The organism is Micromonospora sp. SD12, from assembly GCF_052068495.1.
Lineage (GTDB): Bacteria > Actinomycetota > Actinomycetes > Mycobacteriales > Micromonosporaceae > Micromonospora > Micromonospora echinofusca.
Genome location: NZ_JBQHDF010000012.1, coordinates 1 through 56537, shown reverse-complemented (window position 1 = coordinate 56537; position 56537 = coordinate 1). Strand labels below are relative to the sequence as shown.

At 75.0% G+C, this 56537-nt stretch carries 54 protein-coding genes (1 of these 54 running past the window's edge); 22 read left to right on the top strand and 32 right to left on the bottom strand.

From position 1 onward, the window contains the following. The 4 genes from ACTMS2_RS21380 to ACTMS2_RS21365 form a co-directional block, all read right to left on the bottom strand. Positions 1 to 432: the 5' portion of a hypothetical protein gene (locus ACTMS2_RS21380; protein WP_441176979.1), read on the bottom strand. The gene continues 432 nt to the left of window position 1, outside the view; only the first 432 of its 864 coding nucleotides appear in the window; its start codon is at positions 430 to 432; its stop codon lies beyond the left edge, outside the window. A 20-nt stretch (positions 433 to 452) separates the two neighbouring features. Next, the gene (locus tag ACTMS2_RS21375) at positions 453 to 1535 is read right to left on the bottom strand and encodes a transporter substrate-binding domain-containing protein (protein ID WP_441176978.1); all 1083 of its coding nucleotides are present in this window, start codon (positions 1533 to 1535) and stop codon (positions 453 to 455) included. Further along, positions 1532 to 2911: a hypothetical protein gene (locus ACTMS2_RS21370; protein WP_441176977.1), complete on the bottom strand. Its 1380-nt coding sequence runs from the start codon at positions 2909 to 2911 to the stop codon at positions 1532 to 1534. Before ACTMS2_RS21370 ends, ACTMS2_RS21375 begins: the two co-directional genes overlap by 4 nt. A 229-nt stretch (positions 2912 to 3140) precedes the next feature. Continuing rightward, complete coding sequence (locus tag ACTMS2_RS21365) at positions 3141 to 4379, bottom strand: PucR family transcriptional regulator (RefSeq protein WP_441176976.1); 1239 nt, start codon at positions 4377 to 4379, stop codon at positions 3141 to 3143. 84 nt (positions 4380 to 4463) lie between these two features. Between ACTMS2_RS21365 and ACTMS2_RS21360 the strand changes: the two genes are divergently transcribed. The 3 genes from ACTMS2_RS21360 (at position 4464) to ACTMS2_RS21350 (ending at position 8143) form a co-directional block, all read left to right on the top strand. After that, positions 4464 to 5555: a ferredoxin reductase gene (locus ACTMS2_RS21360; protein WP_441176975.1), complete on the top strand. Its 1092-nt coding sequence runs from the start codon at positions 4464 to 4466 to the stop codon at positions 5553 to 5555. A 14-nt stretch (positions 5556 to 5569) separates the two neighbouring features. Continuing rightward, positions 5570 to 6712, top strand: coding sequence for a fatty acid desaturase family protein (locus ACTMS2_RS21355; RefSeq protein WP_441176974.1), 1143 nt, complete (start codon positions 5570 to 5572; stop codon positions 6710 to 6712). Between the two features lie 258 nt (positions 6713 to 6970). Next, a complete protein-coding gene (locus ACTMS2_RS21350; RefSeq protein ID WP_441176973.1) occupies positions 6971 to 8143 on the top strand; it encodes an alanine--tRNA ligase-related protein in 1173 nt (390 codons plus the stop codon). Positions 8144 to 8316: 173 nt separating this feature from the next. Here the strand turns inward: ACTMS2_RS21350 and ACTMS2_RS21345 are convergent, their stop codons facing one another. Continuing rightward, positions 8317 to 9882, bottom strand: coding sequence for a pectate lyase family protein (locus ACTMS2_RS21345; RefSeq protein WP_441176972.1), 1566 nt, complete (start codon positions 9880 to 9882; stop codon positions 8317 to 8319). Between the two features lie 14 nt (positions 9883 to 9896). After that, a complete protein-coding gene (locus tag ACTMS2_RS21340; RefSeq protein ID WP_441176971.1) occupies positions 9897 to 10355 on the bottom strand; it encodes a hypothetical protein in 459 nt (152 codons plus the stop codon). Between ACTMS2_RS21340 and ACTMS2_RS21335 the strand changes: the two genes are divergently transcribed. After that, on the top strand, positions 10345 to 12162 hold the full coding sequence (locus tag ACTMS2_RS21335) for an acyl-CoA dehydrogenase (protein ID WP_441176970.1): 1818 nt from the start codon (positions 10345 to 10347) through the stop codon (positions 12160 to 12162). The two genes, ACTMS2_RS21340 and ACTMS2_RS21335, sit on opposite strands and share 11 nt — an antisense overlap. A gap of 32 nt (positions 12163 to 12194) precedes the next feature. Continuing rightward, positions 12195 to 12560, top strand: coding sequence for a hypothetical protein (locus tag ACTMS2_RS21330; RefSeq protein ID WP_441176969.1), 366 nt, complete (start codon positions 12195 to 12197; stop codon positions 12558 to 12560). Positions 12561 to 12698: 138 nt separating this feature from the next. Here ACTMS2_RS21330 and ACTMS2_RS21325 read toward each other — a convergent pair whose 3' ends face one another. The 3 genes from ACTMS2_RS21325 to ACTMS2_RS21315 form a co-directional block, all read right to left on the bottom strand. Continuing rightward, on the bottom strand, positions 12699 to 14387 hold the full coding sequence (locus ACTMS2_RS21325; protein ID WP_441176968.1) for a long-chain-fatty-acid--CoA ligase: 1689 nt from the start codon (positions 14385 to 14387) through the stop codon (positions 12699 to 12701). 203 nt (positions 14388 to 14590) lie between these two features. Next, on the bottom strand, positions 14591 to 14806 hold the full coding sequence (locus tag ACTMS2_RS21320) for a hypothetical protein (RefSeq protein ID WP_441177002.1): 216 nt from the start codon (positions 14804 to 14806) through the stop codon (positions 14591 to 14593). A 72-nt stretch (positions 14807 to 14878) separates the two neighbouring features. Beyond that, the gene (locus ACTMS2_RS21315; RefSeq protein WP_441176967.1) at positions 14879 to 15592 is read right to left on the bottom strand and encodes a spermidine synthase; all 714 of its coding nucleotides are present in this window, start codon (positions 15590 to 15592) and stop codon (positions 14879 to 14881) included. A gap of 130 nt (positions 15593 to 15722) precedes the next feature. On the opposite strand from ACTMS2_RS21315, the gene ACTMS2_RS21310 reads away from it, so the two are divergent. After that, positions 15723 to 16727, top strand: coding sequence for an alcohol dehydrogenase catalytic domain-containing protein (locus tag ACTMS2_RS21310; protein WP_441177001.1), 1005 nt, complete (start codon positions 15723 to 15725; stop codon positions 16725 to 16727). Positions 16728 to 16781: 54 nt separating this feature from the next. On the opposite strand, the gene ACTMS2_RS21305 is transcribed toward ACTMS2_RS21310, so the two are convergent. The 4 genes from ACTMS2_RS21305 to ACTMS2_RS21290 form a co-directional block, all read right to left on the bottom strand. Then, positions 16782 to 17663, bottom strand: a complete 882-nt coding sequence (locus ACTMS2_RS21305) for a sulfite exporter TauE/SafE family protein (protein ID WP_363624903.1) — start codon at positions 17661 to 17663, stop codon at positions 16782 to 16784. Next, entirely contained in the window at positions 17660 to 18265 is a 606-nt protein-coding gene (locus tag ACTMS2_RS21300) for a rhodanese-like domain-containing protein (protein WP_441176966.1), read from the bottom strand. The genes ACTMS2_RS21305 and ACTMS2_RS21300 overlap by 4 nt, the downstream gene beginning before the upstream one ends. A 152-nt stretch (positions 18266 to 18417) precedes the next feature. Further along, positions 18418 to 19821 carry an MBL fold metallo-hydrolase gene (locus tag ACTMS2_RS21295; protein WP_441176965.1) on the bottom strand — a complete coding sequence of 468 codons (1404 nt, stop codon included), beginning with the start codon at positions 19819 to 19821 and terminating at the stop codon, positions 18418 to 18420. A 136-nt stretch (positions 19822 to 19957) separates the two neighbouring features. Continuing rightward, a complete protein-coding gene (locus tag ACTMS2_RS21290; protein ID WP_089000744.1) occupies positions 19958 to 20227 on the bottom strand; it encodes a metal-sensitive transcriptional regulator in 270 nt (89 codons plus the stop codon). A 216-nt stretch (positions 20228 to 20443) separates the two neighbouring features. Between ACTMS2_RS21290 and eccB the strand changes: the two genes are divergently transcribed. Beyond that, positions 20444 to 21829 (top strand): type VII secretion protein EccB, encoded by a 1386-nt coding sequence (gene eccB / locus ACTMS2_RS21285; protein ID WP_441176964.1) that lies wholly within the window; start codon positions 20444 to 20446, stop codon positions 21827 to 21829. Between the two features lie 37 nt (positions 21830 to 21866). Here the strand turns inward: eccB and ACTMS2_RS21280 are convergent, their stop codons facing one another. From ACTMS2_RS21280 to ACTMS2_RS21260, 5 genes are all read right to left on the bottom strand, one after another. Beyond that, on the bottom strand, positions 21867 to 22472 hold the full coding sequence (locus ACTMS2_RS21280; protein WP_089000742.1) for a class I SAM-dependent methyltransferase: 606 nt from the start codon (positions 22470 to 22472) through the stop codon (positions 21867 to 21869). Positions 22473 to 22581: 109 nt separating this feature from the next. Then, entirely contained in the window at positions 22582 to 23139 is a 558-nt protein-coding gene (locus tag ACTMS2_RS21275; RefSeq protein WP_441176963.1) for a GNAT family N-acetyltransferase, read from the bottom strand. 50 nt (positions 23140 to 23189) lie between these two features. Then, positions 23190 to 24056 carry a carbohydrate ABC transporter permease gene (locus tag ACTMS2_RS21270; RefSeq protein WP_441176962.1) on the bottom strand — a complete coding sequence of 289 codons (867 nt, stop codon included), beginning with the start codon at positions 24054 to 24056 and terminating at the stop codon, positions 23190 to 23192. Further along, positions 24056 to 25018, bottom strand: a complete 963-nt coding sequence (locus tag ACTMS2_RS21265; protein WP_441176961.1) for a carbohydrate ABC transporter permease — start codon at positions 25016 to 25018, stop codon at positions 24056 to 24058. Before ACTMS2_RS21265 ends, ACTMS2_RS21270 begins: the two co-directional genes overlap by 1 nt. Beyond that, positions 25015 to 26409, bottom strand: a complete 1395-nt coding sequence (locus ACTMS2_RS21260) for an ABC transporter substrate-binding protein (protein WP_441176960.1) — start codon at positions 26407 to 26409, stop codon at positions 25015 to 25017. Before ACTMS2_RS21260 ends, ACTMS2_RS21265 begins: the two co-directional genes overlap by 4 nt. A 116-nt stretch (positions 26410 to 26525) precedes the next feature. On the opposite strand from ACTMS2_RS21260, the gene ACTMS2_RS21255 reads away from it, so the two are divergent. From ACTMS2_RS21255 to ACTMS2_RS21245, 3 genes are read left to right on the top strand one after another with little or no spacing between them, the layout of a single operon-like run. Continuing rightward, positions 26526 to 27563: a zinc-dependent alcohol dehydrogenase gene (locus tag ACTMS2_RS21255; protein WP_441176959.1), complete on the top strand. Its 1038-nt coding sequence runs from the start codon at positions 26526 to 26528 to the stop codon at positions 27561 to 27563. Then, entirely contained in the window at positions 27563 to 28381 is an 819-nt protein-coding gene (locus ACTMS2_RS21250; protein WP_441176958.1) for a sugar phosphate isomerase/epimerase family protein, read from the top strand. The genes ACTMS2_RS21255 and ACTMS2_RS21250 overlap by 1 nt, the downstream gene beginning before the upstream one ends. Beyond that, the gene (locus ACTMS2_RS21245) at positions 28378 to 29739 is read left to right on the top strand and encodes an MGH1-like glycoside hydrolase domain-containing protein (RefSeq protein WP_441176957.1); all 1362 of its coding nucleotides are present in this window, start codon (positions 28378 to 28380) and stop codon (positions 29737 to 29739) included. The genes ACTMS2_RS21250 and ACTMS2_RS21245 overlap by 4 nt, the downstream gene beginning before the upstream one ends. A gap of 65 nt (positions 29740 to 29804) precedes the next feature. Here the strand turns inward: ACTMS2_RS21245 and ACTMS2_RS21240 are convergent, their stop codons facing one another. The 4 genes from ACTMS2_RS21240 to ACTMS2_RS21225 form a co-directional block, all read right to left on the bottom strand. Next, positions 29805 to 30212: an arsenate reductase ArsC gene (locus ACTMS2_RS21240; RefSeq protein ID WP_441176956.1), complete on the bottom strand. Its 408-nt coding sequence runs from the start codon at positions 30210 to 30212 to the stop codon at positions 29805 to 29807. A 14-nt stretch (positions 30213 to 30226) separates the two neighbouring features. Continuing rightward, the gene (gene arsB / locus ACTMS2_RS21235) at positions 30227 to 31336 is read right to left on the bottom strand and encodes an ACR3 family arsenite efflux transporter (RefSeq protein ID WP_441176955.1); all 1110 of its coding nucleotides are present in this window, start codon (positions 31334 to 31336) and stop codon (positions 30227 to 30229) included. Positions 31337 to 31430: 94 nt separating this feature from the next. Then, complete coding sequence (locus ACTMS2_RS21230; protein WP_441176954.1) at positions 31431 to 32090, bottom strand: arsenate reductase ArsC; 660 nt, start codon at positions 32088 to 32090, stop codon at positions 31431 to 31433. Continuing rightward, positions 32087 to 32770 (bottom strand): arsenate reductase/protein-tyrosine-phosphatase family protein, encoded by a 684-nt coding sequence (locus ACTMS2_RS21225; protein ID WP_441176953.1) that lies wholly within the window; start codon positions 32768 to 32770, stop codon positions 32087 to 32089. The genes ACTMS2_RS21230 and ACTMS2_RS21225 overlap by 4 nt, the downstream gene beginning before the upstream one ends. 138 nt (positions 32771 to 32908) lie before the next feature. Between ACTMS2_RS21225 and ACTMS2_RS21220 the strand changes: the two genes are divergently transcribed. From ACTMS2_RS21220 to ACTMS2_RS21210, 3 genes are all read left to right on the top strand, one after another. Next, positions 32909 to 33295, top strand: a complete 387-nt coding sequence (locus ACTMS2_RS21220) for a DUF2267 domain-containing protein (RefSeq protein ID WP_441176952.1) — start codon at positions 32909 to 32911, stop codon at positions 33293 to 33295. 244 nt (positions 33296 to 33539) lie between these two features. Further along, a complete protein-coding gene (locus ACTMS2_RS21215; protein ID WP_441176951.1) occupies positions 33540 to 34298 on the top strand; it encodes a thioesterase II family protein in 759 nt (252 codons plus the stop codon). 117 nt (positions 34299 to 34415) lie between these two features. Beyond that, a complete protein-coding gene (locus ACTMS2_RS21210; protein ID WP_441176950.1) occupies positions 34416 to 35351 on the top strand; it encodes a TauD/TfdA family dioxygenase in 936 nt (311 codons plus the stop codon). 19 nt (positions 35352 to 35370) lie between these two features. Here ACTMS2_RS21210 and ACTMS2_RS21205 read toward each other — a convergent pair whose 3' ends face one another. After that, positions 35371 to 36639 (bottom strand): hypothetical protein, encoded by a 1269-nt coding sequence (locus ACTMS2_RS21205; RefSeq protein ID WP_441176949.1) that lies wholly within the window; start codon positions 36637 to 36639, stop codon positions 35371 to 35373. 323 nt (positions 36640 to 36962) lie between these two features. On the opposite strand from ACTMS2_RS21205, the gene ACTMS2_RS21200 reads away from it, so the two are divergent. Both ACTMS2_RS21200 and ACTMS2_RS21195 read left to right on the top strand, forming a co-directional pair. Further along, positions 36963 to 38597: a BCCT family transporter gene (locus ACTMS2_RS21200; protein ID WP_441176948.1), complete on the top strand. Its 1635-nt coding sequence runs from the start codon at positions 36963 to 36965 to the stop codon at positions 38595 to 38597. A 141-nt stretch (positions 38598 to 38738) separates the two neighbouring features. Further along, entirely contained in the window at positions 38739 to 39317 is a 579-nt protein-coding gene (locus tag ACTMS2_RS21195; RefSeq protein WP_441176947.1) for an AAA family ATPase, read from the top strand. Here ACTMS2_RS21195 and prfH read toward each other — a convergent pair. From prfH to ACTMS2_RS21170, 5 genes are all read right to left on the bottom strand, one after another. Further along, positions 39314 to 39985: a peptide chain release factor H gene (prfH, locus tag ACTMS2_RS21190; protein ID WP_441176946.1), complete on the bottom strand. Its 672-nt coding sequence runs from the start codon at positions 39983 to 39985 to the stop codon at positions 39314 to 39316. The two genes, ACTMS2_RS21195 and prfH, sit on opposite strands and share 4 nt — an antisense overlap. Continuing rightward, the gene (locus ACTMS2_RS21185; protein WP_441176945.1) at positions 39982 to 41157 is read right to left on the bottom strand and encodes an RNA ligase RtcB family protein; all 1176 of its coding nucleotides are present in this window, start codon (positions 41155 to 41157) and stop codon (positions 39982 to 39984) included. The genes prfH and ACTMS2_RS21185 overlap by 4 nt, the downstream gene beginning before the upstream one ends. A gap of 213 nt (positions 41158 to 41370) precedes the next feature. Beyond that, the gene (gene blaOXA, locus ACTMS2_RS21180; RefSeq protein ID WP_441177000.1) at positions 41371 to 42204 is read right to left on the bottom strand and encodes a class D beta-lactamase; all 834 of its coding nucleotides are present in this window, start codon (positions 42202 to 42204) and stop codon (positions 41371 to 41373) included. A 216-nt stretch (positions 42205 to 42420) separates the two neighbouring features. Further along, on the bottom strand, positions 42421 to 43116 hold the full coding sequence (locus ACTMS2_RS21175) for a hypothetical protein (RefSeq protein WP_441176944.1): 696 nt from the start codon (positions 43114 to 43116) through the stop codon (positions 42421 to 42423). Then, positions 43113 to 43715, bottom strand: a complete 603-nt coding sequence (locus tag ACTMS2_RS21170) for a DUF4291 domain-containing protein (RefSeq protein WP_441176943.1) — start codon at positions 43713 to 43715, stop codon at positions 43113 to 43115. The genes ACTMS2_RS21175 and ACTMS2_RS21170 overlap by 4 nt, the downstream gene beginning before the upstream one ends. A gap of 89 nt (positions 43716 to 43804) precedes the next feature. Between ACTMS2_RS21170 and ACTMS2_RS21165 the strand changes: the two genes are divergently transcribed. After that, the gene (locus ACTMS2_RS21165; protein WP_089000721.1) at positions 43805 to 44287 is read left to right on the top strand and encodes a type II toxin-antitoxin system PemK/MazF family toxin; all 483 of its coding nucleotides are present in this window, start codon (positions 43805 to 43807) and stop codon (positions 44285 to 44287) included. A 3-nt stretch (positions 44288 to 44290) separates the two neighbouring features. Here ACTMS2_RS21165 and ACTMS2_RS21160 read toward each other — a convergent pair whose 3' ends face one another. Together ACTMS2_RS21160 and ACTMS2_RS21155 are read right to left on the bottom strand one after the other, a co-directional pair. Then, on the bottom strand, positions 44291 to 44941 hold the full coding sequence (locus ACTMS2_RS21160) for a flavodoxin family protein (protein ID WP_441176942.1): 651 nt from the start codon (positions 44939 to 44941) through the stop codon (positions 44291 to 44293). Positions 44942 to 45059: 118 nt separating this feature from the next. Then, entirely contained in the window at positions 45060 to 45710 is a 651-nt protein-coding gene (locus ACTMS2_RS21155) for a GGDEF domain-containing protein (protein WP_089003535.1), read from the bottom strand. 260 nt (positions 45711 to 45970) lie between these two features. On the opposite strand from ACTMS2_RS21155, the gene ACTMS2_RS21150 reads away from it, so the two are divergent. The 4 genes from ACTMS2_RS21150 to ACTMS2_RS21135 all read left to right on the top strand — a co-directional run bounded on the left by ACTMS2_RS21150 (position 45971) and on the right by ACTMS2_RS21135 (position 49851). Continuing rightward, complete coding sequence (locus tag ACTMS2_RS21150) at positions 45971 to 46210, top strand: DUF397 domain-containing protein (protein WP_089000719.1); 240 nt, start codon at positions 45971 to 45973, stop codon at positions 46208 to 46210. A gap of 128 nt (positions 46211 to 46338) precedes the next feature. Beyond that, positions 46339 to 47226, top strand: a complete 888-nt coding sequence (locus tag ACTMS2_RS21145; protein ID WP_101409482.1) for a helix-turn-helix domain-containing protein — start codon at positions 46339 to 46341, stop codon at positions 47224 to 47226. Between the two features lie 105 nt (positions 47227 to 47331). Beyond that, entirely contained in the window at positions 47332 to 48180 is an 849-nt protein-coding gene (locus tag ACTMS2_RS21140) for an SAM-dependent methyltransferase (protein WP_089000717.1), read from the top strand. A gap of 129 nt (positions 48181 to 48309) precedes the next feature. After that, the gene (locus ACTMS2_RS21135; RefSeq protein ID WP_441176941.1) at positions 48310 to 49851 is read left to right on the top strand and encodes a protein kinase domain-containing protein; all 1542 of its coding nucleotides are present in this window, start codon (positions 48310 to 48312) and stop codon (positions 49849 to 49851) included. Positions 49852 to 49857: 6 nt separating this feature from the next. On the opposite strand, the gene ACTMS2_RS21130 is transcribed toward ACTMS2_RS21135, so the two are convergent. Together ACTMS2_RS21130 and ACTMS2_RS21125 are read right to left on the bottom strand one after the other, a co-directional pair. Beyond that, a complete protein-coding gene (locus tag ACTMS2_RS21130) occupies positions 49858 to 50730 on the bottom strand; it encodes an MOSC domain-containing protein (RefSeq protein ID WP_441176940.1) in 873 nt (290 codons plus the stop codon). 127 nt (positions 50731 to 50857) lie between these two features. After that, entirely contained in the window at positions 50858 to 51736 is an 879-nt protein-coding gene (locus ACTMS2_RS21125; protein WP_441176939.1) for an alpha/beta fold hydrolase, read from the bottom strand. A gap of 169 nt (positions 51737 to 51905) precedes the next feature. Between ACTMS2_RS21125 and ACTMS2_RS21120 the strand changes: the two genes are divergently transcribed. Both ACTMS2_RS21120 and ACTMS2_RS21115 read left to right on the top strand, forming a co-directional pair. Further along, positions 51906 to 55319 (top strand): BTAD domain-containing putative transcriptional regulator, encoded by a 3414-nt coding sequence (locus tag ACTMS2_RS21120; RefSeq protein ID WP_441176938.1) that lies wholly within the window; start codon positions 51906 to 51908, stop codon positions 55317 to 55319. Between the two features lie 100 nt (positions 55320 to 55419). Then, positions 55420 to 56259: a DedA family protein gene (locus tag ACTMS2_RS21115; RefSeq protein ID WP_441176937.1), complete on the top strand. Its 840-nt coding sequence runs from the start codon at positions 55420 to 55422 to the stop codon at positions 56257 to 56259. The last annotated feature ends 278 nt before the right edge of the window (positions 56260 to 56537 follow it).

Below are 56537 nucleotides of genomic sequence, written 5' to 3'. Positions count from 1 at the left end.
CTCGACCGAGGAGCGCAGCCGCTGCGCCCGGACCGTCAGCCGGTCCCGGCCGTGCGCGTCGACGATCCGGCGGATCCGGGCCACGTGCTCGCGGGCCGCGACCAGGATCTCCTGGACGCTCATCGCCTCCACGGTCACCGGCTCGCCGGTGGCCGCGGTGAACCGGACCTGGCACGGGTCGGCCAGCAGCCGGGCCAGCACCTGAGCGCCCGCGCCCGTCGGCTCCTCGACGCCGTCGAGGTCGTCCACGAGCCGGTCGAGGGCCAGCGACAGGCAGCCGAGCCGGTGCAGCAGGCCCCGGGCCTCCTGGGCGGGCGCGGCGGCCGGGCCGTCGGGCTGCCGGAAGGCGTCCGTGACCAGCTGCTGCACGTCGAGCAGGTGCTCGCAGACCCAGGCGTGCGCGGCCAGGGCGGCGTCGAGGCGTTCGCGCACGGCCATTCCCCCACCGCCCATCAGTCGGCCGGCGCGGGGGTGGCCGGCGCGGGATCGGGCGGCGGCCAGGCCGTGGTGGCCGGCCCGGGCGAGGGCATGCCCCGGTCCCGGTGGCCGGCGAGCCACCGGTCGTGGGCCTGCTGCCACACCGTCGCCGTACGCGGCTGCGCCAGCACGTGGTTGACGAACGCGACCAGGTCCCGGCCGTCGGTCAGGCGGAACGCGAAGGCGTGCGGCTCGTCGGTGAACCAGGTGCAGTCCTCGTCCCGGTGGTGCTCGCAGGAGCGCCGCTCCTCCCGGGGCGCCTCGGTCACCAGGGTCGTGTCCGGGGCCATCCGGGCGAAGCCCAGCAGGATGTTGTCGTCGGTGCTGACGCCGTCGACCTGGCCCTGACGCAGCATGACCAGGCAGTCGACCGGGTGCGGAGCGTGCACCGGGACCGGCCGCAGGCCTCCCGTGGTGCGGTAGCCGGCGATCATCGCCAGCGAGGTGGTGTTCGCGGCGGCGCAGACCCGCCGGCCGCCGAGCTGTTCCATGCCCGCGAACTCGGGTGTGCCGTCGGGGCGCTTGCGGACCAGCACCGTCTGCCCGGAGTCGAGGTAGTCGTTGGAGAACAGCACCAGCCGGGCCCGCTCGCAGGAGGCCGTGAGCGACGTGGCGACGACGTCGATCTCACCTTTGTCCAGCATGGTGAAGGCACCCTGGCCGGGCGGCACCGCCTTGAAGGTGAGCCGGCTGCGCGGGTCGTCGGCCGGCCAGAGGGCGCGGGCCACCGCCAGCATCAGCTCGATGTTGAAGCCCTCGAACCGCTGGCTGCTGGCGTCCCAGTGGCTCATGGTGGCGTCGGACGGGTCCACGCCCGCGACCAGTTCGCCCCGGTCGAGGATCCGGCGCGGGGGCGTCGGGTCGGGCGGGAAGCTGCGGCGTACGGGGCAGATTCCGCCGGTCGCGTCGGTGGTCGGCGCGGTCGCCACCCCCGGTGGCCGCGCGGGGGGCGCGGGAGCCGGCGTCGCGGGGGCGGCGCACCCGGCCAGCGTCGCCAGGAGCGCGAGGAACGCGGCCCGGCGTCGGGTCCGCGTGGAGGTCGGCCGGGGCGTGGTCACTGGTACTCCCGGTGGCGCTGGCGCAGTCCGGCGACCACACCGGCGGCGGCGAGCAGGGTCACCCAGGCGGCTGCGGCGCCCAGGTGGCGGCGCGCCTCGGGCAGGTCGGCGACCATGCGGGAGACCTCCTCGTTGCGGGTGGTCAGTTCGGTCAGCAGGTGCCCCTCGGCGGCGACGAACGCCCGGCCCGCCGGTCCCTCGGCGAGCACGGTGTCGACCGCCGCGCGGAACGCGTTGGGGGTCTTGATCTGCCGGGCCGGCCAGACGTCCTCCTCCAGGTCGGTGCAGTCGATCCGGTCCGGTGTCTCCCGCCCGGCGGCGGGGGCGAGGCAGAGGTCCCGGCTGTCGAAGTCCGCCTTGTGCCCGGCCGGGTCGACGCTCGCGCCGAGCCCCAGGTAGACGTCGGCCCGGCCGGCGAGCAGGGCGCCGAGCCGCTGCTGGGTGGCGCTCTGCGCGTCGATCGCCCGTTCCAGCTCCGGGAACCCCCGGTCGGCGTCAGGCCAGTGCCACCACGAGGAGACCAGCATGGCCAGGACCGCCGTGGTGCCCACCGAGGCCAGCAGCAGGCCCGGGTTCAGCCGGCGCCGGGTCCGCCGGCGCAGCCATACCTGGACCACCACCAGCGCGGCGAGCGCGGTCAGCGGGACCAGGATCGACGCGGCCAGCCACGGGCGGGCGTCGGCGCGGGCGTCGAGCAGCAGCCTGGTGTCGTAGTTCCACAGGCCCTGGGCGGCGGTGAGCAGCTCGGTGGACATGTAGTGCGACGCCTGGCGCGCGTACGCGGAGGCGAGCACCGCGCGGGCCGCCGGGCTGCCCGTCCCGGCCTGTTGCGTCGTCGCCGGCGGGCAGGGGCGCCGGTTTCCCGTGGCCGTCGCGGACAGCGGACCGGCCACCCGCAGGGCGGCGCACACCACGTCGCGGTAGACCTTCAGCCGGGCGGCGATCGTCGCCAGTCGGGTCAGGCGGGCCGGGTCGCCCACGGCGTTGCCCATCGAGTCGGTCAGCGTGCGCTCGACCTCGTGCACGGACGCGTCGTAGGCGGCCACCAACGAGGCCCGTCGGTCCTCGGTCGGTGGGAGCAGGAAGACGGCGCTGGCGGCGACGTCCGCGTCGGCGAGGCCCTGGTAGATCTCCCGGGCGGTCGTGCTGGTGCCCACGGCGGTCGCGGCGGAGCGTTCGCCCAGCGTGGTTGCCGACGGGCGGGACTGCACGGCGACGACGGCGGTGGCGGCCAGCGCGGCGAGCAGCACGGCGCCGCTGAGCACGATCAGCGCCGGGGTCGTCCGGAGGACGTCGCGGAGCCGGCCCGTCCCGGCCGGGCGCGCCGGCCCGGCGGACCGGTCGGCCCCGGTCTGGTCCCCCGTGTGCGACGCCATTCCCGTCCTCCCGCTCGCGAGGGCCCCGTCCGGCGCCCTCCTGGCGGAAGGCGTCGCGGCACCGGTGGCGGCCCCGTCCACCCCGCCGGCGGCCGTCGGCGCGAGGGCCGGCAGTCGGTCGGGTGATCACGGACGGGGGAGGACCAGGGTGGCATTTCCGCTGCCCGGGCGGCACACGTGTGTCCGGTATCTGACCTGAGCGTGACCGTGCGAACACGCGCGGAGAGGGTCAGGGCGCCGGGTCGTCGGCCTCGCCGCGGGCCGGGAAGGCCAGGGCCAGCGTGAGGTCGAGGACCGTCGCCGGGTCGGTCAGGCGATCGCCGTACAGCTCGCGCAGCTTGCCCATCCGGTAGCGCACGGTCTGCGCGTGCACGAACAGGTCGGCGGCCACGTCGTCGCGCCGGCCCTGGTGCAGCAGCCAGGAGCGCAGGGTCTCGGCGAGCCGGTCGGCGGTGCCGGGCGGCAGCGACGCGAGCGGCGCGAGGACCCGGGCGCGCAGGTCGGCGAGCCCTTCCGGGTCGGTGCTGAGCACCAGCTCCGCGAGGTGCTCCTCGGTGTCCAGCGCCGGCCCGTCGTCGGCCGGGCGCAGGCCGAGCGACAGGGCCCGGACCGCCCGCTGGTAGGACGAGGCGACCACGGTCCAGGGCCGGGCGGGGCCGAGCACGGCGCGGCGGCCGTGCAGCACCCGGGCGAGCTGCCGCCGCCGGTCGCCGTGTGTGTCGGGCACCAGCAGCACCGCCAGGTCCTCGCCCGCCCCGCCTGCCGCAAGGTCGTCGCCGCTCTCCAGGGTGCGCGGGTGCAGCAGCGCGAGCGCCGCGCGGAGGTTGGCCCGGGGCAGCAGGACGACGGTGAGGCTCTGCGGCGGCGGCCAGTCGGCCCGCTCGGCGCTGCGCAGCAGGGCCTCCTCGGGCTCCCCGGCAAGCAGCCTCTGGGTGAGCCGTTCCAGGTTGCGCCGCCGGGCCCGTCCGGCGCTGGCCAGCTCGTCGGCGTGCCCGGCCACGCTCGCGGCGGAGAGTTCGTCGATGTACGCGAACATCAGTTCGGCGAACTCGGCGACGGTCGCGGCCGACGACCCGCCCTGCACGGTGGTGGTGGACATCTCCCGCCAGGAGACCCGGGCGCCGACGCGGTACGCGGCGAGCAGGGCGTCCATGCTCCGGCCGGAACGCGCCTCGCCACTGCCGAGGGCGTACGCGGCCTCCAACGCGCCGCCGAGCGGGATGCTCGGGTCGCCGCCGTGGGAACGCCCGATGAGCTGGAGGAACGTGCCGAGGGCGAGCTGCACCGCCGTCTCGATCTTCTCGCGCATCTGGCCGGTGAGGGTGCCGGAGTAGCTCGGTACCTCGGCGGTGATGGCGGTGATGGTGCGCTCGGCGAGCAGGGGGAGCCGCTCGTGCAGCTCGCCGGCCACCCGGGCGTCCAACTCGAGCCGGGCCGCGCGCCGCGTGGCCTCCGAGCGTTCGGACACGTTGTTCCCTCCGCACAAAAAGCCTCGTCCGGTTCACCTTCGCAGGTCAAGATTTTATGCCATTCGGCGGGCGACCATCGAATCATGACCACCACCGTCCCGAACCCCTCCGGGAAGGCGGCCCTGCGGGGCCGGATCCTCCGGCTGGCCGCGTCGGTCACCACCCCGCTGCTGCCCGACGACTACCTCGACATGGTCGCCCCGCTGCGCTCCGGCGCCGACCTGCGCGGGCGGATCCTCGCCGTACGCCCCGAGACCGCCGACGCGGCGACGCTGGTGATCCGGCCCGGCCGCGACTGGCGCGGGCACACCCCCGGGCAGTACGTCCGCCTCGGCGTCGACGTCGACGGCGTACGCCAGTGGCGGGCCTACTCGGTGACCTCCGCGCCGCAGCGCCGGGGCGGACCGATCTCGGTGACCGTCAAGGCCATCCCCGACGGGGTCGTCAGCAACCACCTCGTCCGCCGGACCCGGCCCGGGACGCTGGTGCAGCTCGACCAGGCCCAGGGCGACTTCGTGCTGCCGGGCCGGCCGCCGGCCCGGGTGCTCTTCGTGACGGCGGGCAGCGGCGTCACCCCCGTCATGGGGATGCTGCGCGCCGACGTGCTGGGTGGCGCCGACGTCGTCGTGGTGCACTCGGCGCCCACCCCGGACGACGTGATCTTCGGCGCCGAGCTGCGGGACCTCGCGACGCGGGGCGCGATCCGGCTGGTGGAGCGGCACACCGACAGCGACGGGCTGCTCACCGTGGCCGACCTCGAGCGCCTCGTGCCCGACCACCTCGACCGGGAGACCTGGGCCTGCGGCCCGGTCGGCCTGCTCGACGCCCTCGAGGAGCACTGGACGGCCGCGGGGCACGGCGACCGGCTGCACACGGAGCGGTTCCGCCCCACCGTCATCTCGGCCGGCGAGGGCGGCGCCGTCACCTTCGTCCGCTCGGGCGTGACCGTCGCCGCCGACGGCGCGACCCCGCTGCTCGACGCCGGCGAGAACGCCGGGGTGCTGATGCCCTCGGGCTGCCGGATGGGCATCTGCTTCGGCTGCGTCCTGCCGCTGCGTCAGGGCGCGGTTCGGGACCTGCGTAACGGGGAACTGACCACGGCGGTGCCCGGCGACGGCGTCCGCATCCAGACCTGCGTGTCGGCGGCGGCCGGCCCCTGCGACATCGACCACTGACCGGAGTACCTGACGTGACCGTGATCCAGAACAAGCCCGTCAACCCGATCGCCCACCTCACCGCCGAGGACATCGAGACCATCGGCAAGGAACTCGACGCGATCCGCGAGCGGGTGGTCGCCGACCGGGGCGAGCGCGACGCCGCCTACATCCGCCGGGTCATCTCCACGCAGCGCAAGCTGGAGATCGGCAGCCGGGTCGTGCTGCTGTTCTCCCTCTTCCCGCCCGCCTGGATCGTGGGCACCGCCGGCCTGACCGTGGCCAAGATCCTGGAGAACATGGAGGTCGGCCACAACGTCCTGCACGGCCAGTGGGACTGGATGCGCGACCCGAAGATCCACTCCACCACCTGGGAGTGGGACCACGTCTCGCCCGCCGAGCAGTGGAAGCACTCGCACAACGAGCTGCACCACACGTACACGAACGTCCTCGGCAAGGACAACGACCTCGGCTACGGCATCATGCGCGTCGACGAGGACCAGCGGTGGCACCCGTTCCACCTGGGGCAGCCGCTGTGGAACTTCATCAACGCCTGCTTCTTCGAGTACGGCATCGCCGCGTACGACCTGGAGCTGGGGCGCAACCTGCGCAAGGGCCGGCACAAGAGGCCGGAGTTCCGGGCCCGGGCGCGTGCCGTGGGCCGCAAGATCCGCCGGCAGGTGCTCAAGGACTACGTCGTGCACCCGCTGCTGTCCGGGCCCTCGTTCCTGCACACGCTGGCCGCCACCTTCACCGCCAACCTCCTGCGCAACCTGTGGAGCCACTCGGTGATCATGTGCGGGCACTTCCCGGAGGGCGTGGAGACCTTCTCCCGGCGCTCGATCGAGGGCGAGACCCGCGGCGAGTGGTACCTGCGGCAGATGCTCGGCTCGGCCAACATCAGCGGCAGCCGGCTGATGCACATCATGACCGGCAACCTGTCGTTCCAGATCGAGCACCACCTCTTCCCGGACCTGCCCAGCAACCGCTACCAGGAGATCGCCCCCGAGGTGCGGGCCCTGTTCGACCGGTACGGGCTGAAGTACACCACCGGCTCGCTGCCCCGACAGGTCTTCTCGGCGTGGCGGAAGGTCGTCCGGCTCTCGCTGCCCAACCGCCAGACGCCCCGCCGCGCCGACGAGCGCCCCGCCCCGGCCCTCGCCACCTCCGGGGTCTGATCCTCCTCCGGCACCGCCGCCCGCCGCGAAACGCGCTGGGCGGCGGCGCCGGGTCCGCGTACAGTCGGGGCATGGAGATCAGGCGCTTCTTCGCCGCCGCGGCCGCGCGAGCTTCGCGCTCGTCGGTCGCCGCCGCCTGACCTCACCATCTCCCGCCGGCGACCGGAAACGGTCCGCCGGCTTCTCGTCTCCGTCGGCCCGCCGGTCTCCCGGTGGTCGGACCCTTTCCGGTCGTCCGAACCCGGAAAGGCCACCGCCATGACGTACGACCCGATCAGCCGCACCTTCCTCGACTTCTTCCGCGAGCGCGGCCACGAACTCGTGCCCGACGGCTCCCTGATCCCGCCGCCGGGTGACCCGGTGCTCTTCACCACCTCCGGCATGCACCCGCTGACCCCCTACCTGGAGGGTCGACCCCACCCGCTGGGCCGGCGGCTGGTCAACGTGCAGCGCTGCCTGCGCACCACCGACCTGGACGAGGTGGGCGACCGCACCCACCTGACCCTGTTCCGGATGCTCGGCTCCTGGTCGCTCGGCGACTACGACCTGCCCCGCAGCCTGCGGTGGGGCTACGAACTGCTGCGTGACGGTTTCGGCGTGCCGCACGACCGGATGCACGTGACCGTCTTCGGCGGCGACGACCGGGTGGGCCCGGACGAACCCTCGCTGCGTACGTGGGGTGAGCTGGGTGTGCCCGTGGAGTTGACCGGGGAGGAGAACTGGTGGTCCAACGGCCCGACCGGGCCCTGCGGACCCGACACCGAGATCTTCGTCTGGACCGGCGACGGCCCGCCCCACGGCACTCCGGGCACCGACGAGCGGTGGATGGAGGTCTGGAACCACGTGGGGATGCGCTACCACCGGCACGGCGACGGCCGACTGACGCCGCTGCGGCAGCCCAACGTGGACACCGGGATGGGCCTCGAACGGCTGGAGATGGTGCTGCGCGGGCACCGCTCGGTCCACGAGGGGGAGGGGCTCGTGCCGTGGGTGCGCGGCGTCTGCGACGTGTGGGGCCTGCGGGACGCGTCGCTGCGCGTGGTCGGCGACCACCTGCGCACGGGCGTGGTGGTGGTCGGCGACGGCGTACGCCCCTCGAACACCGGCCGCGGCTACGTGCTGCGCCGGCTGTTGCGCCGGACCCTCACCACGCTGTGGCGCGACGAGGCGTCCAGGACCCTGTCCGACCTGCCGACCGCGCCGGTGCGACACACCCTCGACAGCTTCCGCCAGCCCGTGACCGTCGACGAGGTGCGCGAGGTGTTCACCGGCGAGGAACGGCGGTTCCGGGAACTGCTGCGTCGCGGCCGGCCGGTGGTCCTGCGGCGCCGGTCCCGGGGCCCGCTGACGGACGCGGACTACCGGGACCTGCACGACACCCACGGGCTGCCCCGCGACCTCGTCGACGGCCTGCTCGCCGAGGCGGGCTGACCCCGCCGCCCGCGCGCCGCCCGTCGTCGTGGCCGACGCTTCCGGCCGCCTCCTCGACGACCTTCCTGCCGATGAAGGGCGATCCGCGACGGCAGGGCGTCGATGCGAGGGTCGTCCGCCGTCCGGCCGGTACCGGGACACCCCGGTGCCCGGCCGGACGGCGGGCCGCGCCGCTACCGGGCGTAGGTCTCGAACTCGGCGACCTTCGGGCTGCCGCCCGAACTGGTGATCCTGAAGGTGATCTTGGCCAGTGACGTGGCGGGGAAGGTGATCGCGCCCGCCCCGCTGCCGGAGGCCAGGACGGCGCCGCTGCCGTGGTTGACGAGCTGCCAGGACCCGATGCTGCCCTGGGTGCCCGAGGGCTCACGGATGACCACCCTGGACACCGTGGTGGCGGAACCCCACTTGATGGAGATGTCCCCGGTCGCGCCGGCCGGCGACCAGTACGTGCTCAGGCTGCCGTCGCGCACGTTGCCGTAGCTCGTGCCGCTGGCCTTGCTGGAACCGTCGGAGCCGGCCCCGATGCTGAGGTTCGGCCCGGCGGGCTGGGTCGGCGTCGGCGCGGGGCTGGTCGGCGCCGGGGTCGGGCTGGTCGGCCCCGGCGCGGGGGTGGTCGGCGCCGGCGTCTGCGGCGAGCAGCTGCCGTTCGACTCCCGCAGGCCCGTGTTGGCGCCTGCCGTCTGGCGGACGACGTCCGGCACGCAGCTGGCCGCGTCGAGGCTGTAGGCGTACGGGATGCTGACGGTGGTGTTGGACTGCGGGTTGGGGCCGGCCGGGTTGTTGTCGCTGCCGGGGCTGGACCAGGTCACGTTGTCGAAGATGTTGCCGGCGACCTGCCAGTAGCCGGCCTCGCTGGTGTAGAAGGTGCCCAGGACGTCCTTGGAGTTGCGGAAGTAGTTGTTCTCCACCTTGGCCCTGGCGCCGGCGCGGGAGTTGATGCCGGACTCGTGCAGGCTCACGTAGTGGTTGTTGTAGATGTGCGCGATGCCGCCGCGCAGCAGGGGCGTACGGGAGTCGATGTTCTCGTACAGGTTGTGGTGGAACGTGACGAAGCCGTTCGAGCGGTCGCTCTCGCTGGAGCCGATGAGGCCGCCCCGGCCGGAGTTGCGCAGGATGCTGTAGGACAGGGTCACGTACTGGGTGTCGTCCTTCATGTCGAACAGGCCGTCGTAGCCCTCCGACTCGCCGCCGGAGGCCTCCAGCGTGGCGTGGTCGACCCAGACGTTGCGGACGCCGCTCTCCATGCCGATGGCGTCGCCGCCGTTGGATGTGGGTGAGCCGGACTTCTTGACGTTACGGACGGTCACGTTCCGGATGATGATGTTGCGGGACTCGCGGATGTGGATGCCCAACTGGTCGAAGACGGCTCCGGTGCCGACCCCGATGATCGTGACGTTGCTGATCTGCTTGAGCTCGATCACGCCGGCGGCGGTGCTGCAACTGTTGCCGGACACCTTGGCGGTGTTGCCGTGGTTGATCGTCCCCTGGACCTCGATGATGATCGGGGTGCTGCTGCTGGGCCGGGTGCACAGGGCCGTGTGGATGCCGGTCCCCGTGCTGACCCGCACCGTCTGCCCGCCCGCCCCGCCGGTGGTCCCGCCGTTCTGGGTCGCGTAGCCGGTGGCGGCGCCCGCGGCCGCCGACGCCTCGTGCATCGGCAGGACCGCGACGCCGATCGCGGCCCCGACGGCCGTCGTGGCCAGTGCCACCTGGAGTCGCAGTGCGACTGGTCGTCTCATCTTCGCCTCGTCTCTCAGTTCGGATACGGGTGTTGCTGCGTGTCTGTCGTGTCGGCGGTCCGCCGGGGGCCGTCCGTCGCCGGCCGGTCGTCGGTGGACGTCCGCGTGGAACTCGCCCCGCTGTCGATCGCTCGGCGGTCGCGCCGCCGGCCCCGACCGCCGAGGTCGTCGGTGCCGGCGCGGGACACCGTGAGCGCGCTCCCGCCCGCTCCGCCCGTGGTGCCGCCCGTCGTCGCCGCTGCCCGGAAAGCGCTTTCCAGCGAGGATAGGGAGATGTCTATGCCCATGGCAAGGGCGTGCCCGGATTGCGGGGTGATGGGCTGATGCGTCCGGCGGCGCGGCGCGTCCGGTGGGCGCGGCGGGGTGGTGCGCCGGCGGGCCGGATCAGTCAGGATGACCTGCGCGAGGGCGTCGCCCGGCCGCGCCGCGGCCGACGGCCCGCCCGACGACGGAAGGAGACCCGTGTCGTCCACCCTGCTCTCCCGTCGCGACCTGCGCTTCCTGCTGCACGACTGGCTGGAGGTGACCCGGCTGACCGAGCGGCACCGCTACGCCGAACACTCCCGGGAGACCTTCGACGCCGTGCTGGAGCTCGCCGAGCGGGTGGCCACCGAGCGGTTCGCCCCGCACAACCGGGCCGCCGATCTCGCCGAGCCCACCTTCGACGGCCGTCGGGTGCACACCATCCCGCAGGTCAAACAGGCCCTCGACGTCTTCGCCGAGACGGGGCTGCTGGGTGCCGGCATGGACGCGTCGGTCGGCGGCATGCAACTGCCGCACGTCGTGCAGGCCGCCTGCTTCGCCTGGCTCCAGGCCGCCAACGTCGGCACCTCGGCGTACCCGCTGCTGACCCTCGGCAACGCCAACCTGCTGCTGGCGCACGGCAGCCCCGAGCAGATCGACACCTGGGTTCGGCCGATGGTGCAGGGGCGCTTCTTCGGCACCATGTGCCTCTCCGAGCCGCACGCCGGCAGCTCGCTGGCCGACATCACCACGCGCGCCGAGCCACAGGACGACGGGACGTACCGGCTGCACGGCACCAAGATGTGGATCTCGGGCGGCGACCACGAGCTGTCGGAGAACATCGTCCATCTCGTCCTCGCCCGGATCCCCGGTGGTCCGCCCGGGGTGAAGGGCATCTCGCTGTTCATCGTCCCGAAGGTGCTGCTGGCCGACGACGGCGCGCCCGGCGCCCGCAACGACGTCGTGCTGGTCGGCCTCAACCACAAGATGGGCTACCGCGGCACCACCAACACCCTGCTCAACTTCGGCGAGGGCGTGCACCGGCCCGGCGGGCGCCCCGGCGCGGTCGGCTACCTGGTCGGCGAGCCGCACCAGGGCCTGGCGCAGATGTTCCACATGATGAACGAGGCGCGCGTCGGGGTGGGCGCCGGCGCCACCGCCCTGGGCTACACCGGCTACCTGAAGTCCCTCGCGTACGCCCGCCAGCGGCCGCAGGGCCGCCCGCTGGCCGACAAGGACCCGGCGACGCCGCAGGTGCCCATCGTCGCCCACCCGGACGTACGCCGGATGCTGCTGGCGCAGAAGAGCTATGTGGAGGGCGCCCTGGCGCTGGTCCTCTACTGCGGCCGGCTGCTCGACGAGGAGAAGACCGCGCCGGAGGCGGCCGACCGGGAGCGGGCCCGCCTGCTGCTGGACGTGCTCACCCCGATCGCGAAGAGCTGGCCCTCGCAGTGGTGCCTGGCCGCCAACGACCTGGCCATCCAGGTGCACGGCGGCGCCGGCTACACGCGGGACTACGACGTCGAGCAGCACTGGCGCGACAACCGGCTCAACCCGATCCACGAGGGCACCCACGGCATCCAGGCGCTGGACCTGCTCGGCCGCAAGGTCACCATGCGCGGCGGGGCCGGGCTGGCGCTGCTCGTGGAGACGGTCCGGGGCACGACCACCCGCGCGTGGAAGGTCGGCGGCGAGGCCGCCGAGCTGGCCGCCGCGCTCGGCGCCGCCCTCGACCGGGTCTCCCTGGTCACCCGGCGGCTGTGGGGCACCGGCGAACCGGAGGTGGCGCTGGCCAACGCGAGCGTCTACCTGGAGGCGGTGGGCCACGTGGTGATCGCCTGGATGTGGTTGGAGCAGTTCCTCGTGGTCGAGGCGGCCGGCGGCCCCGGCGACGGCCCGGACGCCGACCTGCACGCCGGCAAGCGGCAGGCGGCCCGGTTCTTCTTCCGGCACGAGCTGCCCCGCACGGCGGCCCAGTTCGACCTGCTGGACAGCCTCGACCGGACCACGCTGGAGATGCGCGACGACTGGTTCTGACGGCGTGCGCCACCTGCCTATCCTTGCCAGTCATGAACCCCGGTGACGTGTCCGTCCCACCGTCCGCCGCCGGCGCCGAGGAGCGACTGGAGATCCTGCGCCGCTGGTGGCGGCTGCCGGCGCCCGCCCGGCGCGAGGTCCGGCTGCTCAGTCGCTCCGGACGACACCACCCGGATCGGGAGGTGGCCTGGGTGGCCTGGCGCTGGGCGCAGGTCGTGCTGCCGCCGGGGGCACCGGAGCCGGGCCGCGCCCGCAACCTGCTCAGCGCGGCCGGCTTCTGGGTGCAGATCCTGCTGGAGCTCGGTCTCGGCGGCGATCCGACGGACCCGCCCGAGCCGCGCTGGCTCGACCGCCGCCGGGCCCGGCGCATCCTGCGGGCCGGCCCACCCGTCGGCTGAGGGAGGCGGAGGTCCGGCCGCGCCCGAGCGAGGGTCGGTGACCCGTGCCGGTCGAGCTGGGGTCCCGCCGGCCGGCGCCGGTCCAGGCTGGGGTCCCGCCGGCCGGTTCGTTCGCCCCGCCGCGCGAGCGGGACGGTCTCAGCCGTCGGCGAGCAGCCGGTCGCGGACCTCGCGGCGCAGGATCTTGCCGATCTGGGAACGGGGCAGGTCCTCGACGACGACCACGCGGCGGGGGACCTTGTACCCGGCCAGGTGCTGCCGGCACGCCGTCCGGACGTCCGCCTCGTCGGGCTGGGTGCCCTCGTCGGCGACGACCGCCGCCACCACCTCCTCGCCGTGCGCGCCCGGCAGGCCGACCACCGCGGCGTCGCGGATGCCGGGTACGCGTCGCAGCGCGTCCTCCACCTCCGACGGGTAGACGTTGAACCCGCCGGTGATGATCAGCTCCTTGATCCGGTCGACCACGCTGACGAAGCCGTCGGCGTCGGCCACCACGACGTCCCCGGTGCGCAGCCAGCCGTCGGGCAGCAGCGCCGCCGCCGTCTCCGCCGGGCGGTTCCAGTAGCCGGCGAACACCTGCGGCCCCCGGATCAGCAGCTCGCCCGCCTCGCCCGGGGCGCGCTCGCGCGACGGGTCCTCCGGGTCGACGATGCGGATGTCGGTGGACGGGAACGGCACGCCGACCGTGCCCGGCCGCCGGGCGGGGGAGACCGGGTTGCCGAGCGCGACCGGCGAGGTCTCGGTCATGCCGTAGCCCTCGACGAGCAGCCCGCCGGTGACCGACTCCCACAGCTCGACCGTCGCCGGGGGCAGCGCCATGGCGCCGGAGATGGCGTACCGGGCCGAGGAGAGGTCGACCCCGCGCTCCCGGGCGGCCGTGGCCAGCTTCTCGTAGATCGGCGGGACGGCGGGCAGGAAGGTCGGCGGACGGCGACGCACCGTGTCCAGCGTCTGGTCGAGGTCGAAGCGGGGGAAGAGCACCAGCGTGGCGCCGATGCCCACCGAGAAGGTGAGGCAGAGCGTCAGCCCGTACGCGTGGAACAGCGGCAGGACCGCGTACACCGTCTCCTCGCCGTCGCGCAGGCCGGGCACCCAGGCGCGGCCCTGCGCCGCGTTGGTCCGCAGGTTCCGGTGGGTCAGGATCGCGCCCTTCGGGGTGCCGGTGGTGCCGCCCGTGTACTGCAACAGCGCCGTGTCGTCCGGGCCGGGGGCGGGGTGCGCGGCGGCCAGCGGGCCGGCCTCGGCCACCAGCCGCTCCCAGGACAGCGCTCCGGGCGCGGGCCCGGTCATCGCCGCGCGGGTGGCCCGCGCGCGAGCCAGCGGCAGCCGCAGCGCCCAGCGCTTGCGCCGGGGCAGCGCCCGGGTCAGGTCCACCGCGAGCACCGTCTCGACGGCCGTCGCGCCGACGGCCCCCTGCACCAGGGGAGCGACCTTGTCCCAGACCACCGCGACCCGGGCGCCGTGGTCGGCGAGCTGGTGGGTGAGCTCCTGCGGGGTGTAGAGCGGGTTGTGCTCCACCACCACCGCGCCGATCCGCAGCACGGCGTAGAACGCGACCACGTGCTGCGGGCAGTTGGGCAGCACCAGCGCCACCCGGTCGCCCCGGCCGACGCCGAGGCGGCGCAGCGCCTCGGCCGCCCGGCCCACCTGGTCGTCCAGGTCGGCGTACGTGGTGGTGGCGCCGAAGAAGTCCAGCGCGACCCGGGGGCCGAACCGGCGGGCGGCGTCGCGCAGCAGGTCGACCAGCGACTCGTCGGACGGCGTGACGGTGGCCGGCACGCCCGGGGCGTAGCTGCGCAGCCAGGGTCGCTCCGCGCTCAGGTCCATCTCTCTCCTCCGCCGTACGTCCATCGTCCTACCACACGGTAACCTACGGTCGCGTAGGTCCCGACGTCCTGGACGCACCACGAGATCCGGCCGGTGCTGGCGGCGATGCTGCTGATCGGCGCCGACGGCGCCGCCCGGCGGGTGGCCGGGCCGGTCCTGCGGGCGACCGCTCGCCACCTACGGCGGGGCCGCCGCGCTCGACGTCAGCGGTGCCCGGCGGAATGGCGGATGGCCTGCCGGCCCTTGACCACCGCCAGCACGATCACCACGGCCAGCGCGACCGCGCCGATGATCACGAGCCAGCGGACCGCCTCCAACAGCAGCCCGAGCAGGACGAGCGCGCCCGCGACGACGCCGACGACCCAGAGCAACGTCCGCATGTCCACCTCCCGTGGCTCCGACCGCGTCGTGCGGCCCACGGGAACTCCTTCCCGGTCCGTCCCGCACCATGCCGCCGTCGGCGACGCGGCTGTCGTCGACGGGCGGCCCCGTCAGCGCTGGGCGACGTAGACGGTGTTGGCCGAGCGCCCGCCGGTCAGCGGGTTGGCGAACGGGACGACGTGCGCCCGCGCGGTGCGGAACACCTCGCTCAGCGTCGCCTCGAAGTCGGGATCCGGCGGGTCGTCCGACCAGAGGGCGAACACCCCGTCCGGGTGCAGGTGGGCGGCGAGCCGGCGCAGGCCGTCGGGCGTGTAGAAGCTGGCGTGGCTCGGGTGCAGCACGTTGCGCGGCGAGTGGTCCACGTCGAGCAGCACGGCGTGGAACCGCCGCCCCGGCTCCCGCGGGTCGAACCCGCTGCCGTCGGCGACCGCGGCGAAGAAGTCGGCCCGCACGAACCGGGTACGGGGATCGGCGGCCAGCCCGGCGGCGAAGGGGAGCAGTTCGCGCCGGTGCCAGTCGATGACGTCCTCGATCGCCTCCACCACCAGCAGCGAGCCGACCCGCTCGTCGGAGAGCGCGGTGCGGGCGGTGTAGCCGAGGCCGAGGCCGCCGACGACCACGTCGAGGCCCTGCCCGGACAGGGGGGCCAGGCCCAGCCGGGCCAGTTCGATCTCCGCCACGGGGAAGAGGCTCGACATCAGGAACTCGTCGTCGAGCTTGACCTCGTACACCTCGACGTCGAGCTGCGGGTCGCGGCGCCGACGCAGGCTGATGAGGCCGATCGGGGTCTCCCGCCAGGCCAGTTCCTCGAATCGCACGCCCACGGGCCCGGATGCTACCCGCCGGCACCTCGGGTCCCGGCGGTCGGCACGCGCATTCCTGCCGCGCGGGCGGGTATGCGTGCCCGTCGAGGGCCGCCGACGGGGGCCGGACAGGGAGGGCGCGGTGGCGGACATGCTGGCCGGACGGCTGCACCTGGCGGAGCGGGCGTTGCGGATGGAGCCGGTGCCGGTGCCCGAACCGCGGGACGGGCAGGTGCGGATCAGGGTCGAGGCGGCTGGGGTCTGCCTCTCGGACGTGCACCTGATCGACGGCACCCTCACGCCGCTGTACCTGCCCGGCGACGTGGTGACGCTCGGGCACGAGGTGGCCGGGGTCGTCGACGCGTTCGGCGACGACGTCGAGGGCTGGCAGCCCGGTCAGCGGGTGCTGCTCCAGGCGGGGGAGCGGGACCGGCGCGGCACCGTGCTGACCCGGGGCGTGGACTACGACGGCGGCTGGGCCGAGTACGCCGTGGCCAGCGAGAGCACGGTGGTGCCGATCCCGGACGACCTCCCCTTCGAGCAGGCCTGCGTCATTCCCGACGCGGTCTCCACCCCCTGGGCGGCGGTGACGGACACCGCGCGCACCCGCCCCGGCGAGGCGGTCGGGGTGTGGGGCGTGGGTGGGCTGGGCGCGCACGCCGTGCAGTTGCTCCGCCTGGTCGGCGCGGCCCCGGTGATCGCGGTGGAGCCGCTGGCGGCGGCGCGGGAGCGGGCGGTGGCCCTGGGGGCCGACGCGGTGCTCGACCCGGCCGACGCCGCCTTCCGCGACGCCGTGCTGGAGCTGACGGGCGGGCGGGGGCTGGACGTGGCGTTCGACTTCGCCGGCGTCACCGCCGTGCGCGAGCAGGCGCTGACCGTGTTGGGCCGCCGGGGCCGGCTGGTGCTCGCGGGCATCGCCAACAAGCCGGTGACGATCGCGTCGGACAGCCCGTTCAACTACTTCCAGCAGGCGGTGCTCGGTCACTACGGCTCGGAGGGCGAGCACGTCGAGCAGTTGGTGTCCCTGGCCCGGCAGGGGCGGCTCGACCTGGCGGCGTCGATCAGCGACGTGCTGCCGCTGGCCGACGCCCAGGAGGCGGTGCGTCGGGTGCAGACCAAGCAGGGCAACCCGATCCGGCTGATCCTGCGCCCCTGAGCGGCCCGGTCCGTCGGCGTACCGCTGCTCCTCGCGCGGGGCGGGCGGGGGCGCTCACGGCCGGACCGCCGTCGGGTCGGGCCGGCCGGTACGTCGACGCCGGCGGCGTACCCCGACGATCGCGACCGCCGTCGCCGCGACCGCCGCGCCGAGCGTCCACAGCAGGGGATCCGTCCGCAGGTGTGCGGGCAGTTGCCCGGCCAGGACGAACACGCCCATCGCCGCCACGAACCAGCCGAACGCCCGGCGCAGCACGTCCTCGCGGACGCGTCCGGCCAGCCGGCCGCCGGCGAGGCTGCCGAGCACGGCCGCGGCGGTGACGGCGGTGGCCAGGCCCGGGTCGATGTCGACGGTGGACAGGTAGCCGGCCAGCCCGGCGAACGACTTCATGGCGATGACCACGAGCGAGGTGCCGACCGCGACCGGCATCGGCAGGCCGCCCAGCAGCGCGAGGGCCGGCACCACCAGGAACCCGCCGCCCGCGCCGACCAGCCCGGTGACCAGTCCGACCACGACGCCGTCGAGGAGCACCCGCGCCACGGGCAGCTCACGCCGCTGCCGCCCCGGGCCGTCGCGCCGGCCCCGCAGCATGGCCGTCGCGGTGGCGAGCATCATGACGGCGAAGCCGGCGAGCAGGACGGCGGGCGGGACGAACGCGGCGAGGCGCCCGCCGCCGTACGCGCCGGCCATGCCCGCGGCCCCGAAGAGCAGGCCGGTGCGCCACCGGACCCGGCCGGCCCGGGCGTGCGGCAGCGCGCCGACGGCGCTGGTCACCCCGACGACGAGCAGCGAGGTGGCGATCGCCTCCCGGGCCGGCAGGTCGGCCACGTAGACCAGCAGCGGCACGGCGAGGATGGACCCGCCGCCGCCGAGCAGGCCGAGGCTCACCCCGATGAGGACGGCCAGCGCGACGGTCAGCGCGAGGCTGCCGGTCACGGCAGGGGCCGGGGCGTCGGGTGGTCTCCGAGCCGACCGACGAGGGTGTCCACATCGCAGCTCGCGCCCCGGTTGTAGGGGAGCCTGCCGAGCAGCATGCCCAGCGCGCAGGTGTCGGTGACGGCGGCGAAGGTGAGGCCGGCGCCGATGAGGCCGGCGACCCACTTCAGGCCGGGTACGAAGACCGAACCGAGGACGCTGAGCAGGACGATCGAGCCGGCGACGAGGCGGACCTGCCGCTCCAGCTCCCAGCGGGGGGTGCCCCGTCGGACCGGTCCCTGGGCGGCCTGCCACGCGGTCATCCCGCCGTCGAGGATCCTGAGGTTGGGCAGCCCGACGCCGGCGAGGGCCTGCCCGGCCCGGGCGGCGCGGGCACCGGAACGGCAGATCAGCACCACGGTCTCGTCGAGGTGCCGCCGCAGCTCCTCGCGGTGCTCCCTGAGCACGTCGAGCGGGACGTTGTAGGCGCCGGGGACGTGGGCCGTCTCGAACTCCGCGGGGGTGCGCACGTCCAGCATGCGGGGAGCGCGGCCGGAGTCGACCAGCTCGCGCAGCGTGGCGGCGTCGAGGGTGGCGGGCAGGGCGTTCGGTGAAGTGGTCATTTCTCCTCGTCCAGGGATGGCTCGCCCGTGGGCGGGCAGGGTGAGCCGGACCGCCGTCGATCGGCGTCGTTCGGCGGCGGCGAGCGCGCGACACCGTGCGGACGACCGGTGGCGGCCCGGCGCGTAGGGAAGGGGGCGGCGGTGCGGGTCGGTCAGGCGTCGCCGGGGCTCATGGCGACCCCGGCGGCCTCGGCCCGGCCGAACTTGTCGTCGATCACGACGACCTCGCGACCCGCGTTGGCCAGCAGCGAGGCGGCGGCCGTGGCCCGGTACCCGGAGCCGCAGTGCACCCAGACGGTGCCGGCGGGCACCTCGGCGAGGCGTCCGGGCAGGTCGGGCAGGGGGATGTGCACGGCGCCCTCGACGTGACCGGCGGTCCACTCGTTGGTCATCCGGACGTCGAGCACCACGTCCGGGGCGGGCAGCCCCGCCGGGGTGTCGCCGGCCCGGGCGGCGGCCAGCGCGGGAAAGTCGGCCATGCGCAGCTCGCGGAGCTGTCCCGGCTCGGTGGACCAGCGGTCGGGGTCGCCGGTGGCCTGGGCGGCCGGCCGGTCGATGCCGATGCGGACCAGTTCGCGCTGGGCGTCGGCGACCTGCTCCTCGGTCTCCGCCAGCAGGGTGAGCGGCGCGCCCCAGTCGATGAGCCAGCCGAGCCAGGTCGACATCGGGCCGTCGAGTCCGAGGGCGACGGTGCCCGCCAGGTGCGACGTGGCGTACGCCTTGCGGTGGCGCAGGTCGACGACCCACTGGCCGGCGGCGATCCGCTCCCGCAGCTCGGCGGCGTCGGCCCGGGCGACCGGGGTGAGGTCCACCGGCGCCGGGCCGGCGAGGTTCGCCACGCCCATGTGGGCGTAGTACGCCGGGTAGGCGTCGAGCCCGGCGAGGGTCTCGGTGACGAACTCGTCGGCGGCGAGCCGCAGCACGGGGTTCGCCCGCTTCTCCCGGCCGATGGTCGACTCGGGCGCGTCGGACTGGCTGGCGGAGCAGAAGCTGCCGAAGCCGTGGGTGGGCCACACCTCGGCGCCGTCGGGCAGCAGGTCGGCCAGGCGCCGGGCCGAGGCGTGCTGGTGGTGGGCGAGTTCGTGGGCGTGCTGCCCGCCGAGCAGGTCGGTGCGCCCGGTGGTGCCGAAGAGCAGTGAGCCGCCGGTGAAGACGCCGACCGGGCGCCAGCCGGCGTCGTCGGCCTCGTCGAGCACGTACGACAGGTGGTGGAACGTGTGCCCCGGGGTGGCGAGCACCCGCAGCCGCAGCGCGCCGGAGACGGGCACGGTGTCGCCGTCGGCGACCGGCGTCCGGTCGAAGTCGACCTCGTCGTCCGCGGCGACGAGGTAGCGGGCACCGGTCAGCCGGGCCAGCTCCAGACCGCCGGAGACGTAGTCGTTGTGGATGTGGGTCTCCACCACGTGGGTGACGCGTACGCCCTTCTCGCCGGCCAGGTACAGGATCCGGTCGATGTCGCGCTGGGGGTCGACCACGATCGCCACCGTGCCGTCGGAGGCCAGGTAGCTGCGGTCGCCGAGCGAGGACGTCGCGATGACGGACACCTCAACTGCCATTGCCGTACTCCTTGTGGGATCAAATACCCCGGGGGGTATGCGGCGGACACACGTCGGGTGTGCTGACGCGTGCACTCTGTCTACCCGCACACGTCGCTGTCACGCAACGTGTGCGGTGCGTTTCCTTCGGTGGTGGTCAGGCGAGGGCGAGGAAGAGCTTCTCCAGCTCCTCCTCCGTCATCTCCGGGGAGTCGCCCCGCTCGCGGGCGGCGGTGCAGTGCCGCATGCCGGAGGCGATGATCTTGAAGCCGGCCCGGTCGATCGCCTTCGACACCGCGGCGAGCTGGGTCAGCGCCTCGCGGCAGTCCTGGCCGGTCTCCATCATCTCGATGACCGCGTTGAGCTGGCCCCGGGCCCGCTTCAGGCGGGTCAGGGCCTCGCTCGTCATCTCGGGTCGCAGCTTCACCGCGCGCCTCCTCGCTCTCTCCGAGCATACCCCGGGGGGTACCCGTACGTGCCCATGTTAACCCCTCACGCGAGAGGCGTCCGCGTCCGCGCGGTGATCCTGGTCGCACCGCCGGGGCCCGACGCCGGGAATCTGGGCGCCGTCGCCACGCAGGGTCCTCGGGGCATCGACGCAACGCTTATCCTGTGCCCCGACCGCCCCACCGGAAGGGATGCGATGCCGTCGCGGCAGGACCAGCTGCACTCGTACCAGTTCACCGTCCAGCGGGCCGTCGCCGCGCTGGTGATGCGGGAGACCGACCCGGCGCAGTCACCGTTCCGGCGGCTCGCCGGCGCCGGCCTGGCCAGCGTGCTGGTCGCGGCCATCGGCCTGGGCGGGTTCGCCCTCTACGGCCTCTTCACCGGGGGCGGCAGCAGCTGGCGCGACCCGGGCGCGGTGATCGTGGAGAAGGAGTCCGGCGCCCGGTTCGTCTACCGGGAGGAGAAGCTGCACCCGGTGCTCAACTACGCCTCGGCCCTGCTGATCATCGGTGCCGAGCGGCCGAAGACGGTGCTCGTCTCCCGTCGCGCCATCGACGGGGTGCCGCGCGGCCTGCCGCTGGGCATCGCCGACGCCCCGGACTCGCTGCCCGCCAGGGGCCGGCTGTCCACCGCGCCGTGGACGGTCTGCTCCGTCGCCGCCGAGGCCGACCGGACGGCGCCCCGCTCGGCGCTGCTGATCGACGTGCCGGTCGGCGAGGGCCGGGAGCTGGGCGAGGACGCACTGCTGCTGCGCGATCCCGACGGGGGGCTGCACCTCGTCTGGCACCAGCGCCGCTACCTGGTGCGTGACCCCAACCGGGTGCTGGCCGCCCTGGCCGCGACCCGGGCCCGAGCGGTCCCGGTGGCCCCGGCCCTGCTCAACAGCCTGCCCGCTGGCGCCGACCTCGCCCCGCTGACCCTGCCCGACGAGGGGGAGCGCTCCGCGCGGGTGTCCGGGGCGCGGATCGGCGACGTCTACCTGGTGCGCAACTCCGGCGGCGGCCGGCAGTACGCCGTCGCGCTGCGCGACGGCCTCGCCGGCATCACCGAGTTGCAGGCCGGCCTGCTGCTCGCCCGCACGGGCCAGGGCGAGCCGGAGCCGATCACGCTCGGGCGGTTCGCGGCGCTGCCCAAGCTGCCCGACCTCGCCCCGACGGGACCGACCGCCCCGCCGACCGTACCGCCCCGGCTCGCCGCCGCCGACGGGGTGGCGCTCTGCGCCCGGGTGGGCGACGACGGCGGCGTCACCGAGGTCCGGCTCGGCGTACGACTGCCGGACCTCGCCGCCGCGCCGCGTACCGCCCCGGCGGCGGGTGGCGGGGTGCGCGCCGACCACGTCGTGGTGGAGCCGGGTCGGGGCGCGGTGGTCGAGGCGGTCGCGGCGCCCGGCGCGACCGGCGGCGCGATCTCCGTGGTCACCGACCTGGGCCGGCGCTACGTCCTCGCGGGCGGCGACGTGCTCGGCGCGCTCGGCTACCGCGACGTGCGGCCGGTGCGGCTGCCGGCCGGCCTGGTGGCTATGGTGCCCGCCGGCGCCACGCTCGATCCAGCCGCCGCGCGGGTCGTCGCCGCCCCCGCCTGAGCGCGCCACCGGCCTGAGCGTGCCCCCCCGCCCGGGGTCAGTCGGCGGGGCGGCGCAGCACGGTGACGGCGAAGTCGGCGTCGTCGCGCCACGGGCGCAGGTCCCACGTGGCGAAGCGGTGCTCCAGCCGCAGGCCGGCGGCGACCGCGTCGGCGTCGAAGCCGGTCAGCGGGTAGCCCCGGTCGGTGCCGAAGCCGACCGCCAGCACGCCGTCGGGGCGCAGGTGGGCGGCGACGCGGCGCAGCACCTCCCGCTCGGTGCCGGGGGCGACGAAGGCCAGCACGTTGCCGGCCAGCACCGCCGCGTCGAACGGCTCCGGCTCGCCGGCCGCCGTCAGGTCGAGCTCGGCCAGGTCGGCGACCAGCCAGCGCGGGCCGGGGTGGTCGGCGCGGGCGGCCTCGACCAGGGCCGGGTCGGCGTCCACCCCGACCACGGCGTGGCCCCGGGCGGCCAGCGCCGCGCCCACCCGGCCGGTGCCGCAGCCGGCGTCGAGGATCCGGGATCCGGGCGCGACCATCGCGTCCAGCAGCCGGGCCTCGCCGGCCAGGTCGGCCCCGTCGGCGGCCAGCCGGCGGAACCGGTCGATGTACCACTGCGAGTGCTCCGGACCGGTCTCGGTCTCCCAACGGGTCGGGTTTCCCATGCCGCCACCGTAGCCGGGCCCCCGGTGCTCCGGTGGCGGCGGGGCGGACGGGGACCTCCGCCGGCGACACGGTGTCCGCCTGCCAGAACGCCGCCAGGACAGCGACGCCCTAGCCGTCGACGCGGGCCGACGGATCGAGCACCCAGTGGTTGGTGCGGAAGAGGCGGCCGGCGAACTCCGTCTGCTCCTCGCCCACGAGGGCGAAGCCGCCCGAGCGGCAGATGGCGTTCGACGCGGCGTTCGTCGTGGCGGGGAAGGCGTGGATGAGGCCCCAGCGGCCGTCCGTCCGGGCCAGGTCGAGCACGGCGCGGACGGCCCTGCCGGCCAGGCCCCTGCCCTGGAACTCCGGCGCGACCATCCAGCCGATCTCGGAGATGCCGCCGTGGGCGTACACCGTCACCGTCCCCGCCACCTCGGTGCCGCCGGCCGGGACGATCATCTTGATCCAGGCGCTGCCGTCCCGCACGGTCTCGAGGTCGCGCCGGAGCTGGGCGGACACCCGCTCGCGCGGCTGCGGGCCGCCGAGTTCCGCCATCACGACGGGATCGCAGCGCAGGCGTACGTAGGCGTCGAGGTCGCCCGGCTGCACGTCGCGCAGCCGCAGCCCGGCAGCGGGCGGGGCAGCCGCGGGCGGGGTGCCCGGGACAGCGTCGGGGGAGGCATCCACCCGGCACATCCTCCGTCGGCGCCCTCCGCGCGGCAACCCCGCCCGCCGGCTCAGCCCTTCTCCGCGCCGCTGGTGAGCCCCTCGGTGAGCAGGCGTTCGCTGGCGAAGAAGAGGATCACGATGGGCAGGGTGAGGATCACCGAGCCGGCCATCAGCACCGTCTTGGGCACCTCGACGCCGTCGGAGAGCTGCGCCAGCCCCAGCGACACCGTCCACCGGTTCGGCTTGTCGACCAGGAAGAGCAGGGCGAAGAGGAACTCGTTCCAGGCGATCATGAAGTCGTACAGGGCGACGGCCATGATGGACGGCGCCGCCAGGGGGAGGCTGATCCGGCGGATGATGCCGAGCCGTCCGGCGCCGTCGATGGCCGCCGACTCCTCCAGGCTGACCGGGATGGTCTCGAAGTAGTTGCGCAGCATGTAGACCGACACCGGCAGCGTCTGCGAGATGTAGACGAGCACCAGACCGAACAGGGAGCCGCGCAGCCCGGCCCGGGTGAAGACCACGAAGAGCGGGATGGCGATGACGATCGACGGGAAGAGGTAGACCGCCAGGAACAGGAAGTCGACCTGCCGCCGGCCGAAGAACCGCAGCCGGGCGACCGCGTACGCGCCGGGGATCGCCACGGCCAGCGTCAGCAGCGTCGCCGCGACGGCGACCAGACCGCTGTTGCGCATGAAGGTGAGGAAACCCTGGCCGCCGTCGTCGACGGCCTTCACCACCTCGGCGTACGTGTCGAACGTCAGCTCGCCGAGGCCCACCACCAACGAGCCGGGGTCGAGCAGCAGCCGCTCGATGGGGCGCACCGAGAGCACCAGCATGTAGTAGAAGGGGAAGACGGTGACCAGCAGGAACGCGGCGATCACCAGCCGGCGCAGCCAGCGCAGGCCCACCGTCTCGATCCGGTCCCGGTCCATCAGCCGTCCCTCCGTCCGCCGAAGAAGCGCAGGTACACCACCACGAACACGATGAGCACCACGGCGAGCACGACCGCCTGCGCCGCCGCCGCGCCGATGTCCGTACGCGCGGTCAGGAACTCGTAGACCCGGACGCTGACCACCTCGGTGCCGGCGGCCCCGCCGGTGAGCAGGTAGACGTCGTCGAACTTGTTGAACGTCATGATGAACCGCAGCACGCCCAGCAGGCCGATCACCGGCAGCAGCTGCGGCAGCAGGATGTGCCGGAACCGCTGGCTGGGCGTGGCCCCGTCGACCCGGGCCGCCTCCTCCAGCTCGCCGGGGACCGCCTGGAGCCGGGCGAGCAGGAACAGGAAGGCGAAGGGGAAGTAGCGCCACGCCTCGAAGGCGACGACCGTGGCCAGTGCGGTCGACTCCTGGGACAGGAACGGCACCGGGGTGTCCCAGCCGAGGAACCGCCGGCCCCAGTCGTTGACGATGCCGAGCTGCGGGTCGAGCATCACCTGCCAGACGAAGGTGACCGCGACCACCGGCGCCACGTACGGCAGCAGCATCGACGCGCGCACCAGGGTGCGGCCCCGGAACGGCCGGCGCACGACCAGCGCCGCCACCAGGCCGAGCACGATGGAGCCGGCGGTGCTGGCCACGGCGTAGACCAGCGTGGTCCACAGCGTGTCGGCGAAACCCGGGGTGTTCAGCACCCGCTCGACGTTGTCCATCGTGAACTCGCTGAACAGCCCGGTGCGCCGCAGGGTGGCCAGGCGTACCCGCTGGAAGGCCAGCACGACGGTCCAGACGATGGGTATGCCGATCACGGCGACCACGACGAGCAGCGTCGGGGCCACCAGCGCGAGCCCGGCGCGGGACTCGCGGCGGCGCAGGGTCAGTGGTCTGCGGCGGCGGGCCGGGGCCGGCCGCTCCCGGGCGGGGGAGCGGCCGGTGCCCGGTGGGGCGGTGGTCAATTGACGCCCGCCTTGATCGCCTCCACGTCCTTCTTCGCCCGTCCGGCGGCTGCGGCGGCGTCGGTCTTGCCGGCGACCACGTCGTTCAGGGCCTTGGGCACCGGCAGCTCGCCGAGGATCGCGCCGACGAGCTTGCCCTGGCCCTGGGTGAGGCCCCAGCGTTGGAAGGTGTCGGGGCTGCCGCGCAGACCCGCGAGGACCTCGTCGCCGTAGACCTCGGCGAGCGGCTTCCTGGTGTCGACCCCGGCCTGGCTGGAGTTCCAGGCGGTGAGGAACTTTTCCGGCTCCTGCGGGGTGCCCTTGCGGACGGGGAAGCGTCCCTCGGGGGACATGCCGAACCAGCGCGGGTAGCCGTCGCCGAGCATGTGCTCCACAAAGGACATCGCCGGGTCGGCGGCGGCGCCGTCGAGCACGGCCCATGAGCTGATCTCGCCGTACTGGGCGGGTTCGGTGCCGTTCGGGCCCTTGATCGCGGTGACGAAGCCGCTGTTCTTCGCGAGGAACGTCGGGTCGGACTGGCACTGCGGGCAGGTCGGCTTGGCGTCGTTTCGCAGGCCGGCCAGCTCGTCGAGGATGAACGGCGACCAGACCAGCATGGCCGCCTTGCCGGCGAAGTAGGTGGCCCGGGTGGTGTCGACGTCCTGCGCGCCCTTGACCGAGCTGGTGCGCATCAGCTCGCCGTAGAACCGGAACGCCTCGACGCACTCGGGGGAGTCCAGCTTCACGGCCCCGGAGTCGTCGGTGAGCTGGCAGTTGTTGGCCAGCGCGAGGTGCTCGAAGGTCTGCTGGGTGAACACGTCGCCGGGGGCGGTGGCGGCCGTGATGCCCGCGACGCCGCCGGTGTTGAGTCTCGTCGCGGCGGCGGCGATCCTGTCGTACGTGTCGGGGGCGGGCAGCCCGGCGGCCGCGAAGAGGTCCTTGCGGTAGACGAGCAGCTGGCCCCAGCCGTCGCTGGGCACGGCGAGCTGCCTGCCGTCGTCCGAGGTGAGCTCCAGGGCCCGCGGCGAGAAGGTCGGCCGGCCGAGCTTCTCGACGACCTCCGCGTTCGCCGAGGAGTGCAGCAGCTCGTTGCCGGCGAGGGTGCGGACGCCGGCGAGCGACACCGAGCCGACGACGTCGGGCAGTTCGCCGGCGGCGGCGCTGGAGGCGATCAGGGACGGGAACTGGTCCTCGTTGACGGTGACCAGGTCGACGGCGATGCCGGTGCTGGCGGTGAAGTCCGCGATGATCGCCTTGGTGGCGGTGACCCGGTCGGCCACGTCCTCCAGGCTCCACACGGTGATCTTCCTGCTGTTGCTGTCGGATTCTTCCTCGCCGCAGGCCAGCAGGCTGGCCCCGGTGACTGCCATGATCAGGGTGGCGGCGAGTATCCGCATCGGAGGTGCTGACATCGGTGGCACTCCTCTCGAAGGGTATGGAACGGATTCAACCCCTTCGATTGATCAATTACAAGACATATGCCGATTTATTGCCTACGATGGAGCCCAGTGCTACCGGGATGTGACTCATGGTCAACTGGGTTGTCTCACTCGCCGGGCCCCGACGGATCAGCCTCGAGCCCTGCCCCCCGGATCCGCTCGGCCCCGGCCAGGTCCGGATCCGCACCCGCTACTCCGGCATCTCGGCCGGCACGGAGCTCACGCTCTACCGGGGCAGCAACCCCCGGCTGAGCAAGGACTGGGACGACGTCAGCCGGATGTTCGTGCCCCGGCAGAGCACCGTGCCGTACCCGCTGGTGGGCTTCGGCTACGAGGAGGTCGGCGAGGTCGTCGAGGTCGCGCCCGACGTGCCCGACCGGCGGACCGGGCAGGTCGTCTGGGGCATCTGGGGGCACCGCGCCGAGGCGGTCGTGCCCGCCGGCACCGTGCACCCGCTGCCCCCGCACCTGGATCCCCTCGCGGCGGTCTTCGCCCGCCCCGGGGCGATCGCACTCACCGCCGTGCTCGCGGGCGACCTGCACCTGGGCGACTGGGTGGCGGTCTTCGGGCAGGGCGTCATCGGGCTGCTCGCCACCCGGCTCGCCGTCCTCTCCGGCGCGCGGGTGGTCGCCGTCGACCGGGTGCCCGCCCGCCTGGCGCACGCCGGTCGGCTCGGCGCCCGGCTCGCCGTCGACGCGGGCGCCGAGTCGGCCGCGGCCGTGCTGCGCCGGTCCACCGGCGGCCGGGGCGCCGACGTCTGCCTGGAACTGTCCGGGGCGTACCCGGCGCTGCACGAGGCGATCCGTTCCACCGCCCACGCCGGCCGCGTCGTGGCCGCCGGCTTCTACCAGGGACAGGCCGACGGGCTCGGCCTGGGTGAGGAGTTCCACCACAACCGGATCCAGCTGGTGGCGGCCCAGGTCTCCGGGCCGACCCCGGCGCCCGGCATGGCCGGCCGGTGGACCGGGGCCCGCGTCGCACACACCTTCATGGACCTGGTGGCCGAGGGCAGCGTCGACCCGCTGCCGCTGGTGAGCCACGTCGTCGACGCGAGCGCGGTGGCCGACGCGCTGGCGCTGCTCGACCGCGGTGACGCAGACGTCCTCCAAGTGGTGCTGAGGTTCTGATGACGATTCCCCTGGCCTGTCAGGAGCAGCTCCTGCCGGGCACCGACCTGATCCAGAAGTACGCGCTCGCCACCGCGCTCGGCTACGACGCCATCGAGCTGCGCGGCGCCGGCGACCTCGGCCTCGCCCGGCGGCTGCCCGAGCTGCGCCGGGCCCGCGCCGCCGGGGTGGTCATGCCCACCGTCTGCGTGGAGATGGACCACTTCATCGGCGACTTCGACCCCGAGCGCTCCCGCGACGCCGTACGCAACCTGCGCTCCCAGCTCTCGGTGATCGCCGAGCTGGGCGGCGTCGGCGCGCTGACCCCGGCCGCGTGGGGGATGTTCTCCCGGCGACTGCCGCCGTTCGAGCCGCCCCGCTCGCCCGCCGACGACCGGCAGGTGCTCGTCGACGCCCTGGGCGAGCTGGGCGAGCACGCCCGCGCCGAGGGGGTCACCCTCTTCCTGGAACCGCTGAACCGGTACGAGGACCACATGGTCAACCGGCTCGACGACGCCGTCGCCCTCTGCGCGACCGTCGGGCTGCCCTCGGTGCGGGTGGTGGCGGACACCTTCCACATGAACATCGAGGAGGACGACGTGCACCGGGCGCTGCGCGCCGCCGCGCCGTACCTCGGGCACGTGCAGGTCAGCGACTCCAACCGGTTCCAGCCCGGCACCGGGCACCTCGACTGGCCGGCGCTGGTGCGCACCCTGCTGGAGATCGACTACCGGGGCTGGCTCGCGCTGGAGTGCCGGCTGCGCGGCGACCCCGTACGCGCCCTGCACCAGGCCGCCGCCGTGCTGCGCCACGCCCAGCCCCGGCAGGCGGCGGCGTGAGCACCGGGACAGCCGGCGGCGCGTACACCGCCGACGCCGGGGCCCGCGACGTCGGGGCACTGCGCCGTCTCGCCGTCGCCACCCTCGAGGCCAACTGGGAGCACGACCACACGGTGCCCTCGCGCACCCTCTACCCGCACCAGTGGAGCTGGGACTCGGCGTTCATCGCGATCGGCTGGTCCCACGTGCGCCCCGAGCGCGCCTGGCGGGAGCTGACCAGCCTGTTCCGGGCCCAGTGGCGCGACGGGCGGGTGCCGCACATCGTGTTCAACCCGGCGCTGCCCGTCGGCTCGTACTTTCCGGGCCCGGAGTTCTGGGCGTCGGGGCACGCCGAGGGCGCCCCGGCCGCCGCCACCTCCGGGCTGATCCAGCCGCCCGTGCACGCGTCCGCCGCCTGGCTGGCGTACCGGCGGTCCCCCGGCGGGGCCGGGCGGTCGGCGCTGCGCCGGCTCTACCCCCGGCTGGTGGCCCAGCAGCGCTACCTCGCCACCCGCCGGGACGTCGGCGGGGGCGGGCTGGCCTGCGTCGTGCACCCGTGGGAGTCCGGGCTGGACAACAGCCCCGCCTGGGACGCCCCGCTGGCGGCGGTGCCCGCCGACGCGGCCGTCATGCGCGCGTACCGCCGGCACGACACCGCGCACGCCGACGCCGCGCACCGCCCCACCGACCTCGACTACGCGCGCTACGTCGCGCTCGTGGCGTCCTACCGCGAGCGCCGCTACCGCGACGACGACCTCGCCGCCCGGCACCCGTTCCTGGTGGAGTGCCCCCTGGTCAACGCCGCGATGGGCGCCGCGGAGCGCGCCCTCGCCCGGATCGCGCCGTTGGCCGGCGCCGACCCCGGCCCGCACCGGGAACGCGCGGCGCGGATCACCGAGGCGCTGGTGCGCCGGCTGTACGACCCGACGACCGGCACCTTCCAGCCCCGGGACCTGCGCGCCGACCGGCTCGTGCCGGCCCGTACGGTGCTCGGCCTGACCCCGCTCGTCCTGCCCGACCTGCCCGCGCGGCAGGTGTCGGCGCTGCTCGCCGAGGCGTGCTCGCCGCGCTTCGGGCTGGCCGCCCGGATGGACCGCCCGCTGCCCAGCCACGACCGCACCGCCGGAGACTTCGAGCCGCTGCGCTACTGGCGCGGGCCGAGCTGGATGAACATCAACTGGCTGGTACGCCGGGGACTGCTGCGCCACGGCCGCCCGGACCTGGCCGCGGGCCTGCGCGACTCGATGATCGAACTGGTGGCCGGCGCCGGCTGCCACGAGTACTTCCACCCGGACACCGGGGCCGGGCTCGGCTCGCCGGCCTTCGGCTGGACGGCCGCGCTGCTGCTCGACGTCCTCGCCGACGACCCGGCCGGCTGAGCCGACCCGTCCCCGTCAGCTCAGCCCGACCCGTTCCGGTCGGCTGAGCCCATTCGTCCCGCCGGTCAGCCCGCGGGCACCAGCTCCCGCAGCAGCCGCTGCACCCGCGCCCGGATCTCGTCGCGGATCGGCCGGACCGCCTCGACGCCCTTGCCGGCGGGGTCTTCGAGCCGCCAGTCCTCGTAGCGCTTGCCGGGGAAGACCGGGCAGGCGTCGCCGCAGCCCATGGTGACGATGACGTCGGAGGACTCGGCGGTGGCGTACTCCAGCAGGGTCGGCGTCTGCGTGCTGATGTCGATGCCGACCTCCCGCATCGCCTCGACGGCGGCCGGGTTGACGGTCCCGGCCGGCGCCGAGCCGGCGGAGCGCACCTCGACGGCGTCGCCCGCGAGGTGCCGCAGCCAGCCGGCGGCCATCTGCGAGCGGCCGGCGTTGTGCACGCAGACGAACAGGACACTGGGCTTGTCGCTCACGGCGGTGTTTCCTTTCAGCGCGAAGCGGAGACGGTCGGCCGGCCCGGGGCCGGTGACGGGAAGAACCGGCGGCGTGCCCACAGCGAGACGTAGACGAGGGCGACCAGGACCGGCACCTCGATCAGCGGCCCGACCACGCCCGCCAGGGCCTGCCCGGACGTGACGCCGAAGGTGCCGATCGCGACGGCGATGGCGAGCTCGAAGTTGTTGCCGGCGGCGGTGAAGGCCAGCGTCGTGGTGCGCGCGTAGCCGAGGCCGACCGCCCGGCCGAGGGCGTACGAGCCAGCCCACATCACCGCGAAGTAGACCAGCAGCGGCAGGGCGATACGGGCGACGTCCAGCGGTCGGTCGGCGATCGCCTCGCCCTGGAGGGCGAACAGGACGACGATGGTGAAGAGCAGCCCGTACAGCGCCGCGGGGCCGATCTTCGGCAGGAACCGGCGCTCGTACCAGTCGCGGCCCCGGGTCCGCTCGCCGAGGCGGCGGGTGAGGTAGCCGGCCGCCAGCGGGATGCCCAGGAAGATCAGCACGTTGCCGGCGATGTCCCAGCCCGACACGGCCAGTTCGGCGCCCTCCAGGCCCAGCCAGCCCGGCAGGACCGCGAGGTAGAACCAGCCGAGCACGCCGAACGCGAGCACCTGGAACACCGAGTTGAGCGCGACCAGCACCGCGGCGGCCTCCCGGTCGCCGCAGGCCAGGTCGTTCCAGATGATCACCATGGCGATACACCGGGCCAGGCCGACGATGATCAGGCCGGTGCGGTACTCCGGCTGGTCGGCCAGGAAGATCCAGGCCAGGGCGAACATCAGCGCCGGCCCGACGACCCAGTTCAGCACCAGCGAGGAGACCAGCAGCCGCCGGTCGCCGGTGACGGAGTCGAGCCGGTCGTAGCGGACCTTGGCCAGCACCGGGTACATCATGATCAGCAGGCCGAGGGCGATGGGCAGCGAGACGCCGCCGATCTGCACCGCGTCGAGCGCGCTGTCCAGGCCGGGCACCAGCCGGCCGAGCAGGAGGCCGGCCGCCATGGCGAGGCCGATCCAGACCGGCAGGAACCGGTCGAGGCGGGACAGGCGTCCGACCACGGCCGTCTCGGCCGGATCGTCGTGCGTGGTGGTGCTCACGGGGCTCCCGTTCGGGTCGTCGGTGGGGGCGTGTCAGCGGTCGGACCCGCCGCGTCGCCCCCGGTGGGACGCGGCGATGGTCCGTGCGGGCAGGTCACAGGCGGGTGGCCGGCACGCCGAGCTGGTCGAGCAGCCGGCGGACCCGCCGCTCGATCTCGTCGCGGACAGGCCGTACGCCGGCCAGGTCGAGGCCGGCGGGGTCGTCGAGCTCCCAGTTCTCGTAGCGGGTGCCGGGGAAGACGGGGCACGCGTCGCCGCAGCCCATGGTGACCACCACGTCGGCGGCGCGGACGACCTCGTCGGTCCAGGGTTTGGGGAATTCGTCGGCGATGTCGATGCCGCGTTCGGCCATCGCCGCCACGGCGGCGGGGTTGACCTCGGTGCTGGGCTCGCTGCCGCCCGACCAGGCCACGGCGGCGTCGCCGGCGAGGCGGGCGAAGAAGCCCAGCGCCATCTGCGAGCGACCGGCGTTGTGCGTGCAGAGGAAGAGGACCACCGGGCGGCCGTCGCGGTGGTGCCCCTCGACCCGGGCGAGCGCACGCAGGCGCTGTCGGGCGAAGCGCTCGGCCAGGAGGGGCAGGAAGTGGGGGACGCTGCCGAGAGTGGCGAACTGTTCGTAGCTGGCGTGCAGGAACCGCTCCACGGTCTCGGCGCCATAGCTGCCGTCGAACTCGGCGGCCAGCCGGGTCGCCGCGGTGCGCAGGGCGACCTGCTGGTCGACGGCGAGATTCGGGTGGGAACGGGTGTCGGTCATCGCGATGCTCCTGGGGTGACGGCGGGGGCGAGTCGCTCGACCCGGGCCTCGATCTCGGCGAATGCCGCCTCGAACGCCTCGTCTGTGTCGACGCGGACGGGGTCGGGCACCGACCAGTGCAGGCGGGGGCGGGCCGCACCGGTGAAGCCCTCGTGCGCGTTGTCGCAGACGGCGACGACCAGATCCTCGGCGCGTACGACGTCGTCGACGTGGGCGGTGCCGACCGGGTCGAGACGCAGCCCGTGGCGGCGGGCCACCGCCACGGCACGGGGGTGCACCCGGTGGGCCGGGCGGGTGCCCGCCGACGCGGCCGGGGCGTGCGTGCGCCGCGTCCAGAGGGCGGCGGCGAGCTGGGAGCGGGCCGAGTTGTGGGTGCAGACGAAGACCACCCGGCCCACGTCGGCCAGCGGCGGCGGGGTCAGCGTCGACAGCACTGTGGGTCGCAGCCGCAGGTAGGCGCGGCGCCGGTCACCCTCGGAGCGCGTGCGGGTGACCAGGCCGGCGTCGGTGAGCACCTTGACGTGGTGGGCCACCAGGTTGGTGGGCAGGTCGAGGGCGTGGGCGATCTCGCCGGGGGAGGAGTCACCCAGCAGCAGCGCGTCCACGATCGCCAGGCGCGCCGGGTCGCCGAGGGCGGCGTGGATCCGGGCGCGGGCGGTGAGGGAAGCATCAGCGTCCATTGACTCAATACTTGCTGAGTTATCGCGCCGGTGTCAAGCGAGGGTGGCGTGCTGCACCCGGACGCCCCGCCCACGGCGGGGCCGTTTGCCGGCACCGGGGGCGGGTAACCGCCGGGCCGGTGACGACAGGAGGCTGCCGTGCGGTTTCCCCTATTCGTCGACGCGGTGTCCCGCCGCGCGGGGCTGCCCACCGCGCAGTCCGCCACGATCGCCCGCGCCGTGTTGCAGACGATGGTGGAACGGATGAGCGGCGCTGCCGCCGGCCGCCTCCCCGACGACCTGGACGGCTATCTCGGCGAGCCCGGTCCCGGCGCGGCCCCGGCGGGCGCGGCCGGGCCGGCGGACTTCGTACGCCGGGTGGGGGAGCGGGCCGGGGTGGACGAGGCCACCGCCCGGGCCGGCACCGGCGCCGTCTTCGCCACCCTGCGGGAGGCGGTCACCGTCGACGAGTTCCGCGACATGGTGGCCCGGCTGCCCCGGGACTTCGACGGCATGACCCAACCGATCCCCCGACCGGACGCCTGACCAGCCACCCCGACACCCGCCCGGCACGCGGATCATCGCGGTCGGGCAGCGCGCCTTATGCTGCTTCCGACGTGACGGTATAGGCAGATCATGAGGCCCCCGGGGAGCATGGCGAGCGGCCCGATCGCAGTCCGCCCGTGCCCCCGCGGGGCGCCGCGCCCCGGGTCGGTCCGGCGCACCGCACCGGACGTCACCGTTCCGGCGACAGCGCCACCGGAACGGCCCCTTCGACGAAAGGCGCGCGGTGACCTGGTTCCTCTCCGCCGGCGACTGGCGCTCGGCGCCGGTCCAACTCTTCTGCCTGCCCTACGCGGGCGGGGGCGCCAGCGTCTTCCGGCGCTGGCAGGACGGGCTCGCCCCCGACGTCGAGGTGCTGCCGGTGCAACTGCCCGGCCGCGAGAACCGGATCAGCGAGAACCCCGTGTTCCGGGCCGCCGACGTCGCGTACGCCATCGCCGAGCGCATCCGCGGCCCGTACGCCATCTACGGCCACTCGATGGGGGGCCGGGTCGGCTTCGAGGTGGTCCGCGAACTGCGCCGCGCCGGACGTCCGCTGCCGCTGCGGCTCTACGTCGGCGGCGCCCGCGCCCCGCACGTCAGCGCCCCCAGCCACTTCGACGGGCTGTCCCGGGTGGCCGACGACGAGCTGCTGCGCCGCCTGGAGGCCGGCGGCGGACTGCCGGCCGGGCTGCTGGAGTACCCCGAGCTGGTCGAGCTGCTGCTGCCCCTGCTACGCGCCGACTTCGCGCAGGTCGACGACTACCGCTACACCCCCGAGGAGCCGCTGCCGATGCCGATCGTGGCGTTCGCCGGCCGCGACGACGACACCGTCAGCCGGGAGCACAGCGACGGATGGCGGGAGCACAGCGCCGCCGGCTTCACCCTGCGCGAGATCGACGGCGGGCACTTCTTCCTCAACGAGCGGCTGCCCGAGCTGCTCGCCGCGATCCGGGCGGACCTCGCCGCCGCCCACGCCGACATGCCCACCCGCCGCCTCGGGTGAGCCCCCCGCCACGGCCGTCGCCGTCAGGACCACGATCCCGCCGACGGGCGACGAGCCGTCAGGACCACCGTCCCGCCGACGTCGGCGACGTCGGCGGGCGACGACAGGAGCGAGAGCATGAGTGACCCGAGCGCCACGCTGCCGGTGGTCGTCGAGGACGACGGGCGCGAGCTGACCGAGCTGATCGCCGCCCGCCGCGCGGAGCTGCGCGCGAGCCTCGTGGCGCACGGCGCCCTGTTGTTCCGCGGGTTCGACGTGGGCGGCGTCGAGGGCTTCGACCGGGCGGTACGGGCGCTGTCGGGTGAGCCGCTGCCCTACACCGAGCGTTCGTCGCCCCGGCACGCCATCGCCGGGCGGGTCTACACCTCGACCGACTACCCGCCGGACGAGGAGATCTTCCTGCACAACGAGAACTCGTACCAGGCCCGCTGGCCGCTGACGTTGTTCTTCCACTGCCTCACCCCGCCGCACACGCGGGGCGCCACCCCGCTGGCCGACGTCCGCCGGGTCCACGACGAGATCGACCCGACCGTACGCGAGGAGTTCGTCCGCCGCCGCTGGATGCTGGTACGCAACTTCCACGGCGACTTCGGCACCCCGTGGCAGCACGTCTTCGGCACCGGGGACCGCGCCGAGGTCGAGGCGTACGCGGCGGCGAACCGCATCGAGGTGCAGTGGCAGGGCGCCGACGGGCTGCGTACCCGGGCGGTGCGCGACGTGGTGCACCACCGGCCCGGCTCGGACACCCCGCGCTGGTTCAACCACGCCACGTTCTTCCACGTGAGCACCCTGTCCAGGGACCTCCAGGAGGGGCTGCTGGCCATGTTCGGCACCGAGGGACTGCCGGCCAACACCTACTACGGCGACGGCGGCGAGATCCCCGCCGACGTCATGGAGCACCTGCGGTCCGCGTACCGGGCGGCGAGCGTCCGCTTCGACTACCAGCGCGACGACGTGCTCGTCGTGGACAACATGACCGCCGCGCACGGGCGGGAGCCGTTCACCGGCCCCCGCAGGATCGCCGTCGCGATGGCCGAGCCGCACACCCCCTGACGGCCGCCCGGCGCCCGCCTCAGGCGTCCTCGTAGCGGTCGGCGACGTCGGCCTCCGGCAGCTCCTCCGGATCGGCGACCCAGGCGGAGAAGACCGGCACCCCGTGCCACGGGCCGGGCGCCCCACCGCCGGCCCGGTCGTCGGTGGCGACCGCCACCACGGCGTACGGGTGGCCGAAGCGCAGCTCCGCGACCCGGGCCACCCCCTCCGGCGGCAGGCTGAGCGTCGCGGCGAACCCGGTGACGGCCGCCGCCTCGAAGCCGTACCGGCCGTAGCGGGCCATCGCCGCCTGGGCCGCCTCGAACTCCAGACCCGGCTCGTCCAGCAGCTCCCCGAACACCCGCGCGACGGCCGGGTAACCCAGGCCGGGCGCGCTCAGCCCGTGCCGGCTGCGGGCCGACCAGCAGGGCAGCACCGCCGTCGTCCGCTCCTCCCGGCCGTCCGGCGCGTTGGTGCGGGTCGGCTCCTCGCGCAGCGTCCACAGCGGGCCCTCGCCCAGCGGCACGTCGAACAGGGAACGTCGTGCCGGCAGGTGCCCCTCCGGCGTGTCGGCGGCGACCGCCGCAAGCTCGTGGGCCGCCGCGAGGACGTCGCCGGCCGGCACGTCGGGCGCCGCGACGACGGAGACCACCAGCAGCCCGGCCGCGCCGTCGGCGGTCCGCGCCGGCCGGGCGGGGGCGGCGTGCACGGCGACGGTGCCGGCCCTTGTGGTGTCGGCGATCCAGCAGCGGTGGCCGTACCGCGGGCTGCGCAGCGCCCGGCGCAGCGCGCCGGCCCAGGCGCTACCGGACCCGAGCGCGTCGGCCGGTGCCACCTCGAACGGGGTCGCCCACGAGACCCGGGTGGCCAGCGCGCTGGCCAGCACCAGCAGCACCTGCGGCGTGACCGTCAGCGGGAACGCCTCGACGAGCCCGAGCGTGTGCTCGCGGGCCCACGCGTCGAGCCCGGCCTGCTCCGGCAGCGCCCCGGTCGCGGTCGACGCGGGCAGGGTCCCCCGCCACCCGTCGAGCCCGGCGCTCGCGCGTCCCGACCGGTGCCAGAACGCGGTCGCCGAGGGCACCAGCGGATGCGGCGCCGCCAGCAGGGCGTGGGCGGCCGTGGCGGCGGTCCTGGCGTCGGTGCCGAGCGCCTCCTCCAGCGCCGCGCGGGTCGCACCGGTGGCGGCCGGCGCGGCGAGCGCCAGCAGCAGCCACGCGCCGAGCGGGGAGGCGACGTGGTGCCCGTCGCCGGTCACGGCGTGCAGGCGGTCGGCGTAACGGGCCAGGGGCGTACGGATGTCGGTCGTCACCGCCCCACTGTGCCCGCTCGACCGGCCGCCGTCACCACCACCGTCGCGAGCCGCCCCGGGTTTTGTCACAGCACTGTCATGAGACCGCAGGGTTTCCTCCACCATCGACGCCGAGAGTAATCGCCGGTCGTCGCCGGCGTCCCTGGCAGTCGGACTCCGGCCGGCTCCCCGAGCCGCCCGTGGACGTCGGCGCGCCCAGCGACACCTGTCCGAGTTCCCGGGCGCCCAGACGGGGCGCGGGACAACCCGAGATGCGGGCCGACCGGCGCGCGGCGCCGGCAACGCGCCCTGCGCGCCCGGACGCCCACGGAGGTCCACAGACCATGACCGTGTCCGCCACAGGCCCGGCAACCGACGACACCCCGCCGGACGGCGCACCCCCCGAACCGGGCCACCCCCGGCAGGGCATCGACCGGACGGTGCTGGGCGTCGCCGCCGTGGTGTCCGTCCTCTTCGTCGCATGGGGCATCGTCGCCACCGACAGCCTGGCCTCGGTCAGCGGCACCGCGCTCGACTGGGTGGTCCGCTCGTTCGGCTGGGTCTTCGTACTGGCCAGCACCGGCTTCGTGGTGCTCTCGATCTGGCTGGCGTGCAGCCGGTACGGCCGGATCAAGCTCGGCCGCGACGACGACAAGCCGGAGTTCTCCACCGTCTCGTGGGTCGCGATGATGTTCAGCGCCGGCATGGGCATCGGCCTGATGTTCTGGGGCGCCGCCGAGCCGCTGTCGCACCTGGCGACACCGCCGCGCGGCCTCAACGAACCGAACACCCCGCAGGCCGCCCGGGTGGCCATGGAGTACTCCCTGTTCCACTGGGCACTGCACCCGTGGGCGATCTACGCCGTCGTGGGCCTGTCGCTGGCGTACTTCACCTTCCGCAAGGGCCGGCGCGGTCTGATCAGCAGCGCCTTCTTCCCCCTCATCGGGGAGCGCGCCGGCCGTGGGCCCGGCCGGGCCATCGACGTCTTCGCGATCCTCGCGACGCTGTTCGGGTCGGCCGTCTCCCTCGGCCTCGGCGCCCTCCAGATCAACAGCGGTCTGACCAACCTCTGGGACGTGCCGAAGTCCACCCCGCTGGCGATCGGCATCATCGCGGCGCTCACCGTGGCGTTCGTGGTCTCCGCCGTCACGGGCGTCAAGCGGGGCATCCAGTTCCTGTCGAACACCAACATGGTGCTCGCGGTGGCGTTGATGTTCTTCCTGCTCGTGGTGGGCCCGACGGTCTTCGTCCTCAACACGCTCACCGCGTCGACGGGCGGCTACCTGGCCAACCTCGTTCCGATGAGCTTCCGCACCGGCGCCTTCGGTGGCGAGCAGTGGATGGCCGGCTGGACCATCTTCTACTGGGCCTGGTGGATCTCCTGGACCCCGTTCGTCGGGGCCTTCGTCGCCCGCATCTCCAAGGGCCGCACCATCCGTCAGTTCATCCTCGGCGTGGTGGCCGTCCCGAGCCTCGTCAGCATCGTCTGGTTCTCGGTGTTCGGCGGCACCGCCGTCGACCTGCAACTCGGCGGCACCGACCTGTCGGCCGCGGTGAAGGAGAGCCCGGAGGCGGCGCTCTTCGCGGTGCTGCGGGAGTTCCCGTTCTTCACCGTGACCGCGATCCTGGTCATGGTGCTGGTGGCGCTCTTCTTCGTCAGCGGCGCCGACGCCGCCTCGGTGGTGATGGGCACCCTCTCCTCGCGCGGCAACCTGGAGCCGAAGGCCTGGCTGGTCTCGATGTGGGGTGTCCTGACCGGCCTGGTGGCCGCGGTGCTGCTGCTCGCCGGTGGGCTGTCCGCCCTCCAGTCGCTGACGATCCTGGCCGCCCTGCCGTTCCTGTTCGTGATGGTCGGGATGGTGGTCGGGCTGCTCCGCGAGCTGCGGCGCGAACCGGACAGCGCCACGATGGCCCCGCAACTGCGCGCCCTCGTCTCGGCCACCGCACGACCGGCGCCCACGGACCCCGACGCTTCCTGACCGCCAGCGGGCGCGGGCCGTCCCGAACCGGGCCGGCCCGCGCCGCGCCGGGCCCGACCCCCGGCGGGTGGACGTACGATCGTGGGCGTCCGTACGGGCGGTGCCACGCGGGCTCCGCCGGGCCGAGCGAGGAGGCACGCCGTGACGCAGGCTCCGCCGGCCGCCGCGTCGGCGCCGCGCCTGATCGTGCTCAACGGCCCGCCCGGCTGCGGCAAGTCGACGTTGGCCCGCCGCTACGTCGAGGATCACCCGCTCGCGCTCGACCTCGACATCGACCGGATCCGTGACCTCGTCGGCCGGTGGCGTGACCATGCCGGTCCCGCCGGGCTGCTCGCCCGTAGCGTCGCCCTGGCGGCGGCCCGGGCGCACCTGGCCGGCCGCCACGACGTGATCGTCCCGCAGTTCCTCGGCCGCATCGAGTTCATCGAGCAGGCCGAGCGCGTCGCGCACGACACCGGCGCGGACTTCCACGAGATCGTGCTGCTCGACGACAAGCAGAACGCGCTGCGGCGCTTCGCCGAGCGCAGCCGTACCTCCAGCGACCCGGCGCATCTCGACGCCCAGCGCCTGCTCGACCGCCACGGCGGGGCCACGGAGCTGGCGGGCATGTACGACCGGCTGCTCACGGTCGTGGCCGCCCGGCCCGGCACGCGGGTGGTGCGCAGCGAGCACGGCAGGGAGGACGAGGCCTACCGGGACCTCCTCGCCTGCCTCGCCTAGGACGCGGGGCCTCGTCGGGTCGGCGGTGGACGTGTCGGGGCCGCCTCCCGCTCCGACGGCTCCGGGCGCTCCACGCGGGTGGGGTCGCCACGGACGAGTTCGTCGTGGATGCGCCAGCGCGCGGCGACGACGGCGCGCCCCGCGGCCTCGTCGCCGCGCGCGATGCGCTGCCGCAGCAGCTGGAGGGCGAGGCGGCGGTTCAGGCTGAACTGCCGTTCCGTGTCGACCACGACCACGAGGCCCGAGGGCCGGTGGGTCGCGCGCACCGCCGTGCTGGCCTTGTTCCGGTGCTGGCCGCCCGGCCCGCCGGTGCGGCAGGCCACGATGTCGACGTCCGCCTCCGCGAACGTCGTGACCGGGCTGTCGAGCCGGCACGGTCGGGCGACGACGTACCAGTTCTTCCGGCCGGTGCCCGCCCGGTAGGGGCTGGGGGCCTGCCAGCACAGGGTGCCGGTCCACGAGGCGGTGAACGCCTGGACGTCGCCCCCGTCGATCCGGATCAGGGCCGACCGGAAGGTGCCGGGCCGGTCGCCGGGCACCGTCTCGACCCGGTGGGTCGTCAGGCCCCGCCGGGCGGCGTCGGCCTCCAGGCGGCGCAGCAGCCGGGCCAGCGCCCAGGCACACTCCTGCGGGCCGCGCCCGGCGGACATCAGCAGGTGCGTGCTCACGGCCGGCCCCGCCTGCGGCGGCCGTCCCGACGGTCCGGCCGGGCGGCGGAGCCGACGTCCGGCGTCTTGTAGGTGACCAGGGGGACGGTGGTGGCCACCGGGGTGGCCAGGCCGTGCTCGACGAGGTCGTCGACCACGCGTTCGATGCGCTTGTAGGCCGTGGGCGCCTCCTCGAAGAGCAACTGGCGGTCGCCACACACCACCAGCGAACCCACGGGGGTGCGGCGCAGTTCCTCGACGGTGTGCTTGGCCCGGCTGCGCCGCAGGGCGTCCGCGCGGGACATCTTGCGACCCGCGCCGTGCGCCACCGAGTGGTTGGCCTCCGGGCCGGCATGGGCGGCCACCAGGTAGGAGGGGGTGCCCCGGGTGCCGGCGACGAGCACGTCGCGGCCGTCGCCCGGGGCGGCACCCTTGCGGTGCAGGTAGAGCCCGTCGCGGACCTCCACCAGGTTGTGGCACTGGTCGACGACGGGCGCGGTGGGCTCGGCCCCCAGGGCGTGGGCGACCCGGGCGGCCAGCAGCCGCCGGTTGAGCGAGCCCCACCGTACGGCGTCGTCGTGCGCCGCCAGGTAGGCCGCCGGGTCAGGGGCGGGGCCCGCGCCGTGGGTCTCGGTGTGCGCCCGCAGGATGCGCTCGCCCAGCCCCCGGGAACCGGAGTGCACGACGAGCACGAGGTCGCCGGCGTCGAGCCCGAGGCGGCCCGCGTGGCCCGGCTCGAAGACCGTCCCGACGCGCGCCAGCTCGACGAAGTGGTTGCCCCGGCCGACCGTGGCGAGTCCTTCGGTGTGCCCGGCGGGGATATCGCCGTGCAGGACGGCCCAGGCGGGGTCGTCGGCGTCCCGCTCGGGGTCGAGCGGGCGGTCGAGGTCGGGGAAGCGGGCGGCGAGCCGCTCCGGCACGGCACGCTTGAGCCTGACCGGGAACACGGCGATGCCGCAGCCGATGTCGGAGCCCACCAGGAACGGGTACAGCACGGTCGAGGCCATGGCGGCGCCGATGGGGGCGCCCTTGCCCGGGTGCAGGTCCGGCATGGCGGCGACGTGGACCATGCCGTCGAGGGCGGCCACCTGCTGGCACTGCGCCAGGGCGTCGGACTCGATCCAGCTCGTGGGGGAGGCGAACACGGCGACGGTGGCCGGGGTGGACTGCGGCAGGAACTGGTGCTGAGACAAGGACGCTCGCTTCTCGCGGAAACGGGAATGGACGGACGGCACCACGACACCGGTCGGTGCCGCGCGCCTCGGCGATGGGGATGCTGCCCGTCAGAACGTCATGACCGACACGATTCCGGAGCCGACCGTCCGCGGCAACCGACTTTCCGCCGCACCGGCGACCTGTGCGACGCCCTGCCAGCAGCCCCTGGTCGTCGCGACGGCGTGCGGCGGTCAGGGGGCGGGCAGGGCGCCGAGGCGGTGCAGCAGCTGCCGGCCCAGCGGCAGGCGCTTGTCGGCGTCGCCGTCCGCGCGGACGTCCACGTTCAGCGCGAAGCAGTACAGCCGGTCGCCGCGCTCGACCCAGCCGACCCACCATCCCGTGCCCGGGTCGGTGGCGTCCGTCCAGCCGGTCTTGCCGTACAGGGCGTACCCGCCGGTGCGCTCCAGGCGCAGGATGTCCCGGACGGTGGCCTGGTGCCCCCGGTCGGCCGGCAGCTCGCCCCGGGCCAGCCGGGCCAGCCACCGTGCCTGCTCGTCGGCCGAGATCTCCAGCGGCCCGCTCAACCAGAACCGGTCCACGGCCGGCCCGACCTCGCCGTTGCCGTAGCCGAGCCGGTGCAGCCACTCCCGTTCCCGGTCCGGGCCGATGCGGCGGGCCAGCTCCTGGAACACCGGCACGTTGGAGACCCGGACCGCGTCGCGCAGCCCCATGTCCCGCTCCCAGGCGGCGACGCGCTGCGGCCCGCCGCCGTACGGGACCTTCTCCCGATCGTCGCGCACCACGCCGGTCTCCAGCGCGATCAGGCTGTGCGCGATCTTGAACGTCGAGGCGGGGACGAAGCGCCGCTCGGCCCGCTCCCGGTCGACCATGACCACGCGTCCGGCCGTCACGTCGTACATCACGAAGGTGCCCCGGAGGCCGGCCTGCCGGAACAGGCCCGCCAGGTCGTCGCGGACCTCGACCGCCGGCGCGGTCGGCGTGGGGGACGGACCCGTGGCGGCGGTGGCGGACGCGGCGTCGGCCGGCGGCGGCTGCGAACGCCCGCTGCCGGTGCAGCCGGTCACGCCGGCCAGCAGGAGCAGGGCGACGGCCGCGGCACCCGCGACCCGTCGCCGGGGCCGGGCGCCCGGGCCGCCCGCCGTCGGCGGCGCGGCCAGGCTCCCCGCCCGTGTCTCGAAGACCACCCGCCACCGCCTCCGTCCGTGCCGGCACCGACACCCCAGTGAAGCACGTGCCAGGGCGCTACGGCGCCGCCCGACCGCCCCGCGCCGCCGGTCGGCTCACGGCCTCGCCGGGGCGTCCGGTTCCGACACCCGCAGGTGCCGGTCCAGGTTCGCGACCAGCTCGTCCGCGCCGGCGGGAACGACGTCGTCGGCCCAGCTCCGCAGCGCCCGCAGGAACCCGGCCAGGTCCGCCCGGACGCCGTCGACGAGCCCCGTCAGCTCATCGAGGTCAGCGTCCACCCAGGAACCGCCCTCCTCGTCCGCCCACACCCGGACCGTGCCGTCGGGGCGCTGCTCCACCCAGGGGTCGGGGTCGTGGCCCAGGTTCGGTGAGCGGCCGGCCGGGATCTCGTACCACTCGCGCCAGTCCTCCAGGCCACTGCAGCAGCCCGGGTCGATCCGCGCCCCCGTCGTTGGGTCGGTGAGGCGCAGACCGCCGGGCACCACCAGGGAGCCGGGCTCCGGGTCGGCCGCCACCACCGGCAGCACGGCGGTCAGCGGGTCGTCGTCCCCGGGCCACACCGTGCGGTCGTCGAGGTGGTTGTACGCCGCGATCCGGGCCACGGCGGCGCCCACCTCGGCGGCGGTCAGGGCCTCGGAGAGCGCCAGCCACGGCCCGACGTCGGCCACCGGCCAGAGCGGGAAGTCGTCGAGGCGACCCACCTCGAGCACCGGCTGGAGCCGTGGCGCGTGGCGGGTGGAGGCGGACCGGGACCCGACGGCGCGCCCGCCGGGGGTACGGGGTCCGGTCACGGTGCGGACGCGCCGATCACGGCGGCCACCTCGGGCGGCAGCGGGTACGGGCGCTCCGGCGGCAGCAGCGCCTCGGCGGCGGTGTCGTCGCCCGCGTCGAGCGCCGCACGCACCGCGTGGGCGGTCGGGGTCACGTCGGTGAGACCGACGAGCCACTCGTCGACGTAGCGCCGCACCGCCTCGCCGCCGAGCCCGACCTGGAGGGACCGGTGCGGCAGCGGGGCCAGGCGCAGCGACCGTTCCGGGTCCCACTGCACCCGCACGGGGCAGGCCCGCAACCGCCCCGACCAGGTCTCCCGGTCGGGGTACAGGTCGCGGTCGAAGCTGCTCGGGCACGAGTTGGCCAGCGCCCACTCGAAGCCGGCGCGGGTGATCTCGACGGCCAGCACCCGCTCCTGCCCGGGCTTCGCGCCCCATCCGCAGCGGTACATCATCCAGCGGAACGACGGCTTGATCCACGTCATCCGTTCCCGCTTGAACGGCGGCACGAAGCGGCCGGCGGCCAGCGCCGGACCCGCGATCTCCGGCGGGTACGCCTGGTACACGGTGACGGTGTCGGCGGTGTGACGGGCACGGACCTGGTGCGGGGGAACCGGCATGGCGCCGATCCTGACGGCTCGCCCCGGGCCCGGTCCACCGGATTGTCCCCACCGGGCCGCCGGTCCCGGTGGGGGATAGGCTGCCGGTCGTGGCAGGACTTCTCAGGAGTGTGGCGGCCCGCATCGGCGGGGTCATCCCGTCGCCGCGTCGGCCCCGGCCGGGCCCGGCGCAGGTCGCCCGTCCCCGCCAGGTCGCCGCGTTGCAGCGCCGGCAACTGGCGTACGCCCCGGAGCGCGACGGGCACGCCGATCCGGGGGAGATCGTCTGGACCTGGGTGCCGTACGAGGACGACCCGCGGCAGGGCAAGGACCGCCCGGTGCTGGTGGTGGGCCGGCACAGCCGGACGCTGTTCGGGCTGATGCTGTCCAGCCAGAGCGAGCGTGACGGGCAGCGGCACTGGCTCGCGCTCGGTCCGGGCGAGTGGGACCGGGACAACCGGCCGAGCTGGGTGCGGCTGGACCGCGTACTGACCATGCGGGAGGACGGCATCCGCCGCGAGGGCGCGGTGCTGGACCGGGCCCGGTTCGACCGGGTGGGGCAGGCCCTGCGGGCCGGCTACGGCTGGCGCTGAACGTCAGGCCGGCTCGCGGCTCGGGCCGACCGCGGCGTCGTGGGCGTCCGGCGGCGGGTACGGCTGCGCGGCCAGGAGTCGGGCCAGGTGCGCGCTGTTGAGCGCCAGCGCCTTCGTGGTGCGTCCCGTGGTGTCGGGCTTGGGGCGGGCGTCGATGTAGTCCACCTTGTGCAGCGCCTCGCCGACCCAGTAGGTGGCGCCCGCCGCGGGGCAGGTGAAGCCGACCTCGTTGAGGGCCTGCTGCACCTCGCCGATGGTGTGGTGCGCGCCGTCCTCGTTGCCGACGACCGCGACCCCGGCGACCTTGCCGTAGGTGAGCAGCCGGCCCTCGGCGTCGGTCTCGGACAGCTCGGCGTCGAGCCGCTCGAGGACCATCTTGCACACCGCGGACGGCTGGCCGAGCCAGATCGGCGTGGCGATGACGAGGATCCGCGCGGCCATCAGCTTGGACCGGATGGCCGGCCAGCCGTCGCCGTCGCCCTCGTCGGTGGAGACCCCGAACCGCACGTCGTGGTCGACGACCCGGACCAGGTCGCCCGCCACCCCCTGCTCGGCGAGGGCGTCGAGCACCTCGCGCCCGAGCACCTCGGCGCTCGACGGGGCGGGGGACCGCTTGAGGGTGCAGTTCAGGACCAGGGCCCGGATGCTCGCCACGGTGGTTCCCCTTCCGGCCGGTGCGGCGCTGACCCCGCCGGCATACCCGCCGGCCGTCGCGGGACACGTGGAAACGCCTCGCGCCCGGTCGGCGGTCCGTCGGGGCGGGCCGGCCCGCTCAGCACTCCGCGAGGTGGGCGGTGTCGACGAGTTGGCGGGGCGGGCGGGCCACCCCGAGGCTCTTGGCCCGGTACATCGCGGCGTCGGCCCGGTCGAGCGCCTCGGTGAGCTGCGCCGGCCCGGTGACGGGGGCGAGCCCGACGGAGGCGGTCACCCGGACGCTGAGCCCGCCCAGCGGGATCGGGGCGGCGAGGCTGTCGCAGAGCCGCCGGGTGGCGTGCTCGATCCACCGCCGGTCGATCGTGGGGCTGGTGAGCAGCCCGGCGAACTCGTCGCCGCCGAGCCGGGCGACCAGGTTGTCCCCGGCGAAGGCGGCGAGCCGCTGGGCGACGCTGACCAGCACCTGGTCGCCGGCGGCGTGCCCGTAGCGGTCGTTGATCTGCTTGAAGTCGTCGAGGTCGAGCACGACGGCGATCAGCGGCTGGCCGGCCGCGTCGGTGAGCAGGGTGGCGGCCAGGCGGTAGAAGGCGCGGCGGTTGGGCAGGCCGGTCAGCGGGTCGTGGCTGGCGGCGTGCCGCTCGGCGGCAAGCTCGGCCTGGAGGTGCCTGATCTCGGCCTCGGCCTCGATCGCGCGGCGCCGCAGCTGCCAGGAGGTGACGAGTGCCCCGGCGGCACAGATGCCGGACGCGATGGTCAACGGATCCGGCACGAGACCTCCCATCACCACGATGACTCCCGGCCCCGGCACGCGGCGGTCCACGCCCGCGCCAGGTCCTCTCCGCCCTGGTGGCGGCCCAGGTTCGGTAACTCTCAGTGAACGGATGGGTACCGTTCACGTGCGTTATCATGCTCGCTGTCCGATGCAGATGCAATAGCAGATGCACGTGCAGGAAGCCCATCGTCGATGCCGTGCGCCCCTCACCGAGCCGCTGCGGCCGGCGTCGCGGGGCTCGCGAGAGAAAGACGCCCATGCAACAGCCTCCGAACGGCGTTCCCACCACCCAGCTGCCCCCGCTGCGCTGGCAGAAGAGTCGCCGGAGCAACCCCAGCGGCAACTGCGTCGAGCTGGCCGAACTGCCGGGCGGCGCCGGCATCGCCATGCGCAACTCCCGGCACCCCGAGGGGCCGGCGCTGATCTACACGGTCGACGAGATCGCCGCCTTCGTGCTCGGCGCCCGCGACGGCGACTTCGACGATCTGATCGCCTGACCGCGTCCCGTCGGCGGGGCGGATTGTCCGCACCGAGGAAGTTCACCTCACTCACGGTTCATGGCATGCTTACACGTCGGCCGCGCGAGGGCACCTGGCCGACCTGAACCGGCGTGTGGAGGTCGGCTGTGGCGATGGGTCCCGCCGAGGGCGGTCCGGGGACCGGCCCGACCGTGCTGCGCATGTTGCTCGGTGCCCAGTTGCGCCGGCTGCGCGAGTCCAGCGGGGTGACCCGGGAGGGCGCCGGCTGGGAGATCCGCGCGTCCGAGTCGAAGATCAGCCGGATGGAGCTGGGCCGGGTCGGCTTCAAGGAGCGCGACGTCGCGGACCTGCTCACCCTCTACGGCGTCACCGCGTCCGAGGAACGGGAGGCGCTGCTCAAGCTCGCCCGCGACGCCAACAGCCCGGGCTGGTGGCACCGCTACGGCGACGTGCTGCCGAGCTGGTTCCAGTCGTACCTGGGGCTGGAGGCGGCCGCGGTGCTCATCCGCAGCTACGAGGTCCAGTTCGTCCCGGGCCTGCTCCAGACCCGAGAGTACGCCCGCGCGGTGGTGCTGCTCGGGCACGGGCGGGCCGCGCCGGCGGAGATCGAGCGCCGGGTCGCCCTGCGCATGCAGCGCCAGCGGTTGCTGCACCGCGAGCGCCCGCCGCAGCTGTGGGCGGTGGTGGACGAGGCCGCCCTGCGCCGGCCGATCGGCGGCCCCCGGGTGATGCGTGACCAGGTGGCGGCGTTGATCGAGGCGACCAAGTCGCCGAACATCCGGCTCCAGGTCATCCCGTTCGCCGCCGGGGGGCACGCCGCCGCCGGTGGGGCCTTCACCATCCTGCGCTTCGGCGACCAGGAACTGCCCGACGTCGTCTACATCGAACAGCTCACCAGCGCGCTCTACCTCGACAAGCGCGACGACCTCGACTACTACGCGGTGGCGATGGAGCGACTCTGCGTGGAGGCGGAGCCGCCGGAGCGTACGCCCGAGATCCTCGGCGGGATCCTGGACGACCTCTATCCGGGGTGAGCACGGCCGGGCGTCGTCCGGTCGGGGCTGCGGCTACCATGGTCGCCGACCGGCGACAGTGGACGGACGCCCCCGCTCGCGGGGCGCAGAGTCGTGGAGGCTGCCTTGACCACCGATGCCCCGGGCACGACGTCCGGCCCCGCCAGCCCCAGCGACCGCATCGACACCTCGGTGGCCCACCCCGCGCGCCGGTACAACTACTGGCTCGGCGGCAAGGACAACTTCCAGGCCGACCGGGACTCCGGCGACATGGTGGCGGCGTCCTTCCCGACGATCCGCACCGCCGCCCTGGAGAACCGGCGTTTCCTCCAGCGGGCGGTGCGGCACCTCGCCCGGGAGGCGGGCATCCGCCAGTTCCTCGACATCGGCACCGGCATCCCGACCGCCGACAACACCCACGAGGTCGCCCAGGCCGTCGCCCCCGAGTCGCGGGTGGTCTACGTCGACAACGACCCGATCGTGCTCGCGCACGCCCGGGCGCTGCTGACCAGCTCGCCCGAGGGCGCCACCGCCTACATCGACGCCGACCTGCGCGACCCGGAGCGCATCCTGCGCCACCCGGACCTGCTGCGCACCATCGACCCGTCCCGGCCGGTGGCCCTGATGCTGGTCGCGATCCTGCACTTCGTGGGCGACGACGACGACCCGTACGCCGTGGTCACGCGGCTGCTCGACGCGCTGCCGCCGGGCAGCTTCCTGGCGGCCTCGCACGCCACCCACGACTACCTGCCGCCGCAGGTGGCGCAGGAGGCGAAGGAGGCGGCCCGGGGCGACGGGCCGCACGGCCTGATCAACCTGCGCACCCGGGCCGAGTTCACCCGCTTCTTCGCAGGGCTGGAGCTGGTGGAGCCCGGCATCACCTCCGTCGCCGAGTGGCGTGCCGAGGACGCCCCGCAGCCGCGGCCGACGGCGGCCGAGGTCAGCATGTACGCAGGGGTGGCCCGCAAGCCCTGACCCGCGCCCGCGTCGGGGACGACCGGCGCTGGTGGCGTCGTGCGTGCGCTGCACCTCGTCGTTCAGCTCGGCCGGCGGACGGGCACCGCGCTGGTGGTCGCCCCCGCCGGCAGGGCAGACTGAAGGGCTATGTCGCCGTTCTCGCCCGCCCTGCGGTTGCACGACCGCTACGTCCTGCGCGAGCGCATCGGTCTCGGCGGAATGTCCGAGGTGTGGCGCGCCGACGACGAGGTGCTGCACCGCCCCGTCGCGGTCAAGGCCCTCACCCGTCAGTTCGCCACCGACCCGCAGCTGCGGGCCACCATCCAGCGCGAGGCCCGCGCCGCCGCGCGGCTCACCCACCCGCACGTCACCCAGGTGTACGACTACGGCGAGGCGACCCTCGACGGCGGCATGGTCGTGCCGTACCTGGTGATGGAGCTGGTGCAGGGGCACAACCTCGCCGACCGGCTCGCCTCCGGCCCGCTGCCCTGGTCGGAGGCGGTACGGATGGCCGCCCAGGTCGCCGGCGCGCTCGCCGCCGCCCACCGCATCGGCGTTGTGCACCGCGACGTCAAGCCCGGCAACGTCATGCTCACCGAGACCGGCGCCAAGGTGCTCGACTTCGGCATCGCCGCGCTCGCCGGTCCGCACCATCCGCGCGCCGGTCAGACCGGCGAGCTGCTGATGGGCACCCCCGCCTACTTCGCCCCGGAGCGGATGCGGCCCGGGCCGCCGAACCCGGCCAGCGACGTCTACGCCCTGGGGGCGCTGCTCTACCGCACCCTCACCGGCCGGGCCCCGCTGCCCGTGCAGACCTGGGAGGACGCGCTGGAGGTGCACGCCGGGCACCGGCCGGTGCCGCCCCCGCGGGCGCCGGGGCTGCCGGCCGACGTCGCCGAGCTGACCCTGGCCTGCCTCGCCACCGACCCGACGCGCCGGCCGAGCGCCGCTGAGCTTTCCGCCCGTCTGGGCGCGTCGACGTCGGCCAACCCGCCGACGGCTGTCCTGCCGCCCCTGCCCGGGAGCCCCGCGCACCCGCCGACCCTGGTCGACCGCGCGCTGCCGGGGCCCGACCGCGCGCTGCCGGGGCCGGCGTCCGGGCGCGCGGGGGTGCCGTACCCCGCCCCGGCCGGCGGGCACCAAGCCGTGGCCGCCCGTACCGGCCGGGGTGTCCCGGCCACCGACGCGCGGGCGACACGGAACAGGCCCGTCACCGCGCTGGTCGCCGTCGGCGTGGCGCTGCTCGTCGGGCTCGTCGGGGCGATCGTGCTCCCCGACGGCGCGAGCCCACCACCGGCGGCGGCCCCCACCACCGGCACGCCGGGCGGCGAGCCGACGTCGGCCAGACCGACGCGACCGCCGGCCACGACCGCCGCCCCGCCGCCGGCGACCGCGCGACCCGACCCGGTCGGCCTGCCGCAGTTCATCGCGGAGTTCGCCGCGGTGCTCGCCTGGGCGCAGGCACGCGGCGAGATCGACCGCAAGACGGTCGAGGGGCTGCGGGACAAGCTCGCCGACCTGAGCCGGGGCAAGCAGAAGGACCGGGCCAAGCGGGTCGAACAGCTGCGGGAGCGCCTCGCCGAGGCCGCCGAGGAGGGGCAGATCCCGCCGGACACGGCGGCGCGACTCGACGCCCTGCTCGACCGGGTCGACACGGGGCCGCGGAACGACGACGAGGACGACGACTGAGCCTGCTCAGGCGACCTCGACCGTCGAGCCCTGCACCACCCGACCGCTTCGGACCACCTGCGCGTACGCCCCCACGCACGGCTGTGGGCCCAGCTGCGGCAGCGGCGCCACCCGGTTGAGCCGGGCCGGTACGCGCAGCGCCTCGCCCTGCCGGGGGAGCGGCCCGTGCGCCAGGGTCGGCACCGCGCACCGTGGGGTCGGGGCGAGCACCCGCAGCACCAGCTCCGGGCCGATCCGCAGCTCGCGGCCGACCCAGTCGTTCTCGGCGAAGCCGTCCACGTCGACGTCGAGCACGAGGTTGGGCCGGTAGCGGACCGCCTCGACGGTGCCGGCCGGAAGCTCGGCGGCCACCCGGGCCAGCGTGGCCGTGGTGACCAGGTGCACCGGGGCGAAGTCGAAGAAGGTGCCCGGCGCCGCCGCCCCGAGCGGACTGGCGTCGACCGGGACCTCGGCGGTGAGGCCGGCGGCCAGCACCGCGTCCGGGTCGGCCCGGTCCAGCACCGCCCCGGCGGGGGGCCGGTCGATCAGCGTGACCGGGGCGTCGAGCACCCGCGACAGCACGTCGTCGACGTCGGGGTCGACGCTGGACACGGCCCGCCCGTCGGGCAGCGTGATGCGTACGGGCCCGGGTGCGGCGCCGGTCGCGTGGAGCGCGAGCAGGCCACGCCAGAGCCGGGGGTGTTTCGCGCTGGCCACCCGCCCGGTGCCCCGGTGTCGCAGGGCCAGCCGCCGGTCGCCCGCCACGCCCGCCGGGCCGACGTCGGCGGCGGGCAGCCGCTCGCCCAGCATCGACTTCACCGGATAGCGCCACAGCTGCGCCAGCCGGCCGGTCACCGCGCCGACCGGGGCCGCGTCGGCGATCGTGGTGCGCGTCGTCACGGGGTCACCCTAGTGCGGTTGCCGCCACCGGATCGCCCCGGCGCGGCGTGACGGTCCCCGGACCGGATCCGACCCCTGGGACCGGTCCGGGGCGGGCGGGCACCGCGGCCGGGGGCGTCGCCCGGCGCTACCGGGCCAGCAGGGCGCGCAGGGCGGCGACGACCTCGGTGGGCGCCTCCTCGGCCATGAAGTGCCCGCAGGTGACCGTCCGGTGTTCCAGGTCGGGTGCCCAGGCCCGCCACAGCGCGGCCGCGTCGTAGCCGAGGGCGGCACCCCAGTCCTGTTGCAGCACGCTCACCGGCATCCGCAGCGTCGCGCCGGCGGCCCGGTCGGCGCGGTCGTGCGCGACGTCGATCCCGGCGGAGGCCCGGTAGTCGGCGACGATGGAAGGCACCGCCTCCCGGGACGCCCGCAGGTACGCCGCCCGCACCTGGGCGGGGATGGCGTCCGGGTCGCGGGTCCAGGCGTCGAGGAAGTGGCCGAAGAAGGCGTCCGCGCTCGCCCCGATCAGCCGCTCGGGCAGACCCGGGGGCTGGGCCATCAGGTAGAGGTGGAAGCCGACGGCGGCGGAGACGCCGCGCATGACGTCCCACATGTCGAGGGTGGGCAGCACGTCCAGCGCGGCCAGGTGGGTGACCGTCCCGGGGTGGTCCAGGCCGGCGCGGACGGCGACCAGGGCGCCGCGGTCGTGCCCGGCGAGGGCGAACCGCTCGTGGCCCAGCGCCCGGGCGAGCGCGACCACGTCCGCGGCCATGGTCCGCTTCGAGTACGCGGTCCCGTCCGTGTCGGCCGGCTTGTCGCTGTCGCCGTAGCCGCGCAGGTCGGGGCAGATCACGGTGTGGTCGGCGGCGAGATCGGCGGCGACGTGCCGCCACATGAGGTGGGTCTGCGGGAAGCCGTGCAGCAGCACGACCGCGCTGCCGGAACCGGCGACGGCCGCGCTGAGCGTCACGCCGTCGGCGACGGTGACGCGTCGGTGCTCGAATCCGCTGATCGTCGGGTGCATGGTGGGCCTTCCTGTGGTGCCGCCCTCGCGGCGGGTGCGGTGGTCCGGGGACCACGTCGTCCGGCACCGAGCGTGCCCGGGGGCGATCAGCGACCGGTCAGCGACGGATGAGTGCCGCGCGGTGCCGGCCCCGGGCACCCGGCCGGCGGGGCCTGCCTAGATTGGTGCCATGACCAGGCACCCGGCGGCGGACGCGGTGGCCTTCGGCGTGCTGGGACCGGTGCGCGCGGTGCGCGACGCCGGACCTGTCGCGCTGAAGGGCCCCCGCCACCGCGCCGTGCTGGCCCGCCTGCTCGTCGCCCGGGGCCGGGTCGTACCGGTCGAGCGGCTCGTCGGGGACCTGTGGGAGAGGCCCTCGGACGGCGCGGTGGGGGCGATCCGCACGTTCGTCGCCGACCTGCGCCGCGCCCTGGAACCGGACCGGGCGGCCCGGCAACCCGCCCGCCTGCTGGTGACCGCCCCGCCCGGCTACGCGCTGCGCGCGGCCCCGGACGCCGTGGACGCCTGGCGGTTCGAGGCAGCGGCCGGCGAGGCCGGCGAACTGCTGACGGCCGGCGACGCCGTACCCGCGCTGCGTCGCCTCGACGAGGCACTGGGCCTGTGGCGCGGTCCGGCGTACGCGGAGTTCGCGGACCAGCCCTGGGCCCGCGCGGAGATCGACCGGCTCGACGAGTTGCGGATGCTGGTCCTCGAGCGGCGGGCGGAGGCGCTGCTGGCGCTCGACCGGGCCGCCGAGGCCGCCGCCGGACTACGGGCCCACACGGCCGGCCACCCGCTGCGGGAGGACGCCTGGCGGCTGCTGGCCACCGCCCTGTACCGGTCGGGCCGCCAGGGCGAGGCGCTTGCCGCGCTGCGGCAGGCGCGCGACACCCTGCTCACGGAACTCGGCGTCGACCCGGGCCCGCGGCTGCGCCGGCTGGAGGCGGACATCCTCGCCCAGGCGCCGGAACTGATCCCGCCTGTGGTGCCCGCGCCCGTGGTGAGCGCCGGGGCGGCGACGCCCGTGGTGGGCGCCGGGGCGGCCGCGCCCGTGGTGGGTGCCGGAGCGGCCGCGCCCATGCCGGCCGGCGCGGCGGTCCCGCCTGACGAGCGCCCGTTCGTCGGGCGGGACGGGGAGCTGATTGCCCTGCGGCAGGCCGCCGCCCACGTCGCCGGGCACGGCAGCCTCGCGCTCGCCCTCGTCTCGGGCGAGCCGGGCGCGGGCAAGACCGCGCTCGCCGACGCCCTCGCCCGGGACCTGGCCGCCGCCGGCTGGACGACCGCGTGGGGCCGCAGCCCGGAGTACGACGGCGCCCCGGTCGCCTGGCCCTGGGCCCGGATCACCGCCGCGCTCACCGCGTCCGCCCCCGGTGCCGCACAGCCGGGGCCCGCCGCGGCGGGCCCGGGGGTGGACGCGGCGGGCCGAGCGGCGGACGAGGCGGACCCGGAGGTGGACGCGGCGGGCTCTGGGGTGGACGCGGTGGACCCGGCGGTGGCCCGGTTCCGGCTCCGTCGCGCCGCCGCCTCGCTGGTCTCGGCGGCCGCCGGGCGGGGACCGGTGCTGCTCGTCGTCGACGACCTGCACCGCGCCGACGCCGACACCCTGGACCTGCTGACCGCCCTGGTCGGCGAGCCGGAGCCGGTGACCGGTCCGGTGCTGATCGTCGGCACGTACCGCACCGCCGAGATCACCCCCGAGTTGACCGCCGCGCTGGCCCGCTTCGCCCGCGTCGAACCGGTCCGGGTGCACCTGGGCGGCCTGGCCGAGCCCGCGACCGGGGACCTGGCCCGGGCGGTCGCCCGGCAGGAGCTGGAGCCGTCCGCGGTGCGCCTGATCCACCGCCGCAGCGGCGGGAACCCGTTCTTCGTACGGGAGTTGGCGCGGCTGCTCGCCACCGGGGGCGGCGCGGCCCTGCACGAGGTGCCGACGGGCGTACGCGACGTCATCCGCCACCGGCTGACCCGGCTGCCGGACGAGGTCCGTACGCTGCTGCGGCAGGCCGCCGTGCTCGGCCGGGACGTCGACCCGGACCTGCTGGCCGCCCTCGCCGGCGACACCCCGTCTGTCCTCGACGGTCTCGATCTCGCCCTGGCCGCGGGATTCCTCACCGAGTACGGCGCCGACGGGCGGCTGCGGTTCACCCACATCCTGGTGCGCGACACCCTCTACGGCGACCTGTCCGCGCCGCGCCGGGCCCGCTGGCACGCCGCGGCCGGCGAGGCGGTCGAGCGGCTGGACCCGCACGACGTCACCGCCCTCGCCCACCACTTCGCCCTCGCGGCGACCCGCGCCACCGCACCCCGCGCCGCACGCTACGCCCGGGCGGCCGCCGGGCGCGCCGAACGCCGCTTCCAGCCGCACGAGGCGGCCCGGCTGTGGCGTCAGGCGCTGTCCGCCCACGACCGGGCCGGCGACGGCGACGTACGGGGGCGGCTGGACGCCGTCATGGGGCTGGGCCGCGCGCTCGCCGTCACCGGCCACCTCGACGAGGCGCGGCGACTGCGCTCCACGGCCCTCGCCACCGCCGTCGAACTCGACGACGCCACCCTGACCGGCGATGTCCTCGCCGCCTTCGACGTCCCGGCCGTCTGGACCCGCAACGACGACGAACGCCTCTCCCGCCAGGTCGCCCGGGCCGCCGAGCGGGCGCTGGCCGCGCTCGGCGACGGCGATCCGCAACGCCGCAGCCGGCTGCTGAGCACCCTCGCCCTCGAACTGCGCGGCACCACCACCGACCACGGTCACCGGGCCGCGTGCGAGGCGGAGGCGATCGCCCGACGGCTGTCGCATCCGGCGCTGCTCGCCCACGCGCTCAACGCCCGCCTCCTGCACACGTTCGGCCGGGCCGGCCTCGCCGGCGAGCGCGCCCGCATCGGCGCCGAACTGGTCGAGCTGGCCGGTCGGCACGGGCTGGTGAGCTTCGAGGTACTCGGCCACCTCGTCCTTCTCCAGGCACGCTGCGCGCTGGCCGACCTCGGGGCCGCGGACGCGCACGCCCGCGCCGCCGAACGCCTCGCGCAGCGCTACGACCTGCCGCTGGTCGGCGTCTTCACCAGCTGGTACGCCGCCCTGCGACTGGCGATCGCCGGGCAGCCGGACGAGGCGGAGGCCGCCTACCGGGCGGCGCAGGCCCGGCTCACCGGCGGCGGGATGCCCGGCATGGAGCAGGGGCTGCTCGCGTTGGCGCTGCTGTGCCTGCGGCCGACCGCGCCGCAGCCGGAGGGGACCGCCGGGGGCGCGGCTGACTTCGGGCCGTACGAACCCTGGGCGCGCCCCCTGGTCCTGCTCGCCGCCGGTCGGCGCGGCGAGGCCGCCGCCGCGCTGCGCGCCGTTCCGGACTCGCCGCACGACCTGCTGCGCGAGGCCCGGCTCTGCCTCGCTGCCCGCGCCGCCCTCGCCCTCGACGACCACGACACGATGCGGCAGGCGTACGCCGCGCTCGTCCCGGCCGCCGACGAGCTGGCCGGCGCCGGCAGCGGCGTGCTGACCCTCGGCCCGGTGGCCCGGCACCTCGCGGACCTCGCCGCCGCGATGGGGCGCGCCGACGAGGCCGCCGCGCACCGCCGGACAGCCCGTGCGGTCGCCGCCCGGGCCGCCCGCTAGGCGCCTCCCGGCCTTCCGCGCCCGCCGCCACGGGCCGCCCGCCGCCCGGGAGGGCCGGCCCCGTGGCGGACTCTCAGGAACGGTTCGTAGCGTGGGGGCCATGATTCGTACCGCGCACGCCCTGCTCGCCTCCGGCACCGACACCGCGGAGGCCGCGCCACCCGAGGACGGACTGATCGGCTTCGTCATCGGTCTGGTCGAGCGGCTCGGCGGTCCCGGCGCGGGTCTGGCCGTGGCCCTGGAGAACCTCTTCCCGCCGATCCCCAGCGAGGTGATCCTCCCGCTGGCCGGATTCGTCGCGGGTCAGGGCCGGATGAGCGTGGTCAGCGCGATCTTCTGGACCACCCTCGGCTCGCTGCTCGGGGCACTGGCCCTCTACTGGATCGGCGCCGTGCTCGGCCGGGAACGGGTCCGGGCGATCGCGCAGCGGCTGCCGCTGGTCAAGCTCAGCGACGTGGACCGCACCGAGGAGTGGTTCCTGCGGCACGGGGTGAAGGCCGTCTTCTTCGGCCGGATGATTCCGATCTTCCGTAGCCTGATCTCCATCCCGGCCGGCGTGGAGCGGATGCCGGTGTGGACGTTCGCGGTCTACACGACGCTCGGCAGCCTGATCTGGAACACGACCTTCGTGATGGCCGGCTATCTGCTCGGCGACAACTGGCACCTGGTCGAGGGCTACGCCGGCGTGCTGCAGAAGGTGGTCATCGTGGCCTGCGTGGCGGCCGCCGGCTGGTTCGTGGTCTCCCGGATCATCCGGGCCCGGCGCGGCACGGCGCCCGTCGACCCCGCCGCGCCCGTCGACTCCGCCCCGCCCGTCGGCCTTGCCCCGCCCGTCGAGCCCGCTCCGCTGCCGTACGCGCCGGACCCGACGGGGCGGGGCACGATCTACCGCAGCGTCTACTCCGACGCGCAGGCCCCGGACCGCGACCTGTCCCGCTGAGCCTCAGGCGCGTGCCGGACCGTGTCTGGGTCCCGTGAGATCTTGGTAGGAAAGTGCCCCTCCAGGGGCGCGAAACTACCAAGATCTCCACCGGTCACGATCACGCCCATCTGCGTCGCGTGTCCGGTTTCGGTGGTGGCGTGCGGGGAGTGCGGCTGGCTGTGCTGGGCGGGTCCGGGGGTGGGCGGGGTGTTCGGTTTGGGGGTGTGGTCGGGGGCATCGTGGGGGCGGAATCGTGGCGGGGGTGGGGTGGTTACATGATGCGTACGACCGAGTAG

Coding starts and splice junctions, on each gene's coding strand:
- ACTMS2_RS21370 (WP_441176977.1), bottom strand. CDS start 2,911: ATGGCGTCGCACACGGGGGACCAGACCGGGGCCGACCGGTCCGCCGGG.
- ACTMS2_RS21360 (WP_441176975.1), top strand. CDS start 4,464: ATGACCACCACCGTCCCGAACCCCTCCGGGAAGGCGGCCCTGCGGGGC.
- ACTMS2_RS21350 (WP_441176973.1), top strand. CDS start 6,971: ATGACGTACGACCCGATCAGCCGCACCTTCCTCGACTTCTTCCGCGAG.
- ACTMS2_RS21345 (WP_441176972.1), bottom strand. CDS start 9,882: ATGAGACGACCAGTCGCACTGCGACTCCAGGTGGCACTGGCCACGACG.
- ACTMS2_RS21330 (WP_441176969.1), top strand. CDS start 12,195: ATGAACCCCGGTGACGTGTCCGTCCCACCGTCCGCCGCCGGCGCCGAG.
- ACTMS2_RS21325 (WP_441176968.1), bottom strand. CDS start 14,387: ATGGACCTGAGCGCGGAGCGACCCTGGCTGCGCAGCTACGCCCCGGGC.
- ACTMS2_RS21310 (WP_441177001.1), top strand. CDS start 15,723: ATGCTGGCCGGACGGCTGCACCTGGCGGAGCGGGCGTTGCGGATGGAG.
- ACTMS2_RS21300 (WP_441176966.1), bottom strand. CDS start 18,265: ATGACCACTTCACCGAACGCCCTGCCCGCCACCCTCGACGCCGCCACG.
- ACTMS2_RS21295 (WP_441176965.1), bottom strand. CDS start 19,821: ATGGCAGTTGAGGTGTCCGTCATCGCGACGTCCTCGCTCGGCGACCGC.
- eccB (WP_441176964.1), top strand. CDS start 20,444: ATGCCGTCGCGGCAGGACCAGCTGCACTCGTACCAGTTCACCGTCCAG.
- ACTMS2_RS21280 (WP_089000742.1), bottom strand. CDS start 22,472: ATGGGAAACCCGACCCGTTGGGAGACCGAGACCGGTCCGGAGCACTCG.
- ACTMS2_RS21270 (WP_441176962.1), bottom strand. CDS start 24,056: ATGGACCGGGACCGGATCGAGACGGTGGGCCTGCGCTGGCTGCGCCGG.
- ACTMS2_RS21260 (WP_441176960.1), bottom strand. CDS start 26,409: ATGTCAGCACCTCCGATGCGGATACTCGCCGCCACCCTGATCATGGCA.
- ACTMS2_RS21255 (WP_441176959.1), top strand. CDS start 26,526: ATGGTCAACTGGGTTGTCTCACTCGCCGGGCCCCGACGGATCAGCCTC.
- ACTMS2_RS21250 (WP_441176958.1), top strand. CDS start 27,563: ATGACGATTCCCCTGGCCTGTCAGGAGCAGCTCCTGCCGGGCACCGAC.
- ACTMS2_RS21230 (WP_441176954.1), bottom strand. CDS start 32,090: ATGACCGACACCCGTTCCCACCCGAATCTCGCCGTCGACCAGCAGGTC.
- ACTMS2_RS21225 (WP_441176953.1), bottom strand. CDS start 32,770: ATGGACGCTGATGCTTCCCTCACCGCCCGCGCCCGGATCCACGCCGCC.
- ACTMS2_RS21210 (WP_441176950.1), top strand. CDS start 34,416: ATGAGTGACCCGAGCGCCACGCTGCCGGTGGTCGTCGAGGACGACGGG.
- ACTMS2_RS21200 (WP_441176948.1), top strand. CDS start 36,963: ATGACCGTGTCCGCCACAGGCCCGGCAACCGACGACACCCCGCCGGAC.
- ACTMS2_RS21170 (WP_441176943.1), bottom strand. CDS start 43,715: ATGCCGGTTCCCCCGCACCAGGTCCGTGCCCGTCACACCGCCGACACC.
- ACTMS2_RS21150 (WP_089000719.1), top strand. CDS start 45,971: ATGCAACAGCCTCCGAACGGCGTTCCCACCACCCAGCTGCCCCCGCTG.
- ACTMS2_RS21135 (WP_441176941.1), top strand. CDS start 48,310: ATGTCGCCGTTCTCGCCCGCCCTGCGGTTGCACGACCGCTACGTCCTG.
- ACTMS2_RS21125 (WP_441176939.1), bottom strand. CDS start 51,736: ATGCACCCGACGATCAGCGGATTCGAGCACCGACGCGTCACCGTCGCC.
- ACTMS2_RS21120 (WP_441176938.1), top strand. CDS start 51,906: ATGACCAGGCACCCGGCGGCGGACGCGGTGGCCTTCGGCGTGCTGGGA.
- ACTMS2_RS21115 (WP_441176937.1), top strand. CDS start 55,420: ATGATTCGTACCGCGCACGCCCTGCTCGCCTCCGGCACCGACACCGCG.